59 protein-coding genes (1 of these 59 only partly in view) are annotated in these 54,566 nt (G+C 61.9%); 28 read left to right on the plus strand and 31 right to left on the minus strand.

The window, feature by feature from the left end:
* Positions 1–142 precede the first annotated feature (142 nt).
* From E8Q41_RS11815 to E8Q41_RS11825, 3 genes are read left to right on the plus strand one after another with little or no spacing between them, the layout of a single operon-like run.
* On the plus strand, positions 143–766 hold the full coding sequence (locus E8Q41_RS11815; protein WP_137155748.1) for a DUF1285 domain-containing protein: 624 nt from the start codon (positions 143–145) through the stop codon (positions 764–766).
* Positions 763–1,386, plus strand: coding sequence for a CoA pyrophosphatase (locus tag E8Q41_RS11820; RefSeq protein ID WP_137155749.1), 624 nt, complete (start codon positions 763–765; stop codon positions 1,384–1,386). The genes E8Q41_RS11815 and E8Q41_RS11820 overlap by 4 nt, the downstream gene beginning before the upstream one ends.
* Entirely contained in the window at positions 1,383–2,627 is a 1,245-nt protein-coding gene (locus E8Q41_RS11825; RefSeq protein WP_137155750.1) for a CCA tRNA nucleotidyltransferase, read from the plus strand. Before E8Q41_RS11820 ends, E8Q41_RS11825 begins: the two co-directional genes overlap by 4 nt.
* Positions 2,628–2,656: 29 nt before the next feature.
* On the opposite strand, the gene E8Q41_RS11830 is transcribed toward E8Q41_RS11825, so the two are convergent.
* Both E8Q41_RS11830 and hemF read right to left on the minus strand, forming a co-directional pair.
* The gene (locus tag E8Q41_RS11830) at positions 2,657–2,881 is read right to left on the minus strand and encodes a hypothetical protein (protein WP_137155751.1); all 225 of its coding nucleotides are present in this window, start codon (positions 2,879–2,881) and stop codon (positions 2,657–2,659) included.
* 102 nt (positions 2,882–2,983) lie between these two features.
* Positions 2,984–3,895, minus strand: coding sequence for an oxygen-dependent coproporphyrinogen oxidase (gene hemF, locus E8Q41_RS11835; protein WP_137155872.1), 912 nt, complete (start codon positions 3,893–3,895; stop codon positions 2,984–2,986).
* Between the two features lie 320 nt (positions 3,896–4,215).
* Here hemF and E8Q41_RS11840 point away from each other — a divergent pair, with 320 nt between their 5' ends.
* Positions 4,216–6,153: a bifunctional diguanylate cyclase/phosphodiesterase gene (locus tag E8Q41_RS11840; RefSeq protein ID WP_170976459.1), complete on the plus strand. Its 1,938-nt coding sequence runs from the start codon at positions 4,216–4,218 to the stop codon at positions 6,151–6,153.
* Positions 6,154–6,222: 69 nt separating this feature from the next.
* Here the strand turns inward: E8Q41_RS11840 and E8Q41_RS11845 are convergent, their stop codons facing one another.
* Together E8Q41_RS11845 and E8Q41_RS11850 are read right to left on the minus strand one after the other, a co-directional pair.
* The gene (locus tag E8Q41_RS11845) at positions 6,223–6,921 is read right to left on the minus strand and encodes a hypothetical protein (RefSeq protein ID WP_137155753.1); all 699 of its coding nucleotides are present in this window, start codon (positions 6,919–6,921) and stop codon (positions 6,223–6,225) included.
* Between the two features lie 246 nt (positions 6,922–7,167).
* Positions 7,168–7,635: a tRNA (cytidine(34)-2'-O)-methyltransferase gene (locus E8Q41_RS11850; RefSeq protein ID WP_137155754.1), complete on the minus strand. Its 468-nt coding sequence runs from the start codon at positions 7,633–7,635 to the stop codon at positions 7,168–7,170.
* 342 nt (positions 7,636–7,977) lie between these two features.
* Between E8Q41_RS11850 and E8Q41_RS11855 the strand changes: the two genes are divergently transcribed.
* Complete coding sequence (locus tag E8Q41_RS11855; RefSeq protein WP_137155755.1) at positions 7,978–9,831, plus strand: ABC transporter ATP-binding protein; 1,854 nt, start codon at positions 7,978–7,980, stop codon at positions 9,829–9,831.
* 16 nt (positions 9,832–9,847) lie between these two features.
* Here the strand turns inward: E8Q41_RS11855 and E8Q41_RS11860 are convergent, their stop codons facing one another.
* Together E8Q41_RS11860 and E8Q41_RS11865 are read right to left on the minus strand one after the other, a co-directional pair.
* Positions 9,848–10,177 carry an addiction module antidote protein gene (locus E8Q41_RS11860; RefSeq protein ID WP_137155756.1) on the minus strand — a complete coding sequence of 110 codons (330 nt, stop codon included), beginning with the start codon at positions 10,175–10,177 and terminating at the stop codon, positions 9,848–9,850.
* Between the two features lies 1 nt (position 10,178).
* Positions 10,179–10,565 (minus strand): type II toxin-antitoxin system RelE/ParE family toxin, encoded by a 387-nt coding sequence (locus E8Q41_RS11865; RefSeq protein WP_348640020.1) that lies wholly within the window; start codon positions 10,563–10,565, stop codon positions 10,179–10,181.
* Positions 10,566–10,640: 75 nt separating this feature from the next.
* Between E8Q41_RS11865 and E8Q41_RS11870 the strand changes: the two genes are divergently transcribed.
* Positions 10,641–12,497, plus strand: a complete 1,857-nt coding sequence (locus E8Q41_RS11870; protein WP_137155758.1) for an ABC transporter ATP-binding protein — start codon at positions 10,641–10,643, stop codon at positions 12,495–12,497.
* A gap of 6 nt (positions 12,498–12,503) precedes the next feature.
* Here the strand turns inward: E8Q41_RS11870 and E8Q41_RS11875 are convergent, their stop codons facing one another.
* Entirely contained in the window at positions 12,504–13,310 is an 807-nt protein-coding gene (locus E8Q41_RS11875; protein ID WP_137155759.1) for an endonuclease/exonuclease/phosphatase family protein, read from the minus strand.
* A 429-nt stretch (positions 13,311–13,739) separates the two neighbouring features.
* Between E8Q41_RS11875 and petA the strand changes: the two genes are divergently transcribed.
* The 5 genes from petA (at position 13,740) to E8Q41_RS11900 (ending at position 17,842) form a co-directional block, all read left to right on the plus strand.
* Positions 13,740–14,318, plus strand: a complete 579-nt coding sequence (petA, locus tag E8Q41_RS11880) for a ubiquinol-cytochrome c reductase iron-sulfur subunit (RefSeq protein WP_137155760.1) — start codon at positions 13,740–13,742, stop codon at positions 14,316–14,318.
* A 15-nt stretch (positions 14,319–14,333) separates the two neighbouring features.
* The gene (locus E8Q41_RS11885; protein ID WP_137155761.1) at positions 14,334–15,593 is read left to right on the plus strand and encodes a cytochrome b N-terminal domain-containing protein; all 1,260 of its coding nucleotides are present in this window, start codon (positions 14,334–14,336) and stop codon (positions 15,591–15,593) included.
* 17 nt (positions 15,594–15,610) lie between these two features.
* A complete protein-coding gene (locus E8Q41_RS11890; protein ID WP_137155762.1) occupies positions 15,611–16,495 on the plus strand; it encodes a cytochrome c1 in 885 nt (294 codons plus the stop codon).
* Positions 16,496–16,618: 123 nt separating this feature from the next.
* Complete coding sequence (locus E8Q41_RS11895; RefSeq protein ID WP_137155763.1) at positions 16,619–17,161, plus strand: adenine phosphoribosyltransferase; 543 nt, start codon at positions 16,619–16,621, stop codon at positions 17,159–17,161.
* 36 nt (positions 17,162–17,197) lie between these two features.
* Positions 17,198–17,842 (plus strand): ThuA domain-containing protein, encoded by a 645-nt coding sequence (locus tag E8Q41_RS11900; RefSeq protein ID WP_137155764.1) that lies wholly within the window; start codon positions 17,198–17,200, stop codon positions 17,840–17,842.
* A gap of 19 nt (positions 17,843–17,861) precedes the next feature.
* Here E8Q41_RS11900 and E8Q41_RS11905 read toward each other — a convergent pair whose 3' ends face one another.
* The 4 genes from E8Q41_RS11905 to E8Q41_RS11920 are packed head-to-tail and all read right to left on the minus strand — an operon-like array spanning position 17,862 to position 19,412.
* On the minus strand, positions 17,862–18,164 hold the full coding sequence (locus E8Q41_RS11905; RefSeq protein ID WP_137155765.1) for a hypothetical protein: 303 nt from the start codon (positions 18,162–18,164) through the stop codon (positions 17,862–17,864).
* Positions 18,157–18,429, minus strand: coding sequence for a hypothetical protein (locus tag E8Q41_RS11910; protein ID WP_137155766.1), 273 nt, complete (start codon positions 18,427–18,429; stop codon positions 18,157–18,159). Before E8Q41_RS11910 ends, E8Q41_RS11905 begins: the two co-directional genes overlap by 8 nt.
* A gap of 57 nt (positions 18,430–18,486) precedes the next feature.
* Positions 18,487–18,951 carry a MaoC/PaaZ C-terminal domain-containing protein gene (locus tag E8Q41_RS11915; RefSeq protein ID WP_137155767.1) on the minus strand — a complete coding sequence of 155 codons (465 nt, stop codon included), beginning with the start codon at positions 18,949–18,951 and terminating at the stop codon, positions 18,487–18,489.
* Complete coding sequence (locus E8Q41_RS11920; protein ID WP_137155768.1) at positions 18,948–19,412, minus strand: MaoC family dehydratase; 465 nt, start codon at positions 19,410–19,412, stop codon at positions 18,948–18,950. Before E8Q41_RS11920 ends, E8Q41_RS11915 begins: the two co-directional genes overlap by 4 nt.
* A gap of 61 nt (positions 19,413–19,473) precedes the next feature.
* Here E8Q41_RS11920 and E8Q41_RS11925 point away from each other — a divergent pair, with 61 nt between their 5' ends.
* Positions 19,474–20,637, plus strand: a complete 1,164-nt coding sequence (locus tag E8Q41_RS11925) for a hypothetical protein (RefSeq protein ID WP_246660168.1) — start codon at positions 19,474–19,476, stop codon at positions 20,635–20,637.
* 59 nt (positions 20,638–20,696) lie between these two features.
* Here E8Q41_RS11925 and ychF read toward each other — a convergent pair whose 3' ends face one another.
* Positions 20,697–21,800: a redox-regulated ATPase YchF gene (ychF, locus tag E8Q41_RS11930; protein WP_137155770.1), complete on the minus strand. Its 1,104-nt coding sequence runs from the start codon at positions 21,798–21,800 to the stop codon at positions 20,697–20,699.
* Positions 21,801–21,940: 140 nt separating this feature from the next.
* On the opposite strand from ychF, the gene E8Q41_RS11935 reads away from it, so the two are divergent.
* From E8Q41_RS11935 to clpS, 3 genes are all read left to right on the plus strand, one after another.
* Positions 21,941–22,357: an Rrf2 family transcriptional regulator gene (locus tag E8Q41_RS11935; protein ID WP_137155771.1), complete on the plus strand. Its 417-nt coding sequence runs from the start codon at positions 21,941–21,943 to the stop codon at positions 22,355–22,357.
* Between the two features lie 95 nt (positions 22,358–22,452).
* Positions 22,453–23,322 carry a nuclear transport factor 2 family protein gene (locus E8Q41_RS11940; protein WP_137155772.1) on the plus strand — a complete coding sequence of 290 codons (870 nt, stop codon included), beginning with the start codon at positions 22,453–22,455 and terminating at the stop codon, positions 23,320–23,322.
* 141 nt (positions 23,323–23,463) lie between these two features.
* Positions 23,464–23,775 carry an ATP-dependent Clp protease adapter ClpS gene (gene clpS, locus E8Q41_RS11945; protein ID WP_137155773.1) on the plus strand — a complete coding sequence of 104 codons (312 nt, stop codon included), beginning with the start codon at positions 23,464–23,466 and terminating at the stop codon, positions 23,773–23,775.
* Between the two features lie 6 nt (positions 23,776–23,781).
* On the opposite strand, the gene prmB is transcribed toward clpS, so the two are convergent.
* Positions 23,782–24,732, minus strand: coding sequence for a 50S ribosomal protein L3 N(5)-glutamine methyltransferase (gene prmB / locus E8Q41_RS11950; RefSeq protein WP_137155774.1), 951 nt, complete (start codon positions 24,730–24,732; stop codon positions 23,782–23,784).
* 159 nt (positions 24,733–24,891) lie between these two features.
* Between prmB and E8Q41_RS11955 the strand changes: the two genes are divergently transcribed.
* Entirely contained in the window at positions 24,892–25,272 is a 381-nt protein-coding gene (locus E8Q41_RS11955; RefSeq protein ID WP_137155775.1) for a hypothetical protein, read from the plus strand.
* Positions 25,273–25,279: 7 nt separating this feature from the next.
* On the opposite strand, the gene E8Q41_RS11960 is transcribed toward E8Q41_RS11955, so the two are convergent.
* The 6 genes from E8Q41_RS11960 to E8Q41_RS11985 all read right to left on the minus strand — a co-directional run bounded on the left by E8Q41_RS11960 (position 25,280) and on the right by E8Q41_RS11985 (position 32,067).
* Positions 25,280–25,717, minus strand: a complete 438-nt coding sequence (locus E8Q41_RS11960; protein ID WP_137155776.1) for a GNAT family N-acetyltransferase — start codon at positions 25,715–25,717, stop codon at positions 25,280–25,282.
* A 94-nt stretch (positions 25,718–25,811) separates the two neighbouring features.
* The gene (gene prfH / locus E8Q41_RS11965) at positions 25,812–26,429 is read right to left on the minus strand and encodes a peptide chain release factor H (RefSeq protein ID WP_137155777.1); all 618 of its coding nucleotides are present in this window, start codon (positions 26,427–26,429) and stop codon (positions 25,812–25,814) included.
* Positions 26,422–27,630: an RNA ligase RtcB family protein gene (locus E8Q41_RS11970; protein WP_137155778.1), complete on the minus strand. Its 1,209-nt coding sequence runs from the start codon at positions 27,628–27,630 to the stop codon at positions 26,422–26,424. The genes prfH and E8Q41_RS11970 overlap by 8 nt, the downstream gene beginning before the upstream one ends.
* A gap of 302 nt (positions 27,631–27,932) precedes the next feature.
* Positions 27,933–30,263: a HAMP domain-containing methyl-accepting chemotaxis protein gene (locus E8Q41_RS11975; protein WP_137155779.1), complete on the minus strand. Its 2,331-nt coding sequence runs from the start codon at positions 30,261–30,263 to the stop codon at positions 27,933–27,935.
* Between the two features lie 353 nt (positions 30,264–30,616).
* Entirely contained in the window at positions 30,617–31,315 is a 699-nt protein-coding gene (pth, locus tag E8Q41_RS11980) for an aminoacyl-tRNA hydrolase (RefSeq protein ID WP_137155873.1), read from the minus strand.
* A 158-nt stretch (positions 31,316–31,473) separates the two neighbouring features.
* Positions 31,474–32,067: a 50S ribosomal protein L25/general stress protein Ctc gene (locus E8Q41_RS11985; RefSeq protein ID WP_137155780.1), complete on the minus strand. Its 594-nt coding sequence runs from the start codon at positions 32,065–32,067 to the stop codon at positions 31,474–31,476.
* Positions 32,068–32,315: 248 nt separating this feature from the next.
* On the opposite strand from E8Q41_RS11985, the gene E8Q41_RS11990 reads away from it, so the two are divergent.
* From E8Q41_RS11990 to E8Q41_RS12000, 3 genes are all read left to right on the plus strand, one after another.
* Positions 32,316–33,776, plus strand: a complete 1,461-nt coding sequence (locus E8Q41_RS11990; protein WP_137155781.1) for a hypothetical protein — start codon at positions 32,316–32,318, stop codon at positions 33,774–33,776.
* A 190-nt stretch (positions 33,777–33,966) separates the two neighbouring features.
* Positions 33,967–34,932: a helix-turn-helix domain-containing protein gene (locus E8Q41_RS11995; protein ID WP_137155782.1), complete on the plus strand. Its 966-nt coding sequence runs from the start codon at positions 33,967–33,969 to the stop codon at positions 34,930–34,932.
* Positions 34,933–35,306: 374 nt separating this feature from the next.
* Entirely contained in the window at positions 35,307–37,160 is a 1,854-nt protein-coding gene (locus E8Q41_RS12000) for an EAL domain-containing protein (RefSeq protein ID WP_170976460.1), read from the plus strand.
* A gap of 202 nt (positions 37,161–37,362) precedes the next feature.
* Here the strand turns inward: E8Q41_RS12000 and E8Q41_RS12005 are convergent, their stop codons facing one another.
* The 3 genes from E8Q41_RS12005 to E8Q41_RS12015 form a co-directional block, all read right to left on the minus strand.
* Entirely contained in the window at positions 37,363–38,211 is an 849-nt protein-coding gene (locus E8Q41_RS12005; protein WP_137155784.1) for a hypothetical protein, read from the minus strand.
* Positions 38,212–38,275: 64 nt separating this feature from the next.
* On the minus strand, positions 38,276–39,211 hold the full coding sequence (locus E8Q41_RS12010; RefSeq protein ID WP_137155785.1) for a ribose-phosphate pyrophosphokinase: 936 nt from the start codon (positions 39,209–39,211) through the stop codon (positions 38,276–38,278).
* A gap of 166 nt (positions 39,212–39,377) precedes the next feature.
* Positions 39,378–41,117 (minus strand): DUF4189 domain-containing protein, encoded by a 1,740-nt coding sequence (locus tag E8Q41_RS12015; RefSeq protein ID WP_137155786.1) that lies wholly within the window; start codon positions 41,115–41,117, stop codon positions 39,378–39,380.
* A gap of 141 nt (positions 41,118–41,258) precedes the next feature.
* On the opposite strand from E8Q41_RS12015, the gene E8Q41_RS12020 reads away from it, so the two are divergent.
* The gene (locus E8Q41_RS12020; RefSeq protein ID WP_137155787.1) at positions 41,259–41,714 is read left to right on the plus strand and encodes an Rrf2 family transcriptional regulator; all 456 of its coding nucleotides are present in this window, start codon (positions 41,259–41,261) and stop codon (positions 41,712–41,714) included.
* The gene (locus E8Q41_RS12025; protein ID WP_137155788.1) at positions 41,701–42,588 is read left to right on the plus strand and encodes an NAD(P)/FAD-dependent oxidoreductase; all 888 of its coding nucleotides are present in this window, start codon (positions 41,701–41,703) and stop codon (positions 42,586–42,588) included. Before E8Q41_RS12020 ends, E8Q41_RS12025 begins: the two co-directional genes overlap by 14 nt.
* Here the strand turns inward: E8Q41_RS12025 and E8Q41_RS12030 are convergent, their stop codons facing one another.
* From E8Q41_RS12030 to lgt, 5 genes are all read right to left on the minus strand, one after another.
* The gene (locus E8Q41_RS12030; protein ID WP_137155789.1) at positions 42,589–43,371 is read right to left on the minus strand and encodes a hypothetical protein; all 783 of its coding nucleotides are present in this window, start codon (positions 43,369–43,371) and stop codon (positions 42,589–42,591) included.
* A 71-nt stretch (positions 43,372–43,442) separates the two neighbouring features.
* The gene (locus tag E8Q41_RS12035) at positions 43,443–44,594 is read right to left on the minus strand and encodes a Xaa-Pro peptidase family protein (protein ID WP_137155790.1); all 1,152 of its coding nucleotides are present in this window, start codon (positions 44,592–44,594) and stop codon (positions 43,443–43,445) included.
* A 2-nt stretch (positions 44,595–44,596) separates the two neighbouring features.
* Entirely contained in the window at positions 44,597–45,397 is an 801-nt protein-coding gene (pgeF, locus tag E8Q41_RS12040; RefSeq protein WP_137155791.1) for a peptidoglycan editing factor PgeF, read from the minus strand.
* A gap of 102 nt (positions 45,398–45,499) precedes the next feature.
* The gene (locus E8Q41_RS12045) at positions 45,500–46,597 is read right to left on the minus strand and encodes a class I SAM-dependent methyltransferase (protein WP_137155792.1); all 1,098 of its coding nucleotides are present in this window, start codon (positions 46,595–46,597) and stop codon (positions 45,500–45,502) included.
* The gene (gene lgt, locus E8Q41_RS12050; RefSeq protein WP_246660169.1) at positions 46,594–47,448 is read right to left on the minus strand and encodes a prolipoprotein diacylglyceryl transferase; all 855 of its coding nucleotides are present in this window, start codon (positions 47,446–47,448) and stop codon (positions 46,594–46,596) included. Before lgt ends, E8Q41_RS12045 begins: the two co-directional genes overlap by 4 nt.
* A gap of 181 nt (positions 47,449–47,629) precedes the next feature.
* Between lgt and E8Q41_RS12055 the strand changes: the two genes are divergently transcribed.
* The 5 genes from E8Q41_RS12055 (at position 47,630) to E8Q41_RS12075 (ending at position 50,578) form a co-directional block, all read left to right on the plus strand.
* Positions 47,630–47,890 (plus strand): accessory factor UbiK family protein, encoded by a 261-nt coding sequence (locus E8Q41_RS12055; RefSeq protein ID WP_137155793.1) that lies wholly within the window; start codon positions 47,630–47,632, stop codon positions 47,888–47,890.
* Between the two features lie 396 nt (positions 47,891–48,286).
* Positions 48,287–48,787, plus strand: coding sequence for a YbjN domain-containing protein (locus E8Q41_RS12060; protein WP_137155794.1), 501 nt, complete (start codon positions 48,287–48,289; stop codon positions 48,785–48,787).
* A complete protein-coding gene (gene proC, locus E8Q41_RS12065) occupies positions 48,784–49,599 on the plus strand; it encodes a pyrroline-5-carboxylate reductase (RefSeq protein WP_137155795.1) in 816 nt (271 codons plus the stop codon). The genes E8Q41_RS12060 and proC overlap by 4 nt, the downstream gene beginning before the upstream one ends.
* Positions 49,600–49,603: 4 nt before the next feature.
* Positions 49,604–49,945 carry a tRNA-binding protein gene (locus tag E8Q41_RS12070; RefSeq protein WP_137155796.1) on the plus strand — a complete coding sequence of 114 codons (342 nt, stop codon included), beginning with the start codon at positions 49,604–49,606 and terminating at the stop codon, positions 49,943–49,945.
* Positions 49,946–50,005: 60 nt separating this feature from the next.
* Complete coding sequence (locus E8Q41_RS12075; protein ID WP_137155797.1) at positions 50,006–50,578, plus strand: protein tyrosine phosphatase; 573 nt, start codon at positions 50,006–50,008, stop codon at positions 50,576–50,578.
* 3 nt (positions 50,579–50,581) lie between these two features.
* On the opposite strand, the gene E8Q41_RS12080 is transcribed toward E8Q41_RS12075, so the two are convergent.
* The 3 genes from E8Q41_RS12080 to E8Q41_RS12090 form a co-directional block, all read right to left on the minus strand.
* Positions 50,582–51,892, minus strand: a complete 1,311-nt coding sequence (locus E8Q41_RS12080; RefSeq protein WP_246660171.1) for an ATP-binding protein — start codon at positions 51,890–51,892, stop codon at positions 50,582–50,584.
* A 65-nt stretch (positions 51,893–51,957) separates the two neighbouring features.
* Positions 51,958–52,668 (minus strand): response regulator transcription factor, encoded by a 711-nt coding sequence (locus tag E8Q41_RS12085; RefSeq protein ID WP_137155799.1) that lies wholly within the window; start codon positions 52,666–52,668, stop codon positions 51,958–51,960.
* A gap of 2 nt (positions 52,669–52,670) precedes the next feature.
* Positions 52,671–53,135, minus strand: a complete 465-nt coding sequence (locus tag E8Q41_RS12090) for a MarR family transcriptional regulator (RefSeq protein WP_246660172.1) — start codon at positions 53,133–53,135, stop codon at positions 52,671–52,673.
* Positions 53,136–53,475: 340 nt separating this feature from the next.
* Here E8Q41_RS12090 and E8Q41_RS25545 point away from each other — a divergent pair, with 340 nt between their 5' ends.
* Together E8Q41_RS25545 and E8Q41_RS12095 are read left to right on the plus strand one after the other, a co-directional pair.
* Complete coding sequence (locus E8Q41_RS25545) at positions 53,476–53,640, plus strand: hypothetical protein (RefSeq protein ID WP_170976461.1); 165 nt, start codon at positions 53,476–53,478, stop codon at positions 53,638–53,640.
* Positions 53,641–53,751: 111 nt separating this feature from the next.
* The gene (locus tag E8Q41_RS12095) at positions 53,752–54,396 is read left to right on the plus strand and encodes an MBL fold metallo-hydrolase (RefSeq protein WP_137155801.1); all 645 of its coding nucleotides are present in this window, start codon (positions 53,752–53,754) and stop codon (positions 54,394–54,396) included.
* Between the two features lie 63 nt (positions 54,397–54,459).
* On the opposite strand, the gene E8Q41_RS12100 is transcribed toward E8Q41_RS12095, so the two are convergent.
* Positions 54,460–54,566, minus strand: the 3' end of a protein-coding gene (locus E8Q41_RS12100) for a BA14K family protein (protein ID WP_137155802.1). Its footprint extends 409 nt past the window's final position; only the last 107 of its 516 coding nucleotides appear in the window; its start codon lies beyond the right edge, outside the window; it ends in the stop codon at positions 54,460–54,462.

Here is a 54,566-nt window from a genome sequence, read left to right on the forward strand (position 1 = left end):
TCCGGCAATGGTGGCGTTTGCGGTTCGAATCGACCTATCGAAACCCCATATGTGAGATTAAGAGTGACAGTGTGGTCACAGCGTGACAAGCGCCAAGCTTTCAAGTTTGCGTTAGCAATGAACGATGAATGAGGATGGAATGATGGCGGTCGGAGACATCAGCGCCCAAAAGAACGCCGGCGACCTCGCCGCGCTGATCGCGCGCGCGGCGGCCGATTCCCAGGCCGAAGGGCGCTCTCTACCTCCGGTCGAACGCTGGAACCCGCCTTTCTGCGGCGATATCGACATGGAGATCCGCGCCGACGGCACATGGTTCTACATGGGCACGCCGATCGGGCGGGCGTCTCTGGTGCGGCTGTTTTCCACAGTTCTCCGGAAGGACGAGGACGGCAAGACCTATCTGGTGACGCCGGTGGAGAAGGTCGGCATCCGCGTCGAGGACGCGCCGTTTCTCGCGGTCGAAATGGCGGTCGAGGGTGAGGGGGCGGATCGGGTGCTGTCGTTCCGCAACAATGTCGGCGATGTCGCCGCCGCTGGTCCCGATCACGCGCTGCGCTTCGAGATCGTCGGCGAGCAGCGCCAGCTTAAGCCCTATCTGCATATGCGCGGACGGCTGGAGGCGCTTCTGGCGCGGCCGGTGATGTATGAGCTGGTGGAGTTGGGCGAAGTCGTCGACCTCGACGGCGAAGAAATGTTCGCGGTCCGCTCCGGCGGCGTGTGGTTTCCGATCATGCCGGCGGATGAACTGGAAAGACTATCGGCATGAGCGGCGATTTCTCCGCCAGCGCGTTTCGCGTCCGCGCCGAGCGGCATCTAGCCGCCGGCCCCGGCGATTTTCTCGGCTATGGCGATTATCGCCTCAATCCGGGCGCGGAAACGGGGCTCGTCAATCTCGAACTCAGGGATGCGGCGGTGCTGGTGCCCGTCATCGACGAAGGCGCTGACGCGCGGGTTATCCTCACCAAGCGCACCGCGGCGCTGCGCAAGCATTCCGGCCAGATCGCCTTTCCCGGCGGCAAGCTGGAGCCCGATGAAAGCCCTGAAAGCGCGGCGCTTCGCGAGGCGGAGGAAGAGATCGGTTTGGCGAGGCACTTCGTCGAGGTCATCGGCCGTCTGCCGCCGATCCCGGTGTTGTCGGGCTTCCGCATCACGCCGGTGCTGTCGATCGTCAAGCCGGGTTTCGAATTGTCGCCCAATCCCGGCGAGGTGGAGAGCGTGTTCGAAGCGCCCTTGTCTTTCCTGATGAATCCCGACAATCACGCCCGCGAGACGGCGCTGTTCCGCAATCAGGAGCGCCATTATTACGTCATGCCCTATGGCGAATGGCGCATCTGGGGCATCACGGCCGGCATTCTCCGGTCGCTTTATGAAAGGTTTTACGAATGACATCCGTGGCAGGCGAGACCTGGTTCAAAGACGCCGCGCTCACCCGTGTCTTCGCGCTGCTCAACGCAGACGGCGGCGAGGCGCGCGTGGTGGGCGGCGCCGTGCGCAACAGTCTGATGGGCCTGCCGGTCAGCGACATGGACATCGCCACGACGCTGAAGCCCGAAGAGGTGATGGCGCGCGCCGAAATGGCATGGGTCAAATGCGTGCCGACGGGCGTCAAGCACGGCACGGTGACGCTGGTTATCGACGGACGGCCTTTCGAGGTCACCACGCTCCGCCGGGATGTTTCCACCGACGGCCGCCACGCCGAAGTCGCCTTCACGGACGACTGGCGCGCCGACGCCGAGCGACGCGATCTCACCGTCAATGCGCTCTATGCCGATGCGGAAGGCGCGGTGCATGATTATGTCGGCGGTCTCGCCGATATCGAGACGGCGACGATCCGCTTCATCGGCGATGCGGCGACGCGGATCGAGGAGGATCATCTGCGCATTCTTCGCTTCTTCCGCTTTTTCGCCCATTATGGTCGCGGACGTCCGGACGCTGCCGGTCTCAAGGCCTCCGCGGCCGCCCGCTCGCGTCTCAAGACCTTATCGGTAGAGCGTGTCTGGGCGGAACTGAAGAAACTCCTGTCGGCGCGCGATCCCGGCCGCGCGCTTCTGTGGATGCGGACAGCGGGCGTGCTGACCGACGTGCTGCCGGAAACGGAGAAATGGGGCATCGACGCGATCCACGGGTTGATCGCTGCAGAAGCGGCTTATGGCTGGAAACCCGATCCGTTGCTGCGGCTCGCCGCCATCATTCCGCCGGTCGAGGCGCGCGTGGCGGCGATGGCGGACCGGCTGAAATTGTCGGGAGCCGAGCGCGCCGTTCTGAGCGATTGGACTGCTGCGCCGGAGATAAAGCCCGATCTTCCCGACAGAGACCTCAGGGCGACGCTCTATCGCTCCGGCAACACCGGTATAATCTTCAGGCTCGAGCTTGCCCTCTCGAACCAGGTCTCGAAAGGCGACGACGACCTCGAGGCGCTCGGACGTCGCGGCGGGCTCAAGCGGCTGCTGGATCTTTCTGAACAGTGGGAAAAGCCGGTCATGCCGGTCAAAGGCAGCGACCTGATCGAAAAGGGATTTACGCCAGGCGCAGAAATGGGATCGGCGCTGAAACGGATCGAGGAACGTTGGATCGCGTCTGATTTCAACGCAAGCAAGAACGAACTTTTGTCCGCGCCGTCGCTCTGAAGCGGACGGCGCGGCGCAAAGATTTCGTGTCAGCGCATGTAATCGGGCATTGCCCAGGCCTGGAAGCAGTCGGAGCCCTTCGGCGTTGCGATATGCTTCTTCACGCCGGCGAGCCTGTTGTCGTTGCCGGCTTCAGCTATCGCCTCGGCATGCTGATTTTCGTAGTAGAAGATCTGCTCGATCATCGACCGCGTTCTCGGATCACGCACTGTTTCTATTGTCGCGCCACCAGCCGTCTTGTCATTTGTCGTCATGACACTCCTCCTCAGGTCAATCGACTAATACAACGACTCATAGCATGTTTCTGTTCCAATTGCATGACATGAATTTTATCACGCCCGTTCAAAATCACGGCATCACGGCCAGCGAACCACCGGCGGCAGCGAGGAGAGAATGGACTCGACATTTCCACCGGTTTTCAACCCGAAGGTGGTACCGCGATCGTAGAGAAGGTTGAATTCGACATAGCGGCCGCGTCGGATCAGCTGCTCGTCGCGATCCTCTTCGGTCCAGGGCTGATTGAAATTGGCCCGGACGATCTTGGGATAGACAAGTGAAAACGCCCGACCGACATCCCGGGTCAAAGCGAAATCGGCATCCCAGCCGCCGGCGTCGTCGTCGGAATGCTGCCAGTCATAGAAGATCCCGCCGATGCCGCGCGGTTCGTTGCGGTGTTTCAGAAAGAAATACTCGTCGCACCATGCCTTGAAACGGGGATAATCGGCGACTGCATGGCGAGAGCAGGCGATTTCCATCGTGCGGTGGAAGATCTGCGCATCGACGTCTTCCTGCACGCGCCGGGCGCCGAGCATGGGCGTCAGGTCGGCGCCGCCGCCGAACCACCAGGAATTCGTCACCACCATGCGCGTGTTCATATGCACTGTCGGCACATGCGGATTGACGGGATGCGCGATCAGCGAAATGCCGGACGCCCAGAAGCGCGGGTCTTCGCTCGCGCCTGGAATCTGCTGCCGGAATTCGGGCGAAAACTCGCCGTGAACCGTGGATGTGTGGATGGCGGCCTTCTCGAAGACGCGGCCTTCCAGCATCGACATCACGCCGCCACCGCCGGCGCCCTCTTCGCGGAGCCAGGCCTTGCGCTGGAACCTGCCCGGGGGCTGGTCGGAAAGCGGACCCTGCAATTCGTCCTCAAGCGTTTCGAAGGCCTGGCAGAGATGATCGCGCAGGCTCTCGAACCAGGCGCGCGCCGCCTGCTTCTTGTCCTCGATGTCGGCGGGCAGGCCCGCAGGGAGGGTGGGTCGTTCCATCGCCATGCGCTTTCTTGAAGATCTCGATGATTCGACACACTGCTCCGAAATATTGAAGAGAAAATCAACCATGCGCCGAAAAATCTGATACGTGGTATTTATTTCAAGGCGCATTAATCCTTTGCTAGGACATCCGACCGTATCGATTTACTCAGGCTTAATTTTTGCGCGCCAATGAGTGGCCGTAAGCCGGCAAAACTGTGCATGCGCATAACCAGGAGTTGCATGGACAATTGGACCGCGTTTGGAAAACTTGCTTTCCAAACGCATCTGGCAGGTTAGCGATGTGGTTTAGCGGTATTAAAAGGCCATCCGGAGCGATGTCTGGCTCCAAGTCCGCAGAAGCAGGCGGGCTGTCGGTGGTGTTCAACGATGGACGCGACGTCATTCAGGCGCTCTCGCAATTCAATGCGAGACGCGTCAAACAGATGATCGCCGCGATCAATCTCCTTATTGTATTGTCTCTGATCAACAACCTGATTTTCGGCCGTGGCGTCTGGCTGAGCGCCGCCGCCATGTGCGTGTTTGCCTTGCTCTGGATCGCGCGGCTGTTCTTCGACCGGGAACGCCCCTCGATCGGCCAGTTTCTGTTCATCTGGACGATCTTTGCGTCTGTCACGGTGATCACCTGGCTCGGCGACGGGCTTCGGGATCAAGTCATCCTCGGCAACGTGACCGTGCTGGTGTTCGCGGCGATGTTGTCGACGCCGAAACATTTCCTCTTTCTCTATCTCGCCATCGTCGCCAACGCCATCACTCTGGGTATGGCCAGCGAATATCACTGGGTCGATTTCGGGCTGTTCCCGTTTGACTGGTCGAATGTCGGCGACGTGCTGTTGCTCTATTCGGTCACCGCGGTGACGATCTTCATGTTGGCCACCGACATGCGGCAGCTGCTGGCGCGCTACAACAGCGAGTATCGTAAGGCGAAGGCGTCCGAGAACGAAATCTATCGGCTCGCCAATCACGACGCGCTCACGGGCCTGCCGAACCTGTTCAGCGCGCAGAAGAAATATCGCGACGATCAGGTTCGGTTTCCGAACGCTCCGGCCGCGCTGTTCCTGATCGGGCTCGACAATTTCAAGGCCGTCAACGATTCCCTCGGTCATGTGTTCGGCGATCTCGTGCTCAAGACCATCGCCGACCGGCTGCAGAAGATTGCCGGCGAGCAATGTATCGTCTTCCGTGTCGCCGGCGACGTGTTCGGCGTGCTGACGAACAATCTGTCGAATTCCGAGGAGATATTGGCGACCGCCGAGCGCATCAGCGGCAAGATCAGCGAGCCGCTGGGCGCCGGACATCAGTATATCATGCTGACCTGCTCGATCGGCGCCGCGCAGGCCACAGTGGCCGATCCCGATTTCGAGAAACTGCGCCGCGAGGCGGATATCGCTCTCTATCGCGCCAAGAGTTCGGGGCGGAACGCCTTCAAGCTGTTCGACGAGAGTATGAACAGCCAGGCGATCGCCTCGATCAGCATGGCGGCCAAGCTGAAGACGGCGATCGATAAGCGCGAGTTCCAGATCTATCTCCAGCCCAAGGTCGAGCTCGACACTGGCCGCATCAGGGGCGCCGAAGCGCTGTTGCGGTGGTTCCCGGAAGGCGAAGCGCCCGTACGCCCCGACGACTTCATCCCCGTGGCCGAAAACACCGGCATGATCGTGGAGATCGGCGAATGGGTGATCCAGCAGGCCTGCATGGAGTGCAAGCGCATCCAGGCGTTGGGGCTGCCGGACTTCTCCATCGCCGTCAATGTCTCGGCGGTGCAGTTCAAGCGGGGCAATCTCGAGCATGTCGTGCTCGATGCGCTCTATGTCAGTGGGCTCGGGCCGCAATCGCTGGAGATCGAGCTGACGGAATCGATGCTGCTCGAAGACGAATATGACATCCGCGGGCAGATCAGCAGGCTCGCAGCCAAGGGCGTGAAGTTTGCGGTCGACGATTTCGGTAAGGGCTATTCCAATCTCGGCAATCTCAGCCGCTTCGAGGTCTCGACCCTCAAGATCGACCAGTCCTTTGTCTTCGCGATGTTCGACAATCCGCAAAGCGCGGCTCTCGTCGAAGCCATCGTGCGCATGGCCAAGGCGCTGGGGCTCAAGATCGTTGCGGAAGGCGTGGAGACGCAACGGGCCGCCAATATGCTCGGTTTGCACGGAGTCGATTTTGCGCAGGGCTATTTCTGGTCCAAGCCGCTCGACGTCGAATCCTTCATCGCCTACGCCGCTCCCGATGGAATGGCGAAAGCGAGCCGCGCCTGATCGAGCACGGCGCCGGCGTCTTCGTCAGAGATGTCCCGACCGCCTGTTTGCGAGGGGCGGCGCTGACCGTCAGCCTGCGAGCAGCCGCTTCAGGCCGCTGCCGTCGCCATTCATGATATTGAGCGCCTGCGCCCGCAATGCGTCGCGGGTCACGGATGCGAGAAGACCGTCGATTTCCTTGCCGATATCGGCGAAACGCGTGTCGCCGACAGATGCGGCCACCTGCTCGTCGTACGGCGCCCGCGCCGCGTCGAGCCGGCTGCCGGCCTTGGCGAGATCCGCCGCGATGGAGACCAGCGCGCCGCGCATGCCCTTGAGATCGTCAGTGGTCACGTCGTCCGAGATCGAGATTTCCCGCGACAGGTCCTGACCATAGGCCGCTTCGTCGGACAACAGGTGATAACCGCCGATTTCCTCTTCCTCCGACGCGCCATAGGGGCCGGTGAGAATGCCGTCCGCCGCGTCTGCCGAACTGATCAAGACGACTGTCGACAAGGAGGCTGCATCGTTCTCGTTTCCATCGAAGGACGGCAGTTGCTTGTCCTGCGGCGACTGGCCGAAGTCGAGCGTGAGCCAGTTCACGCCATCTCTCTCGGCGGCGGCGATCTCCGCCCGCAGGAGGTCCTTCAACATCTCGATATCTGATCCAAGTTCCTCGCGGCGGCCGGGCTCCTTGATCGCGGCGTCGAACTTGCCGAGTATGCCGGCCACGGTTTTCTGGACCTTGCGCAGGCCGACATCGGCCGCATCCAGGCCCGCGGAGACCAAATCCGTTTCTCCAAGCGCGGCATCGGAAGCAGAGGAGGGTTCGGGAGGCGACGGATCGGCAGCCGGCGGCGGCGCGTCGATGCGCGGCTTCACCTCTAACGACGCGTCAATGGTCGGAGGTTTTTGCTTTATCCAGAAGGGTATGACTGGCCCCAACAGACTTGCTTTCATGGATCGGTTTCCCTGTTTGGGAAAACAATAAGGACACTGCCTCGCCATTCCGTGAAAATAAGTAGTAAATAATATTCAAATGCCGCCGAAACCTGTCTGGCGCAACGCTTCGCCGGCGATCATCGCCGCCGACATCGCCACATTGATCGACCGGCGACCCTCCCGCATCGGAATGAGGATGCGGGCGTCGGCTGTGTCGTGGACGTGATCTGGCACGCCGGCGCTTTCGCGGCCGAACAGCAGGATATCGCCGGCGGCAAAGGAGAAATCGGTATAGGGCAGGGCCGCCTTGGTGGAGGCGAGAACCAGCCGTCGGCCCTGCTCGGCCCGCCAGGCTTCGAAATGCGCCCAGTCGATATGTCGGTTGAGGCTTGCCGCCTCAAGATAGTCGAGGCCGGCGCGGCGCAGATTGCGGTCCGAGGAATCGAAGCCGGCAGGCTCGATGAGTTCCACCGTGAGACCGAGACAGGCGGCGAGCCGCAGGACCGTTCCTGTGTTGCCGGCGATATCGGGCTGATAGAGCGCGATCGACAAACCCGCCATGGCGCTTTCATCCTCTGTTTTGCTGCGATGGCGGACGGGTAGCGTCTCTGTGCCCAAATGGCAACATTCGGCTGATGGAAGATGTTTCTCGCGCGAAACGGCAATGCCGGGGCTGGCGAAATCTCCGATTTGAGGTTAGTTAAGATCCTGTTTTAACGCGGTTAGGGAGGACGCTATGGATAACATCGCTGTGGTCGGCGTTCTCATTGCTTGGCGCGCGCTTCGCCGCTGAATCTTCCCCGCGCTTTCTCTTTTTATAAAAAATCTGCCTTGCCGCCGGCGCAGTTGCGTCTTGAGCTTCATCCGTAGTGAAGCGCGGCAGCCTCCAATGGAGACATCGTCATGTTCGCCTGGTTCGAAACCCGCGTGAATCCCTATCCGGTCGAGGAGCCCTCACAGCCGCCCGCGACGCTCTACGCCTTTATCCTGCATTATTCCCGTCCGGTTCTGGGCTGGCTGATCCTGATGGCGGTGGTCACCGCAGCGATCGGCGTGGGCGAGGTGATGCTGTTCAATTTTCTCGGCCAGATCGTCGATTGGCTGGCGAAGTCGGATCCCAAGACCTTCTTCGCCGATGAAGGCGACACATTGCTCGCCATGGGCGTCTTCGCGCTCATCCTTCTGCCCGGACTCGTCGTGTTCCAATCGCTGATCGTGCATCAGGTTCTGCTCGGCAATTATCCGATGATTGGCCGCTGGCAGATGCACCGCTATCTGCTGCGTCAGAGCATGACGTTCTTCGCCAATGAATTCGCCGGCCGCGTGGCGACCAAGGTCATGCAGACCTCGCTTGCCGTGCGCGAAGTGGCGATGAAGGTTCTCGATGTCTTCGTCTATGTGTTGAGCTATTTCATCTCGATGTTCGCCGTGGTCGGCGCCGCCGACTGGCGGTTGATGGGCCCTTTGGCGCTGTGGGTGATCTGCTATGCTGGCTTGCTCACATATTTCGTGCCGCGCCTGCGCAAGATCTCGGAAAAGCAGGCCGACGCTCGCTCGATGATGACCGGCCGGATCGTCGACAGCTACACCAATATCGCCACGGTGAAACTGTTCTCGCATGCGGGCCGCGAAGAGGCCTACGCCAAACGCGGCATGGACGAGTTCCTGCAAACGGTGCATGGCCAGATGCGCTATGTGACAACGTTCCACGCGCTCGTTCACGCCAACAACGCTGTGCTCGGCGTGCTCACAACGGCGATGTCGATCTGGTTCTGGACCAATGGATCGATCGAACTCGGGGTGATCGCGGTCGCGATCTCGCTTGCCCTGCGCATCAACGGCATGTCGCAATGGATCATGTGGGAAGTCTCGGCCCTCTTCGAGAATATCGGCACCGTCTATGACGGCATGGGCATGATGTCGAAGAAGCAGGACATTCTGGACAAGCCCAACGCTCCGGCGCTTGAGGCCGACAAAGGCGGCATCGACTTCGATCGCATCCGCTTCCATTACGGCAAGAGCAAGGGCGTGATCCAGGACATCTCGCTCACGATCAAGCCGGGCGAAAAGGTCGGTCTGGTCGGCCGCTCCGGCGCCGGCAAGACCACGCTGATGAATCTGCTCCTGCGCTTCTACGATCTCGAAGGCGGCCAGATCCGCATCGACGGGCAGAACATCGCCGACGTGACGCAGGACAGCCTGCGCGCGAAGATCGGCGTCGTCACGCAGGACACGTCGCTTTTGCACCGTTCGGTCCGCGACAACATCGCCTATGGACTGCCCGGCGCCAGCGACGCCGAGATCACCGAAGCGGCCAAGCGCGCCAATGCCTGGGAGTTCATCGAGACGCTCGTCGATCCGCAAGGGCGCAAAGGGCTCGACGCCCAGGTCGGCGAACGCGGCGTGAAACTGTCTGGCGGCCAGCGCCAGCGCATCGCCATCGCCCGCGTCTTCCTGAAAGACGCGCCGATCCTGATCCTCGACGAGGCGACCTCGGCGCTGGACTCCGAGGTCGAAGCGGCCATCCAGGAGAACCTGTTCGCGTTGATGGAAGGCAAGACGGTGATCGCCATCGCCCACCGCCTGTCGACGCTGACGGAAATGGACCGATTGGTGGTGCTGGACAAGGGCGCGATCCACGAGGAGGGCGCACATGGCGAACTCGTCGCCCAGGGCGGCATCTATGCCGATCTCTGGCGCCGCCAGTCCGGCGGTTTCCTAGGGGACGAAGCCGAGGCGGAAGCCGCCGCGGAGTAAGCCCGCAGCCAATCGCTCACTCCGCCGCCTCGGATCCCGTCAGGTCCGGGGCGGTTTTTTGTTCCGCAGCGGCGACGGTGAGGCGGTAGCCGAGCGCGGCCAAGACCGCCAGCAACGATTTCAAGCTGGGGTTGCCCTCTTCGGAGAAACTGCGATAGAGGGCCTCCCGCGCAAGTCCGGTTTCCGACGCTAGGCGGCTCATGCCGGCGGCGCGAGCGACGATTCCGATAGCGTGCGCGATATAACGGGGATCCCCCGTCTCGAACGCGTCATCCAGAAAATAGGTTTTCGCCTCGTCGCTGTCGAGATATTCGGCCGGGTCGAATACCGTCAGTTCTTCCGCCATGTCAGAACTCCAAATTGTTGAGCATTGATTTCGCTCGTTCAATGTCCCGCTTCTGGCTTCCCTTGTCTCCGCCGCACAGGAGGATCACAATCTTTCCACTGCGTCGAGTAAAGTAGATCCGTAAGCCCGGTCCTTGGTGAATGCGCATTTCCCAGAGACCTTCGCTCAAGTGCTTCACATCGCCAGCGTGCCCTGCGCCGAGCCGGGCGACCCGTGCGGTGATCGCCGCTGTCATGGAGGGTTCCCGTATGTCGCACAACCATTTGCGAAAGGTTTTAGTCTGGACGATCTCAAGCATTGTAACCCATATGTTACAAATAATGAAGGGAACTTTGAAACAATATCGCGGAGCCAACTGCTCCAGACTATAATGGCCATGATCAGCCATTGGGCCAAGGCGTCAATATCGGCGTATCAGAGACTCCGTCCTTGTACCGCCATCAAAAGTCTTTATAGCCCCATCATGATCTTTCGCTCCATTTCCCGGCTGTTCGAAGGCTGGATCGATCCGTTTCGTCCCCGCGCCGATTATCGTCCGCCCGAAAAGGCGCTGGCCTTCGTTTGGCATTTCGTCTCCCAGGCCAAAGGCGCCTTTTTCGCCATGCTCGCGCTCGGCGGCGTGGTGGCGATGCTGGAGGCCGGGCTGTTCTGGTTCACCGGCCGGCTCGTCGACATTCTCGACGCCGCCAAGCCTGCCGATGGCTGGGCGGGCCTCATCGGCAGTCATGGTCTCGACCTTATCGGCATGGCCTTCATCGTGCTGGTCGTGCGCTTTCTCGCCATCGCGCTCGGCGCTTTGGTGGAGGAGCAGACGGTGGTGCCGGGCTTTTTCAATCTCGTGCGTTGGCAGGCGCATGCGCAGGTGTCGCGCCAGTCGCTGACCTTCTTCAACAACGAATCCTCCGGTCGCGTGGTCAGCAAGGTCTGGTCCGCGGGCCAAGCCACCGGCGATCTCATGGTGTCGCTGTTGCAGGTCGTCTGGTTCATGCTCGTCTACACCATGACGACGCTGACGCTGATCACCAGCCTCGATCTCAGGCTCGGCGGCATCGTCGCGGCCTGGATCGTCGTCTTCGGCCTGCTCGCCCGCTATTTCGTGCCGCGCGTGCGCAAGCATGCCCGGGAGACGGCGGAAATGTCGTCGATGATCAATGGCCGCCTGACCGACAGCTACGCCAATATCCAGACGCTGAAGCTGTTCAGCCGGGAAGAAGACAACGACCGCTTCATCAGCGACGGTTTCGAGCAGTTTCGGCAGACGCTGATCCGCTTCACCCGCCATCTGACCGGCATCCGCGCCTCGCTCGCATTCCTCTCGGGTCTGATGATCACCGCCATCGGCGCCATGGCGATAGATCTCTGGATGCGCGGCGAGATCACCACGGGATCCGTCGCGTTCACGCTCGGCCTCGTGCTGCGCATGAACATGCTGCTCGGCCGCATGATGGGCCAGTTCAACGCGGTGATGCGGAATATCGGCACGATCCAGAATTCCGCCGAGATGTTGTCGGCGCCCATCACCCTCACCGACAAGCCTGGCGCGCCTGAACTCATCATGCGCGAACCCTCGATCCGCTTCGAGGATATCCGCTTTCACTATGGCCGCGAGGCGGGCGTGATCGAGGGGCTGTCGCTGGAAATCAGGGCAGGGGAGCGGGTCGGCATCGTCGGGCGCTCTGGGGCGGGCAAGTCGACCCTCGTCAATCTGCTGCTGCGCTTCTACGACGTGCAGGGCGGCCGCATTCTCGTCTCCGGGCAGGATGTGCGGGAGGTCAAGCAGGAAAGCCTGCGCAAGCATATCGGCATGGTCACACAGGACACGGCGCTGCTCAACCGTTCGATCCGCGACAATATCCTGTTCGGCCAATCCGATGCGACGGATGCGGCGATGGTCCGAGCCGCAGCGGAGGCCGAAGCCGATGGCTTCATCGCCGAACTGGTGGATTACAAGGGACGCAAGGGTTATGACGCCCATGTCGGCGAGCGCGGGGTCAAATTGTCCGGCGGCCAGCGCCAGCGCGTGGCGATTGCCCGCATGCTGCTCAAGGACGCGCCGATCCTCGTCTTCGACGAGCCGACTTCGGCGCTCGATTCCGAAGTCGAGGCGGCGATCCAGGACAATCTGGAGCGCCAGATGCAGGGCAAGACGGTGCTGGTCATCGCCCACCGCCTGTCCACCATTTCCCACCTCGATCGGCTCGTGGTCATCGATGGCGGAAAGATCGTCGAAGAAGGCGCCCATGAGACGTTGATCGCCCAAGGCGGCATCTATGCGGATCTCTGGGCGCGGCAATCCGGTGGGTTCATCGCGCCCGACTGACGGCCCTCATTCGTCCCAGACGATCTCGCTGATCAGGCCGTAATGGTTCGAGCCGATCGGATCGGGGATGCGCTCGAGCGAAGCGATCTTCACGCCGCCGCGGGTGAAGACATGGTCGATCGCCATGCCGATCAGCGGCAACGCGACCGGCCAGGTGTTCGGCTCGGTCTCTGCCGTCCGGAGGCCGGTCCTGCGCAGGAAGGCGCGGATGTCGGAGAGCAGGATCGAGGCGTTGAAATCGCCCGCGAGCACCATGGGGCCCGAATAGGCCTCGAGGCGGCGGGCGACCTGCGCCAGTTCGATCTCATGGAAATTGTCGAAATACGGCTTGGTCAGGTGGACATTGGCGAAATTCACCACGCGGCCGTCGAAATCGATGCTGGCGAGCATCAGCCGGTCGCGATAGATCGGGCTGGCGGTAAACACCTCGCCGCGCAGGAAGGGCCGTTTCGACCAGAGAGACTGATCGCAGGTGATTGTCTTGGCGCCGCAGCCGAGCCGATAGGGATAGACTGCCTTGATGCGATCGATCTCGGGCCCGATCGGCGCCGATTCCTGGATGAAGACGACATCGGCTCCGGAGCCGATGATGTAATCGGCGATGCGCGGACCGCCCGGACCGTTATTCCCCATGATATTGAAGGATAGGAAACGCAAAAGCGGCTTGGCGTTTTGCGCTCTCACAGGCTCCTGACGGAACTCTCCGAGCATGAAAACGCCATGAGCGCCGATCGCCACGGCGAGCGCCATCATCAGCGCCGCGATCACGTTGCGATGCAGCAGGAATGCGAAACCGGCGATCAGAAAAGCCAAGATCGCCGCCTGCACTTGAAAACTAGAAATTGTAAAAAATATCCATGAATTCGAGATATATCTGCCAGTTAACGCGATCAGCAGCAGCGCCGAAAGCGTGCCGAAAATGGTCGAAATCGTCTTCATGATCCGGGCTCAAAATTATTGCGCTGCAGCGCGCTACCATCTGGGAATGTCGGGCGCAATTGCGATTTGTCAAACGCTGATGCGCCGAGGATCTTATTTTGCGCAGATTGCGGCGAAGAAGTGGGAAACTGGTCCCGACCGCCGCGACAATCTGCCCCCATCCCATTGCCAACCCTAGACTTAATCTGCAATCAAGCATAGAACGCAATTTGAAAGTTGGGGAATCTAAGGCCGTATCGCGGCTGTCGGAGAACTTTCATCTAATCTGGTTTAAATCGACTCTGCGCAAAGGATGGGAAAACCGTGAGCGGACACGAGACGACAAGCGGGGATGCAGGCGGGCCGACCCGTCGCGATTTTCTTTACCTCACGACAGGCATGGCGGGCGCGGTCGGCGCCGCAGCTGTCGCCTGGCCTTTCATCGATCAGATGCGCCCTGATGCGTCTACTTTGGCTCTCGCCTCCATCGAAGTGGATGTCGGCGCGCTCGAGCCCGGCATGTCGCTGACGGCGAAGTGGCGCGGCAAGCCGATCTTCATCCGCAACCGCACGCCGGAAGAAGTCGAAGCCGCCAACAAGGTCGCTCTGGCGGATCTCAAGGATCCGGTCGCGCGCAACGGCAATCTGCCGCCCGACGCGCAGGCGACGGACGTCGATCGTTCGGCCGGCAAAGGCAAGGAAAACTGGATTGTGATGATTGGCTCCTGTACCCATCTAGGCTGCGTCCCGCTCGGACAATCCGGCGATTTCGGCGGATGGTTCTGTCCCTGCCATGGCTCGCATTACGATACTGCGGGCCGCATCAGAAAAGGCCCGGCGCCGCAGAACCTTGCGATCCCGACCTATTCCTTCGTTTCCGACACTGTGATCAAGATCGGCTAAGGGGGGCTGCGGATCATGAGCGCTGAACATCACTCGACCTACGAGCCGCGCACGGCTCTTACCAAATTCATCGATTCGCGGCTGCCATTGCCGCGCCTGATGTATGATTCCTTCATTGCCTATCCGGTGCCACGCAATCTGAACTTCGCTTATACGTTCGGGGCGATGCTCGCGGTCATGCTGATCGTCCAGATCCTGACGGGCGTCGTGCTCGCCATGCATTACGCAGCTGAAACGACGGTGGCTTTCTCCTCCGTCGAAAAAATCATGCGCGACGTCAATCACGGCTGGTTGCTGCGCTATATGCACGCAAACGGCGCGTCGTTCTTCTTCATCGCGGTCTATCTGCATATCGCCCGCGGCCTTTATTACGGCTCCTACAAGGCGCCGCGCGAAATCCTCTGGATCCTCGGCGTTGTCATCTATCTGCTGATGATGGCGACCGGCTTTATGGGTTACGTGCTGCCCTGGGGTCAGATGTCCTTCTGGGGCGCGACCGTCATCACCGGCTTCTTCTCGGCCTTCCCCTTGGTGGGCGAGTGGATCCAGCAGTTCCTGCTCGGCGGTTTCGCGGTCGACAACCCGACGCTCAACCGCTTCTTTGCGCTGCATTACCTGCTGCCCTTCATGATTGCCGGCGTCGTGATCCTGCATGTCTGGGCCCTGCATGTGACCGGCCAAACCAACCCGACCGGCGTCGAGGTGAAGTCCAAGACCGACACCGTGCCGTTCACGCCCTATGCAACCATGAAGGACGCCTTCTATACGGTGCTCTTCCTTCTCATCTACGCCTATTTCGTCTTCTACATGCCGAACTTCCTCGGCCATCCGGACAACTATATCGAGGCCAACCCGCTGAAGACGCCTGCGCATATCGTGCCTGAATGGTATTACCTGCCGTTCTACGCCATGCTGCGCGCCATCACCTTCAATGTCGGCCCGATCGACTCCAAGCTCGGCGGCGTGCTGGTGATGTTCGGCGCGATCATCGTGCTGTTCTTCCTGCCCTGGCTCGACACGTCCAAGGTTCGCTCGGCGGTCTATCGCCCCTGGTACAAGACCTTCTTCTGGATCTTCGTGGCCAATGCGATCGTCCTCGGCTGGCTGGGCTCGCGTCCTGCGGAAGGCGTGTACGTGATCCTGTCGCAGATCGGCACCGCCTACTACTTCGGTTTCTTCCTCGTGATCATGCCGCTTCTCGGCCTGTTCGAGACGCCGCGTCGCATACCGAATTCGATCACGGAAGCCGTGCTCGAAAAGACCGCCAAGGCCTGAGGGAGAGGATGAGAACCATGAAGACTGTGTTTAAGTCCCTTCTTGCCGCCGCCGTCATCGCGGGCGCCGCCTTCGGCGTCGCCTCGGCGGCTGAAGAGCACGACCTCAAGGCGCAGGTGGAACACGCCATCGCCGGCGGTCACTTTCCGGTGCTGAAGCCCGAGCAGGAAAACTGGACCTTCGCCGGCATTTTCGGCAAGTATGACAAGGCCCAGCTGCAGCGCGGCCTCAAGGTCTACAAGGAAGTCTGTTCGGCTTGCCATTCGATGCATCGGGTGGCCTTCCGCAATCTGGAAGATCTCGGCTACACCGAGGCGCAGGTGAAGGCTTTCGCCGCCGAATATGAAGTGCAGGACGGCCCGAATGCGGATGGCGAAATGTACACCCGCAAGGCTGTGCCGTCGGATTATTTCCCGTCGCCCTTCCCGAACACGGAAGCTGCTGCGGCCGCCAATGGCGGCGCGGCGCCGCCTGATTTCTCGCTGATCGCCAAGGCGCGCGGCGTGGAGCGCGGCTTCCCGCAGTTCATTCTGGACATGATCCCCCTCGTGGGCGGCTATCAGGAAGGCGGCGCGGACTACATTCACGCATTGCTGACCGGCTATCAGGAAGCGCCCGCCGGCGTGGAAGTCGCGGAAGGAACGCATTTCAATCCGCACTTCGTGTCCGGCATCGCGCTCAAGATGGCGCAGCCTATCTCCGACGATCAGGTGACCTATGACGACGGCTCGCCGCAGACGCTGGACCAGTATGCCCGCGACGTCTCCGCTTTCCTGATGTGGGCCGCCGAGCCCAAGCTGGAAGAGCGCAAGCGCACCGGCTTCATGGTGATGGTGTTCCTCGCCGCGCTGTTGGGCCTGGTCTATCTGACCAAGAAGTCGGTCTACGCCAACAAGCATTGATCGACGGGATACGAAAACATGAGGAAGGCGGCTCCCGGGCCGCCTTTTTTGCTGGCGTCGGTGGCTGTCGTTGATATGGTCCCTCCGCTTCAGCTCTTTGCTCGCAACGGATAGACCTTCACTATGACAAGCCTCCAGGACGATCTCGTTTCCGCCATCCGCAACATTCCGGACTATCCCAAGCCCGGCATCATGTTCCGCGACATCACCACGCTGCTCGGCAATCCGCGGGCTTTTCGGCGGGCCATCGATGAGCTCGTGCATCCCTATGCCGGGACGAAGATCGACAAGATCGCGGGCATCGAGGCGCGCGGCTTCATTCTCGGCGGCGCGATCGCCCATCAGCTGTCCGCCGGCTTCATCCCGATCCGCAAGAAGGGCAAGCTGCCGCATGACACAGTGCGCATCGCCTACAGCCTGGAATATGGCGTGGACGAGATGGAGATGCATCGCGACGCCCTGCAGCCGGGCGAAAAGGTGATCCTGATCGACGATCTCATCGCCACCGGCGGAACCGCCGAGGGCGCCGTCAAGTTGTTGCGGCAGATGGGCGCGGAAATCGTCGCGGCCTGCTTCGTGATCGACCTGCCGGAACTCGGCGGCCGCAAGAAGCTCGAAGATCTCGGCGTGACCGTGCGCACGCTAATCAGCTTCGACGGCCACTGAACGCCAGCAGGACGCCGCTTTGGGAGGAGCGCATCAATGAGCAAGACGGCACTGATCTTCTGGGGCGGCTGGGACGGACATACGCCGCGCGAAAGCGCCGAGCGCGTCGCCACGCTGCTTCGCGCTCATCGTGTCGACGTCACCATAGGCGAGGGCACGAAGACGCTTCTCGAACATGATCTCACGGGCTTCGACCTGATCGTGCCGATGGTGACCATGTCGACGATCGAGAAGGAGGAAGTCGCGGTGCTTCTGCGCGCCGTCAAGGGCGGCGTCGGACTCGCGGGCTTCCACGGCACGATGGGTGACAGTTTCCGCAACGAGGTCGAGTATCAGTTCATGGTCGGCGGCCAATGGGTCGCCCATCCCGGCAATATCATCGACTACCGCGTCACCGTGACCAAGCCGGATGATCCGATTATGGCCGGGATCTCGGATTTCCCCTATCGATCCGAGCAGTATTACATGCATGTCGACCCCTCCAACGAGGTGCTGGCGACGACGCGGTTTTCGGGCGAGTATCTCGATTTCATCGACGGCGTTGAGATGCCGGTGGTGTGGAAGAAGCGCTTCGGCCAGGGACGCGTCTTCTATTCCTCGCTCGGCCATCAGGCGAGCGAATTCGACGTGCCGGAGATGCGGACCATCTTCGAGCGCGGCGCGCTCTGGGCGATGCGGTGAAGGGGTAGCGGTCGCTTTACTATGGATGCGGCGTAATCGCGATCACAGTAATTTGCGATTTGCTGGGGCCGTAGAACCAGAAGATCCGATAGGCCCCCGGCGTATTGTTTTCGGCATAAGCCTCGAACACATCCTCGCCGTTGGGCCCTGACAGCGAAGTGAATTTGTGTGTGTTCAGGCCGGGATGTCTGGGGTTTGATTGCAGATAGGCCAGCGCTTTGCCAACCGCCTTCCAACGCTTGTTGAGTGCAGGATCGGTTTTCAGCGCTTCAATCGCCCGGAGGGCTTCATCGGTGAGAAAGAGGGTAAAGCCATTACTCATCGACCTCTTCCAGGAATGAGGAGAAGTCGGGGGCCTTTGTCAATCTTCCTGCCTTTGCGTCCGCGAGCCCTCGTTCGACCTGAGCAATGGCGGTCGGATTTTTCCGCAACCATGCCTCATCCGAGGGTATGTCAGAATCCGGCTGCAGGAGCAGGCTTCCGTCCGCGCGCTTGCTGACCGTATAGCTGCTCACGCCTGCGGCAAGGGCGCCAAGGTTGATGCGCCCATCTGCGTCCGGCTTTACGGTGATCGCTTTCCTTGCCATGACCTGACTTCTCCGCTCGTTTGAAATGTCGCACCGAGCGCCGAGGAATTCAAGGCATTACACAAACTCCACCACCCGGCTGTCGAAGCGCATCACCGCCTCGCCGTTCTGGTTGACGCCTTCGAAGCGGATCTCGCAGATTTCGTAGTCCGGCCGATAACCCGGCCCGTCGCCGAGGAAGGTCAGCGAGAAGGAAATGGTGTCGCCGGCGAAGACCGGCTTCAGCCATTTGAGATCGCGGATGCCGGGGGAGGGACCGAGCTTCGGCGGCTCCAGTCCCTCAGCCCGCAGGCGGACCGCTTCCTTCTGATGATGAGCGACGTTCAGCTTCATCGCTACGGCGGCGACGTGCCAGCCGGAGGCGCAGAGGCCGCCGAACAGCGAGGCTTTCGCCTTTTCCGCATCGAGATGAAAGAAATGCGGATCGTATTTCGAGGCGAAAGCGATGATGCTCTCGGCGTCGAAATGATAGGAGCCGATCGCGACAGGCTCGTTGAGGGGCATCAGATCGTGGACTCTCATGCGGCGGCTCCCGCGCGCATCCGGAACAGGCCGGGGTTCTCCATCGCCATCACCAGTTCGCCGCGCTGGTTTCTGACCTCATGGCGCAGCTTGACCAGACCAATGCCGGGGCGGGATTTCAGCGGCCGCGTTTCGAGCACCTCGGCGACGCCCGTCAGCGTGTCGCCCGCCAAAACAGGCTTGCGCCATTCGACGAAGTCGATGCCGGGCGAGCCTTCGCTCGAGGAAAAATGCAGGAGATTGTCGTAGTAGAGGCGCATGAACATGGCGCAGCTATGCCAGCCGGAGGCCGAGAGACCGCCGAGAATGCTGGCCTCGCCGGCTTCCACGGAGAGGTGAAACGGTTGCGGATCAAACTCCTGCGCGAACTCGACGATCTCGTCGGCGGTCATCGTTTTCGAACCGAGATCGAAGCGCCGACCCGGCGTCATGTCCTCCCACCAGTAAGCGATTTCGCTCATGATCCTTGCTTTTGCCTCCTGAAACGTTTCTTTGGAATAGTGCCGCGCGGAGATGATGCAAGTGAAATATGACTTATCGGATTGGGAAAAACGTCGCCGGGGACTGACGCCCCTCTTGGAAGAAGCTGCCGCCGCCGGTCTCGTCGCGCCCGGCAAAACGGCGCCGTTGATCGAGTTTCTCGTATCGCGCGGGGCAGCGCTCGGTCAGCCGCCGCAGCCGCTTCTGGCGGAAGGCGAGGCGGGCAGCCTGAACACGCCGATCGCCGCGGAGCCGAGCGTCGGGTTGGAAGAGTCCGAAGCGCCGCGCTTCATTCGCGGCTTTCACGATGTGCTGATCACCATCGGTCTGGTGATCGGGTTGATTGGATTGGGCGGCTTGTGGTCGGTGCTGGCTGTGATCCCAGCGGTGATCGCGCTGTCGGAAATTCTCGTGTTGCGCCAGCGGCTGGCGCTGCCGGCGGTGGCGCTCACTTTGGCCTTTGCGGGCGCCTCCAGCTTTGCGGTCGCCAGCCTGCTCGAAGGCAAATTGGGTGATTGGGAATGGGTTGCGATGTCGTTCGCCCCCTTCGTGATGTTGTCGATTTATTACTGGCGCTATCGCGCGCCGATCGCGCTGGCGCTTGCCGCCATTTCGGGCTTTGCAGCGAACGTGTTCTTTATCGGCGCGGCTCTCATGCAGTGGACGGACAATGATCTGCTGTTTGTCAACCAGCCCTGGTTGATCTCGGCGCTGATCGGCCTCTTCGCGCTCGCCTCCTTCGCGACAGCGCTGCATTTTGATCTTTCGGACCGCGCCCGCGTCACCCGGCGCTCAGACGTGGCTTTCTGGCTGCATCTCGCAGCGGCGCCGGCGCTGCTCTACACAGTCATCAGCCTTGTCTACCTGCGCGATCCCAACGCGTCCTGGTTCGCCGACGGCACGACCGTCGGGCAGGCCGCGGCGATCGTGGCGGCAGTGGCCGCGTTGATGCTGACCGGCATCCTGCTCGACCGCCGCGCCTTCGTGACCTCGGGATTGCTGTCCTTCGGCTACGCCTTCAAAATCCTTCTCGACGAGGGCGGCGTCAGCGGGTTGTTCTCCTCTTCCGATACGCTGCTGTTCGTCATTCTCTCGGCGGTCGGCGCGGTGGTGCTGAGCCTGGGGATCGGCTGGAAGGCGCTGAGGAAGCGCTTGCTGGGGATACTGCCTCAGGCTCTCCGCGATCGGCTGCCGCTCAGTCCCTGAAACGAAAACGGCTCCGCGCCAGGCGGAGCCGTCCAGTCTGGGTTTAACCTGGCGCCGTCTCAGGTGTTGAAGCGGAAATGGATGACGTCGCCGTCGGCGACTACATATTCCTTGCCTTCGTCGCGCGCCTTGCCGGCTTCCTTGGCAGGCACTTCGCCGCCGAGGGTCACGAAATCCTCGTAAGCGATGGTGTTGGCGCGGATGAAGCCGCGTTCGAAATCGGTGTGGATGACGCCGGCGGCCTGCGGGGCCTTGGTGCCGCGCACGATCGTCCAGGCGCGGGTTTCCTTGGGGCCGACGGTGAAATAGGTGATGAGATCGAGCAGGTGATAACCGGCGCGGATCAGCCGGTCGAGGCCGGCTTCCTCGAGCCCGAGCGCCGAGAGGAATTCCTTGGCTTCGTCATCGGGAAGCTGGGCGACTTCGGATTCGATCGCGGCGGAGATCACCACGCATTCCGCGCCCTGCTCCTTGGCCATGGCGGCCACGGCTTCGGTGTATTTGTTGCCGGTCGCCGCATCGGCTTCGGCGACGTTGCAGACATAGAGCACCGGATGCGAGGTGAGGAGGTTCAGGCCCTTCAGCACCAGGATCTCGTCGGCGGCGAGCGTCTTGAGCAGCAGGCGCGCCGGCTTTCCGTCATGCAGGAGCTTGATGACCGCTTCCATCACAGGAAGCTGCGCCATGGACTCCTTGTCCTTGCCGGTGGCGCGCTTGCGGGTCTGCTCGACGCGGCGCTCCAGGCTTTCGAGATCGGCGAGCATCAGCTCTGTCTCGATCGTGTCGGCGTCGCCAACCGGATCGATGCGGCCTTCGACATGGGTGATGTCGGTGTCTTCGAAGCAGCGCAGCACATGCACGATGGCGTCGACTTCGCGGATATTGGCGAGGAACTTGTTGCCCAGGCCTTCACCCTTGGACGCGCCGCGCACGAGGCCGGCGATGTCCACGAAGGAGATGCGGGTCGGGATGATTTCCTTGGAGCCGGCGATCGAGGCCAGTTTCTGCATGCGCGGATCGGGAACGGCCACTTCGCCGGTGTTCGGCTCGATGGTGCAGAACGGGTAGTTGGCGGCCTGCGCCGCAGCCGTCTTGGTCAGCGCGTTGAAGAGAGTGGATTTGCCGACATTCGGCAATCCGACGATACCGCATTTGAAGCCCATGAAACTCGTCCGTCTGGTGATCTCTGTTGCCCCTGCCTATGCGGAAAGGGGAGGGCAAGGTCAAGACGATCAGGACTTTCGCGTCCATTTTATTGCCAAAGCGCCGATGGGTGGATACATCTCGGCTGGAGAGGCCGGTGATGAACACACGTTTTTCCGTCGCAACCCATATTCTGGTGATCCTGCATTGTCAGGATGGGAAGCCCGTGTCCTCCGATGTCATCGCCCAAAGCGTCAACACCCATCCTGCGCTCATCCGGCGCATCCTGACCCAGTTGTCGCGGGCGGGATTGACTCAATCCCAGCTGGGCGCGGGCGGCGGCGCGCTTCTGGCGCGGCCGGGGTCAACCATCACCCTGCGCGACGTCTATGACGCAGTCGATGAAGACGGCGATCTTCTCGGCGTCCATCCCGGCCCCAACCCTGATTGTCCCGTCGGCCGCAACATTCAGCAGACGCTGCGCGGGGAAATCAGCGAGGCCGTCAATGCGTTGCGGATCCAGCTGTCGCAGAAGACGATCGCGGCGCTTGCAGGCGATATCCTCGCTCTGTCCTGACGATAACGACATCGTGAAGACGTCTGAGGCGCGATGTGGTTTACAAATAAATGTAACAAAAATAGTAACAATAAGACATTTCAGAAGGAGTGACCATGTCCCTGTTCGCCACCCGTCGCGCTGCCCTCGGCGCATTCTTCGGTTTCGCCGCCAGCGTCGCAGGCTTCATCGCCGCGCCGTCATTCGCCAGCGAGCCTGTTCGCACCGAGCCTGAAAAGGCCGTGGTCGAACTCCTCAAGGTCTTCGAGACCGGGGACCTCAGCCGTCTGAACGTGATCAACCCGGACAAATATATCCAGCACAATCTCGACGCCGCCGACGGCCTGGCCGGTCTCAAGGCGTTCATCGCCGCCATGCCCAAGGGCGCGGTTAAGGGTGAGACGGTCCGCGTGTTTCAGGACGGCGACTATGTCTTCAGCCATGGCGTGGCGGAGATGGGCGGCGCCAAGCTGGTTGTCTTCGACGTCTTCCGCTTCGAAGACGGCAAGATCGTCGAGCATTGGGACAATCTGCAGCCGATGGCCGCGCCCAATCCTAGCGGTCACACCATGATCGACGGGCCGACCGAGGCTCGCGATCTCGACAAGACCGAAGCCAACAAGGCGCTGGTCAAGGCTTTCGTCAGTGACGTTCTGGTCGGCGGCAAGCTCGACGCCTTCGCCGCCTATGTCGATGGCGAGAAATACACCCAGCACAATCCGATGTTCGGCGATGGCGTCAAGGCTGTGGTCGCGGGCTTCAAGGGCGCTGCCGAGGCTGGCGTGGTGATCCGGTACGACGCCATTCGCAAGGTGCTCGGCAAGGGCGATTTCGTGCTGGTGATGAGCGAAGGCTCGATCAGCGGCAAGCCGATCGCCTTTTATGACATGTTCCGCGTCGAGGGCGGCAAGGTGGCCGAGCACTGGGATGTGGTGGCGCCGATCCCGCCGAAAGACCAGTGGAAGAATGCAAACGGCAAATTCTGAACCTGATCAGAGCTTTAGTCCTTGAAAAAAACGCCTGGGGGCCCCATGTTCCCAGGCGTCGCCGCATTCTGGGCCTGAAGACGCGTCCGGGCGGATACACAATTCGTACAGATCCCGAGGACCAGTCATCGGAGGCCGCCGGTGAGCGACAACAACACGATCGTCACCCCCAAGACCGTGGTCAAGCCGAAGGTGGAAAAACCCCGGCTCTACAAGGTGATGCTGTTCAACGACGATTATACGCCGCGCGAATTTGTCATCGCGGTCTTGAAGGCCGTGTTCAAGACCGGCGAAAGCGCCGGTTACCGCATCATGATGACCGCCCACAAGCTCGGCAAATCGGTGGTCGCGGTCTATACCCGCGACGTCGCCGAAACCAAGGTCAAGGAAGCGATGGACTGGTCCCAACAGGCCGGCTTTCCGCTGATGTTCACGGCGGAGCCGGAGGAATAGTCCGGCCTACTTCTTTTTCTTCTTCGGATTTTCCACGCCCAGCGCCTCGGCGGTGATCCAGAAGACCTCGCCTTCGGACTCGGCCGTATCCAGCCAGAAGAAGTCGAGATCCGGGAATTCCTCTTCGAGAAGCTCGCGACCGGTGCCGATTTCGCAGATCATGCCGCCGCCGGGATTGAGGTGCTTCGGCGCATCTGTGAGAATGCGGCGGACGAGATCGAGCCCGTCGGGTCCGCCGTCGAGCGCCATGGCCGGCTCGGTGCGATATTCTTCCGGCAGCACCGACATTTCCTCGTGATCGACATAGGGCGGATTGGTGATGATCAGGTCGAAGCGCTTGTTCTTGAACGGCGCAAAGAGGTCGCCCTGATGCAGCGTCAGCCGGCTTTCGAGCTCATGCTCGGCGACATTGAGCCTGGCGACTTCGAGCGCATCCTTGGAGAGATCGACCGCGTCGATCTCGGCGTTGGGGAACAGCTTGCCGGCGAGGATGGCGAGGCAGCCGGAGCCGGTGCAGATGTCGACCACGCTCTCGACGCCATAGGGATCGGGCAGATAGAGCGAATCTTCCTCGCCCGAATATTCGGTGAACAGGATTTCACCAATGAAGGAGCGCGGCACGATCACCCGCTCATCGACGAAGAAGCGGATGCCCTGGATATAGGAGCGGCCGGTTAGATAGGCCGAGGGTTTGCGGGTCGAGACGCGCGCCTCGATGCGCTCGGCGAGCAGGCGACGCTCCGCGGAGGTCAGACGTGCGTCGAGGAATGGATCGAGCGCGTCGATCGGCAGGTCGAGACTGTCGAGCACCAGGAAGGCGGCGTCGTCGACAGCGGTCGAGGTGCCGTGGCCGAATGTGAGGTTTTCGGCGCGGAAACGACTGATGGCGTAACGCCAGAAATCGCGGACTGTCGCCAGTTCGCCTGCAAGCTTGTCGAGATCCACCTTCACCGTCATCTAGCCCTCCATGCGCTGCGTTGCTTCGGGATACACGCAAGCTCGCGCCTCCGCCATATCAAAAGCCCGCCGTTCACCCGGAAATCGATCGTTAACTTTTTCCTTTAGGAGACGGTTGAAGCGCAGCTGTTATTCTTCGACAACGGTTACGGAGGCGACATGTTACAGGCCGGCGTCTATCATTATGTGATTGCTGGTCTCGGCTTCTGCCTGATCGGCGCTGTGGCCCATGCCGCGCGCGCGATCTTCAATGTTTTTCCCGACCGTCTGAGCGACAATGAGCGCATGGATATGATCCTCAGCGACGGCTATTCGCTCGGCGACAAGATCTTCGGCACGGAATATGACGACGCCGGCTACTACAGGCTCGATAGTCTGCGCAATCTCAAGAATTCGGTCGCGGTCACGCTGATCGGCGGCTGGGCGGCGATGCTGATCACGCCGGGCATGGCGCCGGCGATCGCTCAGTGCATCGAATGGGCGGAAGGCTGGATCTGGGATCTTTTCCTCCACAGGCTGGAGACGCTGACGCTCTGGTAAGCGGCGCCTAAAACCTTACCTGGAAGCCCTGTTTGGAAGCCGTCATTCCGCAAGCCTGATAGAAGGCGTAGACGGCGGGATCGGGTCGCCCGGTCATCAGCATCACCTTGTAGCAATCGGCTCTTCGCCCGGCCTCGATCGCCGCCGCCACCACGGCCTTGCCAAAGCCTTTGCCGCGATGGGACGACAGGCTGACGACATTCTCGATCAATCCATAGGGACGACCGCCGCGGGTGAGATTGGGCAGGATAAACAGCGTCGCCGTCGAGACGAGGAGACCAGCGAGATCGCCGACGAACACGCCGCCGGGCATCGCCAGCAAAGCGTTCAGCCGCGCCTCGGCGATCTCCGCCGACAGCTCGGGATCGTCCGGATTGAGCGCGCGGTAGAGCGCCAGAAGGCCCTCGAGGTCCTGGATGCCGGCGCGGCGGGTGCTGAAGTCCATGGCACACTCCCTTTCGCTCCTCCTGCCACAGATCGATGACGGAATGAAGAAGCCCGCCCGGAGATGCGCGCCGGGCGGTCTCCTCCACGTTCAGCTATGTCTTGAACGTCTTGACGGCATTGCCTCTTTCAAGGGTCTTGTTGGCCCGAAACAACTCTTCCTTTGAACGTTCGATCCGCCTTTCCGCCAGCATGTCCAGAATGCCCTGCAGGCGGCGGATGGCCAGCGCCTTGTTGCGATGTTGCGATCGCTCCTCCCGGCAGACGACGGTGACGCCCGACGGAATATGGGTCGCGCGAACGGCGCTGTCCGTTGTGTTCTGGTGTTGGCCGCCTGGACCACCGGCTTTCAGGGTTTCGAACCGAAGGTCGGCGATATCGATCGTCGCCTGATCAGCTTCGATTGCGGCCATATCGAGCGGCTGCACCCCGACGAACCAGTTTTGTCGGCCATGACCGGGCCTGACAGGACTCTTGAATACGAACTTTATCGTGCCCTGATATTCGCTGGCCATCTTTTCAGCGCCTGTGCCGCTCAAGGTCACGACAGCGGATCTGGGGCCATGGGCGTCCAACGCGCCGGGTGATGTGGCCTCAAAGACCAGACCGCGCGCCGCAGCGTCCCGCGCAAGGATTTGGAGGAGGCGCGCAAGCGCGATCCGGCACTCGACCGGGCCATTGCCGGAGGTTGCGAACAGATGAGTCTCAGTCATGACCCGTCCTCCTCAGCCGCGGCCGATCGATACGGTGGCCCCGTTGTTCTCGATCCGCGTCATGGTCCACCCTCTTATAAGTTATCAGGGGCTTCATGGCGGCCAAGGGTTCGATCAGTCCGAAGGACTGAAGATCTTTGACGACTTTGCCGGCGTCCTTGTAAGCGGTTGCGGCCTCCTCGATCAGAAGATTGCGATCATCGCAGATGGTTTGTCCGCGCCAGGGATTGGTTTTGAGGGCATCCCGCTCCGAGCGGTTCGCGCCTTCGCGGCCATGCATGGCGCGTCGGTCGTATTTTCGTCCAGCTCCGTGCGAAATTCCCCAGTTAACCCGCCCGGCAGCCGGCGTCGCCCTGACAATGTAGCTGAGGCTGGCGCGAGAGCCAGCGACCGGCGCAATGATGTTGGCAGACACTGCCGCTGCGCCCTTGTAGTGCACGACATCCCCACCCAGTCTCCGAACCAGATTGTGCGGGATGTCGGCAATCAATCGCGCTTCTGTCTTGAGCGCGGCTGCGGCCCGCTCAGCGATCATTCGTCGGTTGAGGCTGGCCCAGGCGACCGCTGCGTCATGCTCGATCAGCCACTCGCGACCCGCAGCATCGTCGGGATCCAGGCCATCGACCTGCAGGCCATGCTTCGTGAGATGGCGCTGAAAGATCGACGCGCCGAGCGCGCGCGACCCGGAATGAACGAGCAGATAGAGCGACTGGCTGTCGATCAACGCAGTTCCAGGGTCGATGATCTCATCGACGGCCTGCAGTTCACAAAAGTGATTGCCGCCGCCGATCGTGCCGAGATCATGATGGAAAAGATCGGATGGAAGACCCGCATCCACCAGTCTTTCCTGTGGGTCGCCGCACTCCATCTCTTCGAGCCGGCGAAACTGCAGCGCGGCTTTATCGATGCGTAGTTTACGAGTGGGCAAGTCCAAGGCGAAGAACGACATGCCACATCCAATATCCGCTCCTATCAGTTGCGGATGAAGACGATCTCCCCTGGCCGTCATGCCGACCGGGCCATATTTGCCGGGATGGAGATCCGGATAGCCAAACACGTCCTGAATGCCGCCGAGACGGGAAACGGTTTCGAGTTGATCAAGAGCCGCGCCTTCCATCCAGGCGGCTGCGGTGAAAATATGGTTGACCATCGCAGCACGCGATGTGTCTGGGGACGAAGCGTCCCCCGGAAGTTTGCCCATGTGAAATTTCCAGAAAATGGGTCATTGAGCCGGCGCAAAGCCGGTCATGATCGTCCTATCGCCGTTGACGGCTGATTAGACGGCGCGCCCGCTGGGGCGAATAGACATATGTTCAGCCATGGGTCCGCTCCCTTTTCTGGTGTTGTCGATGGTTGCACATCAACCATTGGCGCGTTCAATGCAAGAGCAGAATATCGGGTGAGCCGTTGCTCTCCGAGGCCTGTGGTGAATTCGCCACACTCAGAACGCGCAACGGCCCCGGTTTTGCGCCGGGGCCGTCGATTGTCGTTTCGGCTCGCTGATCAGAATTCCGACCAGGTCTGCTGGAGCATGTTCAGCGCAGCGTTGCCGCGCGAGACGGGCGCCGGGGCGGATGCGGCGCGCGAGGCGGGGGCGACGGCGCGCGGACGGGTCTGAGCCTGCGACGCGCCAGCCTGGCCGCCGAACTTGAAGGTGCTCATCAGGTCGCCGAGGCGGGCGCTTTCCTGGGCGAGGCCGGCGCCGGCGGCGTTCATTTCCTCGACCATGGCGGCGTTCTGCTGCGTGGCCTGGTCCATATGGTTGACGGCGGTGTTGATTTCGCCGAGGCCGGAGGCCTGTTCCTGGGCGGCGACGGCGATCGCGTCCATATGGGCGTTGATCGCCTGCACCACTTCGGCGATGGCCGACAGACCTTCGCCGGTGTCCCTGACGAGGCGCACGCCTTCGGCGACGGCGGTTTCGGAATTGCCGATCAGCGCCTTGATCTCCTTGGCGGCGTTGGCCGAACGTTGCGCCAGTTCACGCACTTCCTGGGCGACGACGGCGAAACCCTTGCCGGCTTCGCCGGCGCGGGCGGCTTCGACGCCGGCGTTCAGCGCCAGAAGATTTGTCTGGAAGGCGATCTCGTCGATCACGCCGATGATCTGGCTGATCTGCTTGGACGAATGTTCGATCTTGCCCATGGCGGTGACGGCGTTGGACACCACGGCGCTCGAGGTTTCGGCGCGGCTGCGGGCGCCGCGCACGAGGTCACGGGCTTCGGAAGCGCGCTTGGAGGTCGATTGCACATTGGCGGTGACTTCTTCCAGGGCGGCGGCGGTCTCTTCGAGCGAAGCGGCCTGCTGTTCGGTGCGCTTGGAGAGATTGTCAGACGCCTGCGAGATTTCCGAACTGCCGTCGCGGACCATGCGGGCGGCCTGGCCGACGCCGGTTAGCGCGTCGCGCAGCTGCTGCACAGAGGCGTTGAAGTCGCGGCGCAGCGGTTCGAACTGCTGGGCGAAGGGCTCGTTGATCTGGCAGAGCAGATCGCCGGCGGCCAGGCTGCGCAGACCGGAGGCGAGCGCGCCGGTCGCCTGGTTGAGACGCTCGTCGGCTTCCTGTTCGGCGCGGCGCTGGAGTTCTTCGCGTTCCTGTTCCGAACGTTTGCGGTTTTCTTCCGCCTGGCGTTCGAGATTATCATTGCGGATGGCGGCTTCGCGGAACACTTCCACGGCGCGTGCCATTTCGCCGACTTCATCGCGGCGACGGACGCCCGGCACGGTGATCGACTTGTCGCCACCGGCGAGCGCCGTCATGCAGCGGGTGAGGGCGGCGATCGGGCCGGTGACGCGGAACAGGATGACCGAAATGGTGACTGCACAGATGGCGAGGATGACGATGAAGGCCAAGGCGCAGAGGATCGTGGTCGTCAGCGCGGCGGCGCGGAGTTCCGCCGACGATGTCGTCAGCGTCGCAACGGCTTCCGAGGCGACATTGGCGATGTTCTTCAGCTTTCCCGTCACCAGCGGGCGCCAGTCGTCGAGCTTGAGCGGCGTCGGGGTTCCATCCTTAAGCGCCTGAATGGTCTGATCGCGAACGGCTCCGAATTCGGCGCCGAAGTAGCCGTTGTTCGCCTCTGCGGCGGCGGCCTTGATTGCGTCGGGCGTGGCGTCGTGATTAACGAGCGTCTCTGTGGCTTTCCAGGCGAAAGCCATGGTGGCGAGGTCGGCGTCGATCTGTCGGCTCTGTTCCGGCGTCAACTTTCCGTCGCCAGCCATGGCGGTGTTGACGGTCAGGAATGCGGCCCCGCCGATGGCGCGGGCGGACCAGGCCAAAGCGCGGATCTGGATAAGCGCGGTCTGGTTGGGGTCGTGGGCGCGGATATCGACCTCGACGGCATCCGAGGCGTCTTCCAGCGCTCTCAGGAATTGCTGGCCGACATCCATGACAGATTGCTGGAGCGCCGCGTCGCGGTTCGCCAGCGGTTTGGCGATTGCGGCGTCGACTTCGGCGCGAACGGCGAGGAAGCGGTCCAAGACCGAGAAGAGCTGCGACAATTTCCCGTTGATGTCTCCGTCGTCGACCATATCCGCCGACGCCTTCACCTTTGCCACGGCCTCATCGACCGCGCTGCGGTTTTTGGCGAGAGAGGCGACAGTGGCTGCGTTTTCGTTCTGATCCAGTTTCAGCGCCGCGACGCTGTCGCCGCGTTCATTGCGGAAATTGAGAAGCGTGCGGAACAAGCCCTCGTCGAGCGTCGCCAGTTCATTGACATGAGACTGAGTGACGTAATCGGAATGAGCGGTCAGCATGGATTTGCCCATCAGCCCGCTGGCGATGAGCCCAATCAGGACGAAGGTCCCCATCAGGATATTGCGAATTGAAATTGTCATCGTCTTCCCCCTCGCCGCGCAGGCGGCAGATAAACCCGAAGCAATACTGCGCCCGACTTGTCGACCGAACCGCAATTTGTTCGGTTGGCGTCGGCTGAGCGCAAAATTGCTGTTGTTCGGCAAAGTCGCTTCTGGAGGTTTCTGCTGTATTAATGAAAACAGTGAGATTTAATAAAAGTGACCGCTGACATTGCCGGCGCCATTATCTTCGCCAATTTCCGATTGCGATCCTTTGTTGATATGCAATTAAGGCAATTTATTTAGGGAGTTCTATTTTAGCGAGGTGCGTATTTTAGATTAAGCGCAGATTGCGCTTGTCAAGATATACATGCAGCCTGCTTCGGGCGATGATTTTAGTCAGATTTATCGCCTAATAACTTCTTCAGCATTTCGGCCATCGGCCCGGTGGCCACAGCCTTCGGGCCCTGGGGGCGGGCCTGGCGAATATGCGACTGGCCGGCGGGTTTCGGCTTTGTGGGTTCAACCTTGGCGTCGCCGCCCGACAGCTTGTTCATGAACTGGCTTCCATCGCCCTTGAGCAGGAGACCGGCATGAAGCGCGATGTCGTCGAGCAGCGGATCGAGCCAGGTCTGGTCGATCTTGGCGAAATCGCCGAGGACATGGTTGTGCACGAGTTCCTTGGCGCCGGGATGGCCGATGCCGAGGCGCACGCGGCGATACTCCCTGCCGCAATGGGCGTCCATGGATTTGAGCCCGTTATGGCCGCCGTGACCGCCGCCTGTTTTCACGCGCACTTTCGCTGCGGGCAAATCGAGCTCGTCATGGAAGACGGTGATGTCGGCGGGGGTGAGTTTGTAGAAGCGCATGGCTTCGCCGACACTCTCGCCGGAAAGGTTCATGAAGGTCTGCGGTTTCATCAGCAGGATCTTCTCGCCGTCGATCTCGCCTTCGGAGATTTCAGCCTTGAACTTCTTCGACCAGGGGCCGAAAGGCAGCTTGCGGTGAATGGCGTCGATGGCCATGAAGCCGATATTGTGGCGGTTGCCTTGATATTTCGGGCCCGGATTGCCCAGTCCTGCAAAGATCTTCATCGGTTCATGCCTCGGCTTGCCGTTTGCGCCTTCCAAGCCGCAACCGGCTGGCAATGTCAACCATTCCAGACGGCGCGGCATGAAAAACCCCGCGCGGCTTGCGCCGGCGGGGTTCGAAGTCGCCGTCCGGCATACGCCGGACGGCCATAGTCTTGTTGTTATTCCGCTTCGCCGGTCGTGCCGCCAGCCGGGGCAACGATCGTGGCGATCGTGAAGTCGCGGTCGGCGATCACGGGGGTCACGCCAGCCGGCAGCTTGACGTGCGAGATGTGGATGCCGTCGCCGATCTTCAGGCCGGAGAGGTCGGCCGTGATGAATTCCGGGATGGCGTCAGCCGGGCAATGGACTTCGACTTCGTGACGAACGACGTTCAGCACGCCGCCGATCTTGATGCCCGGGGACTTTTCTTCATTGATGAAGTGAACCGGGATCTCGACGGTGACCTGGCTGCTGCCGGACACGCGGAGGAAGTCGACATGCATGGTGAAGTCGCGGACCGGATCCAGCTGATAATCCTTCGGCAGGACCGAGATCTTCTGGCCGTCGACGTCGATGGTGGCGACGGTGGTCATGAAACCGCCGGCGTGAATCTTCAGCGTCACTTCCTTCACGGGGAGGGAAATGGACAGGGGGGCCTGCTTGTCGCCATAGATGACGGCAGGGATGCGGCCGTTGCGGCGAAGTTCGCGGGAGGACCCCTTACCAACCCGTTCGCGCAGCTCGGCCTTGAGCTCGTAAGTTGCGTGGCTCATGGCTATTCCTTTCAAGTTTGCGGAGTGTCCCGAGCGGCGCGGACGCCGACCCAAAACGACATATCTTTGTGGATACGCCTCCGCCGTGCCTCCAAGGGTGTCCCGGCGGATGCGCGCCTATACCCCAATGTCCCCGGCAATGCAAGTCGCGCGCATGTCCCGAAAGATGCGCCCGCCGCGATTGACCCGGGGGGAACGCCGGGGCAATCTCCCCGCATTGTCGAATCCGACCGCATACGGAGCCTGCCATGATGCGTAAAGCGCTATACGCCGCGACGGCCATCGCCCTCGCTTTTTCTCCCGCCGCCTCGCGCGCGGCCGAGATCAACCAGGCCGGAGCCCAGAAACTGCTCGACAGCCTCACCTATTATCTTCCGAAAAGCGTCAATGACAGCGGTTTCTTGACCGTCACGCCCGGCTCGCAGCGTTACGAGTTGCGGATGGACTTCGCCACGCTTCTCAAGGATGTCGATCCCAAGGTCTTCACGATCGAGGGTCTGAAGCCGATCTCCTATTACCTGACGCCTCAGGATGACGGGTTGTGGAAGGCCGAGCTCAACGATCGGCTGGATGTATCGGGCAGCTTCAATACCGAAGGCAAGTCGTCCACCTTCGTTTACAAGATCGAGAAGATGACCGGCGACGCCCTGTTCGACCCGGCCGTCTCCTTCTTCCGCACCAGCAACACCGTCTATGAGAACATCGCCATCACCACCCAGACCGGTCCGGAAATGGTGGATATTGCGATCGCAAAGGCCGCGCAGGACACGCGGCTCGAAAACGTCGTCAACGGACGCGGCGATCTCGTCGGCAATTTCAGCGTCAGCGGATTGAGTGAGACGATCAATGGCCCCGGACAGGGCGGACAAGTGCGCATCGACGCAGCCTCGATGGACGGGCGCGTGCAGATGGACAAAGCCGGGCTCGCTCCGATGCGCGATCTCGTCGTCTTCGTCCTCGATCTCGTGAAAACCGGCAAGAAGACCCTGTCGGTGGAAGAGAGCGCCAAGCTCAAGGCGCTGATCCGCGCCAATGTGCCGCTCGTCGACAATCTGGTCGAGGACATTCATTTCCGCGATGTGAAAGTCAATGCATCCAACATGACGTTCTCGGCCGCCGACATCGGCTACAAGATCGCCTTCAACGGCTTGAAGCCGGACAGCCGCTTCGAGTTCGAGGTGAACGCCACCGATCCGTCCGCCCCTGCCGGTCTGTTGCCGCCCGGCACGGAAGCCGCCATGCCGAAATCGCTGAGCTTCGGCATGGCGATGCGTGATCTCAATCTCGAAGGGGTGGTGACCTATCTCGCCGACCACGCCGACTTCACCAAGAGCGAGCCGCTGACGCCGCAACAATCCGATGAACTCGGCAAGATCGCGCTGCCGAACGGCAAGATGAATTTCGAGTTCACCAATGTCGCCGCCAAGTCCGACGTTTATGACATCGCGCTCAGTGGATCGATGCAAGTCGAGATGACCCAAAGCGACAAACCGAACATCAATGTCGATATCGTCGCCCGCGATTTCGACAAGACGGTCAAGTTCCTGCAGGACAACGCCGCGACCGTGCCCGAATTCGGCCAGGGCGCATTCATGGCCTTGATGATGAAGGGCTTCGGCCGCGAGCAACCCGACGGCTCCATCCTCTGGAACGTCAAGATGGGGGCTGACGGCCAGGTCATCATCAACGGGCAGCCGATGAAGATGTAAGGCCTCGCCAAGCGGTACGGACGAAGCGTCGCAGATTTGCGACAGGCCGGCGGAGCGGGGAAAGATGCGTCATATTTTCCTTATGTTCGCCGGCCTTTTCATGATAATCCTGTGAGGGAAATGCCGGGAGAGTGACGACAGCGCGAAAAGCGCCGGATGTAGACACGGGCAGACGCTTTGGGAGGAGCTCATGCTTGGATCGAACCAGCACGCGGATAAAGTCTACCAACTGACCCAGGAGAAATCGGCCGGAGCGAGTTCGCCGATTGCAGCGTCCTGGCGGCGATGTCTGACACGATACGGGCTGACGCCCGAAGACAAGCGCGACCCGCACCGGCTGACGGAAGCGGAATTTCAGGAAGTGCTCGGCCAGTCCGGCCATGTCGTCGAAGAAGCGGCGGGCGAGCTCGACTGGCTGTTCGGCATGGTCGGCCGCGCCGGCTGCTGCATCGTCATCACCGACAGCAACGGCGTCGTGCTCGACCGTCGCGGCGTCAACGGCGAAGACAAGGAATTTCGCGATCTCGGCCTATGGACCGGCGCTCTGTGGAGCGAGGCGAGCGTCGGCACCAACGGCATCGGCACTGCGCTCGCCGATGGGCGCATGGTGACGGTTTTCCGCGACCAGCACTTTCTCTCATCCAATATCGGACTGTCTTGCGCGTCTGCGCCGGTGCGCGACCATGTAGGCCGGATCGTCGCGGCGATCGACATTTCCACGGCCCGGCGCGACGCCTCCGAAATGATCATGCCTGTGCTGGCGCAAGCCGCGCGGGACACGGCCGGCCGTATCGAGGTCAATCTCTTCCGCCGCGCCTATAGCCGCGCCCGCATCGTGCTGCTCGACAACCAGTCGCATTCCGGCTCGGCGCTGTTGGCGGTGGATCGCGACGACATGGTGTTGGGCGCGACCCGCGCCGCGCGGCTGGCGCTCAAGATCGACGACGCGATGATCCAGAGCGGCATACCGGCCTCCGACATTCTGAGCGAAACGCGCGACGACAGGAGCGCCGACCTGCTGGAAGCGGAACGCGCCGCATTGAGGCGGGCGCTGGCGCGCAACAACGGCAATGTGTCGCTGACGGCGCAGATGCTCGGCATCAGCAGGGCGACTCTGCACAGGAAGATCAACAAGCTCAACCTGCACGGTGAGTGACGATCGATATGAACGGGTAGGTGGAGGCGGATCAGTTCACCGGCGCCGCCAGTGTGATCTCGAATAGGGAGCGTCTGGGAACAGCCTCTGCATTTAAGGTCGCGCTTACTCGACTTCTGATTACAGGGAAATTGCGGTTGTTTGCGCGCTTCTTGCTCTTTTCCAGCGCGTTCAGGACGCTTCTACCTTGACATCCGTTACGGATGAGGCCCCGATTAAGCCTGCATTAAACCACTCGTGGTAGGTGCTAGAGACTGGCGGGGGAGCGAATGTTGCGGATCTTAGTACAGTTTTTTGCCATTCCGACGGACAGGCCCGAACTCGCGCTTGCCCAATTCTCGGCATTCCAGCGTCAAGTTCCGTTGATGTATCTGATGCTGTTGGCCAACACGGTCGCGCTTTCCATCACCCATGCAGGCCTGGCGCCCTGGCAGTTGACGATCGGCGCGCCGAGCATCCTCTATCTTCTCTGCGGCTACAGGCTGGTCGGCTGGGTCGCGAGGCGCAAGCAGGCGATCACCGCGGAGGCGGCTATCGCACGGCTGCGCGGCACCCTCCGCTTCACCGTCGTGCTCGGCGTCGGCTTCACCGCCTGGGCATTTTCGCTCTATGGCTATGGTGGCGACCTCGAGAGGGGGCATGTCGCTTTCTACATGGCGATCACGATCATCGGCTGCATCTTCTGCCTGATGCATTTGCGGGCTTCGGCAGTGATGCTGGTGTTCATCGTGCTCGGTCCTTACGTGCTGTTCTTCGCCTCGACCGGGGTCGAAGTGTTCCAAATGATCGCGGTCAATGTTCTGCTCGTCTCGGCGGCGCTGTTGTTCATCCTGCAGATCTACTACACCGACTTCGCCAATCTCATCGCGTCTCGCAAAGAGATCCAAGCGCAACAGCAGGAGGCCCTGCGTCTTTCCGAGGAAAATCTCCGTCTCGCCAACCTCGACAGCCTGACCGGTCTTTATAATCGCCGCTGGTTCGTGACCGCGCTCGAACAGCGCCTGGCTGCGGCGGAGGCCGCCAGCGAAAGGCTCGCCATCGGCATGGTCGATCTCGACGGGTTCAAGCCGGTCAACGACGCCTATGGCCATGGCGTCGGCGACAAAGTCTTGATCGAGGTCGGTCGGCGGCTGTCGCTCGCGGCAGAGCGCGAGGGGCTGGAGATCGCCAGGCTCGGCGGCGACGAATTCGGCTTCATCCTCAGAAATCCGGTCTCCGACGAGGCGGCGGTCGCCGCCGCCGCGCGGCTCATCGCCGAGTTGAAGCCGCCGCTCGACTTGCCGGAAGTTTCGGTGCGTGTCGGCGGCTCGAGCGGGGTGACCATTTTTCCGCAGCATTGTTTCACGGCCGAAGAGGCGTTCGAACATGCCGATTACGCTCTCTACCACGCCAAACAAACGCGCCGGGGAGAGGTTATCCTGTTCACGCAGGCACTCGCCACCGAAATCGCCTATCGCAGCCTGGTGGAGCAGGAGATCAAGCGCGCGGATCTCGATCAGGAATTCCAGCTCGCCTTCCAGCCGCTCTGGTGCGAAAGCCGAAGTCGGACCTATGGTTTCGAAGTGCTCGCGCGCTGGGATTCACCCGTGCTGGGCCCTGTCCGACCCGACGTCTTCATTCCCGTCGCCGAGCGCTGCGGGATGATCGGGGCGCTGACGCTGTCGATTTTCGCCCGGGCGCTGAAAGCGGCGAGCGCATGGCCCGACGATGTGATCCTGTCCTTCAACCTGTCGATCAAGGATATCGAAACGCCGCAGGTGCTGGACGGGCTGCTCGACAGTCTGGGCCGCAGCGGCTTCGATCCGCATCGGCTGGTGTTCGAGTTGACGGAAACGGCTGTCATGCAGAAGTTGCAGGTGGCCACCGGCAATCTCCGTCGTCTGCGCGATCTCGGAATCGGCGTGGCGCTTGACGATTTCGGCGTCGGCCAATCCAATCTCGGCCAGATCCATCGCTTGCCGGTCAGCGCGCTGAAGATCGACAGAAGCTTCATCACCGACATCAGCGAGAGCGCCGTCAGCCGCAATATCATCCGGACGCTGAACGATCTCGCTCGCAATCTCGACTGCGCCTGCGTCATCGAAGGCGTGGAAACGCAGGAGCAGGCGATGGCGCTGAAAGCGCTCGGCCTCAATCTGTACCAGGGTTATTTTTTCGGACGACCGATGAGCGAGGCGGCGGCGATCGAACGAATTCAATCAGAGATGGCTGCTTCTCACGCCGCATGACGCAAAAAATCCGTAAAATAAACGGTTCGACAGTGTGCCGGAAAGAGGCCGCCGGAGTTTCAGGAGATGGGGTGATCTCTTGTCCGGGCAAGTGGATCTCCCGGCGGCCCCGACTTTGAAGTCGTAAACGCGTTGGTTGCAACGGTCAATATTAGTGAGCTTATCATTTTTGGGTGTATTTGGCGACCATTGCGGGTCGATGTCAGAGGCCGGTTTCGCAGGCCTCGTCGATCACCGCCAGCTTTACCGCCTGGCCGAGAAGATAGTCGTCGAGGAACTTTTGCCCCACCCAGAGCGGTGATTTTCCCGGCAGCCCGGTCCAGCCCATCGCATCATGCTCCTGCGCTTCCCGCAGCTTTCTCGACAGATGCGGCCGTGAAATGGCGAGGCGCGCGGCCAGTTCCGACGTGGCGATGAACGAACATATCAGCCGGTCTGGCCGATCGGGGTCCGGACGCCAGTTCTGGGCAAGGATGTCCATCAGATGCGCCCCAGCGTCGAGCCAGTTGAGCAGGGCGAAGTCACGTCCGATTGCATCGAAGCCTCTTCGCCGCGCCAAGCCGCGGGCCAGCGTCGGCTGGATGCGCGCCAGAGCGGAGGGATCGGCCATGAAGCGCTGCGCGCGGTTCGCCGGCGCGATCTTGTCCAGCGTGTCGAGATGGACCAGCAGCCAGAATTGGTAGATCTGGAACACCGCGGGCAGAGGCTTCAAGGGTTTTCTGCGGCGGTCCTGCTTGCTGTCGGCGGTGACGAGATAGCCGTAATTGATCAGTTCCTTGCAATAGGCGTCGGCGGTGTTGCGGCTGGCGATGCCGAGTTCCGCCATGGTTTCGGTAAAGGTGGTGATGTTGAGCCCCGGCGCGGAGGGGTCGCGCATCTGCTCGAAATAGAGAGCAAAGCCGATATGGCTCATCAGCCAACGCTGCTGGTTGGTGAAGGCGCTCGACAGCCGGGCTTCGGCGTCCGATGCTTCGATCAGACGACGTGACTGGATCCTGACCAGATCTTTAAATCCGGGATAACCGAGCAAGTAGTCATGAGTGAGCGCCACTTGACCTCCCGCTCCCTGCGGCAGCTCTGGCGACGGTGACACGAAACAGTCGTCGCCTTGTTTCCTAGTCGAACAAGCTCGACACCGACTCCTCGAGCGCAGTGCGATTGATTGCTTCGCCGATGAGAGGCGCCGTGGAAAGAACACGAATATTGGCGGCCTGCAGCACGGCGGTGGTCGGCTGTATGGAATCGGTGATTACCAGTTCCTTCAGCTTGGACGCCACAACACGGTTGACCGCGCCGCCAGAGAGAACGCCATGAGTGATATAGGCGGTGACGCTGGTTGCGCCTTCGTTCAGGAGCGCCTCGGCGGCGTTGCAGAGCGTGCCGCCGGAATCGACGATGTCGTCGATCAACAGACAGTCCTTGCCGGTGACGTCGCCGACCACGTTCATCACTTCGGATTCGCCGGCGCGCTCGCGGCGCTTGTCGACGATGGCGAGGTTGCGGTCGGACAGTCGCTTGGCGAGCGAACGGGCGCGCACCACGCCGCCGACGTCCGGAGACACCACGACGACGTTGTCGAGGTCGTAATGCGACTTCACATCACGGGCGAGAACCGGCACCGCGAAGAGATTGTCGGTGGGAATGTCGAAGAAGCCCTGGATCTGGCCTGCATGCAGGTCGAGCGTCAGCACGCGGTCGGCGCCGGCTTCGGTGATCAGATTGGCGACCAGCTTGGCGGAGATCGGCGTGCGGGGGCCGGATTTGCGATCCTGTCGGGCATAGCCGAAATAGGGCAGCACGGCTGTGATCCGGCGCGCTGACGACCGACGAAAAGCGTCGATCATGATCAGCAGTTCCATCAGATTGTCATTGACGGGATAGGACGTAGACTGGACGACGAAGATATCTTCGCCGCGGACATTTTCCTGAATTTCGACGAAGATTTCCTGGTCGGCAAATCTCCGGACGCTTGCCTTGCCGAGTGGAACGTTCAGATAGGAACAGATCGCCTCGGCCAGTTGCCGGTTGGAATTGCCCGAAAAAACCTTCATGACCTGCCGCCTGTTTTCATGCCGGATGCCGGCTTAATAACCGGCTTTGCCGTGAATGCAAGGGGATTCCGACGAATCCCCCCGCTGTTTTGCAACGCGGTAAATCAGCGCTCACGGTTTGCGCGCCGTAGGGTGATCGGCGTCGCGGCCGCGTCGTTGTCGCGGGTCAGTCGGCGGAGGCCTGGGACGCCGCGTCGGGCGAGCAGGCGGTGAGGCGCGTATCGCAGAGCGCGCCGAGGCCGCGGCAATGCTTGAGCGCGGTGCGGATCGCCACACGTTTGTTTTCGTGCACGAAATAGGCGAAGTTGTCGCCGGACGGCGCTTCTCCCTGGAACCGCGCCACGCTGAAGCAGGCGTTGGCGAAGGTCAGCAGAGGCTCGCAACGGAATCGCGACTGGCTCGAGCATTTGCTTGCCGCCGCCTGACGGGCGTCGCGTTCGCCTTGCTGGTTCTGCACGGAATAGATGACGCCCGCCTGGTCGATCGACGCTGCGCCCCAGACGCCCGGCGGCGGCGCAGCCGGCGTCTGCACGGCGGCGGCCAATTCGTCGCCCGGCTGCGGCGTCTTCAATGAGGCGATCCGGGTTTCCAGTTTTTCCTTGTCGGCCCTCAGCGCCGTCATGCTGTCGTTCAGCTTGTTGAGCTGGGTCTGGAAGAGATCGCGTTCTTCCTTGAGATCGGCGACTTCGGCTTCGAGCTGCTTTTCACGCGCCGAAGGTCCGGCGGTCCCGACGACGCCCGCATCGTCTTCGGCAGGCGCGGCGTTCTTCGCAGCGTTGAGATCGGCGGTCAGCTGCGTGACCCTGTCGGCGAGCTGCTGGCGTTCGAGCTTGGCGGAGGCCGCATCGGCGGCGACCTTCTGCAGGGCTTCGAGCTGCACCGTCAGCACGGATACCTTGGCTTGGGCCTCGCGCAACTGATTGCTGCGTTCGAGAAGCGCGGCGTTCGCCTTTTCGATATCCTCATTGGGGGAAGTGGCGTCGCCTGCCGAAGACGCCTGGCTCGCCTTCAACTCGTCCAACTCCTTCCGGGCGTCGGCAAGCTCTTCGCGCGCCTTGTCGCGTTCTTTGGCGGCCTGGTCGGCGCGGCTTTGAATTTCGTCGATCTTCCCCTGGGCGATCACGGCGCTGTTGGCGCCGGGGCTGCTGGCTTCCGCGCCGCCATCGCCTCCGAACAGCGCATAGCCGAGGCCCGTGCCGAGCAGCAGAAACACGCAGGCCGCGATCGCGGTGGGACGCCAGCGCGAGGGCTGGTGATCCTCCAGCCTGTCGCCGGCTAGGCGCAAGCGGGTTTCCGGCGCAGAGGCGCTCTCCGCCGCGGGTTCGGTTGGAGCTGGCGTCTTCTCGGTTTCACCGCCAGCGGTCTCGGTTGCGGTCGGCTCTTCCTTGGCGGGGACCAAAGCGTCGGCGGAAGACACCGGCGCTATATTGGGCGTCTCGGACGGCGCTGCATCGGCGGCGGCTTGGTCGCTATTGGCTTGGTCGGAAATGATGTCCCCTTCGTCGTCGGCGGATGCAGCAAGGGGAACCAAGCCGATTGCGGCAAGGCTCTCATCGCGGGCCTCTTCCTCGTCATCTACGGTGTCCGCCACTGCCGGCGGCGCGTCCTTGCCGCCTGTCCAGATCACCGGGTGCACGAAGGCGGCGGCGGGCGCTTCGATTTCAAGCGCGGCGAAAGCGGGGATCTTCCGAGCCAGATCGGGCTCGAGCGTCAACAGCGCCTGCCCATCGACGATCTCGGCGTCTCCGGGCAGGAAGTTGGCGGTCTTGCTCCAGCCGCGTTTGGAGAGATACTTTCCCGATGCGACATCGCGCAGCCGGAATCGGGTTTCGCCATCCGGCGGGTCCATGATGGTGATGGTGGCGACGCCGGTCTGGGCGTCCTGTTTGATGTCGATCTCCGCCACTGTATATCAGCTCCTGGGTGCAAGGGGGGCCTGTCTCACCCTGACTAGGGCCGCAGATGGGCAAGATTTGGACGGAAACTCAAATAACCAAATTTTTCCAAACATCTTGAATATATCAAATCATGCTACATATAAAGTTACATGAAAAGAGATTCCCGATTGTCCGGCGTGCTGCACGCCATACTGCACATGGCCGAGGCTGCGGCGCCGCTGACGTCCGAGCAACTTGCCAAACATATGGATGCCAATCCCGTGGTCATCAGGCGGATCATGGCGGGGCTTCGCGAGGCGGGTTTTGTTTCTTCCTCCAAAGGCCATGGCGGCGGCTGGGTTCTGGCGCGGCCGTTGGAGGACATCAGCCTCCGGGATGTCTACGAGGCTATCGGAGCGCCTGCGCCCTTCGCCATCGGCAACCGCAATGAAAGCCCTGGCTGCCTTGTCGAGAAGGCGGTCAACGCGGCGCTGGATGACGCGTTTCGCGAGGCGGAGGCTATTTTGATCGCGCGGCTGGGCGCTGTCACGCTCGCTCGACTGTTCGAGGATTTTCATCGCCGTTTCCAGGCGTACAAAGAGGAACGCTCTCATGTCCCATTATGATGTCGTGGTCGTCGGCGGCAGCTATGCCGGCCTGGCCGCCAGCCTGCAGTTGGCCCGCGCGCGCCGGAAGGTGCTGATCATTGACGCCGGTTTGAGGCGCAATCGTTTCGCTGAAGCCTCACATGGCTTTCTGGGCCAGGATGGCCGTGCGCCGGGTCAGATCATGGAGGAGGCGCGGGCGCAGGTTCTTCAATACCCGACCGTCTCTCTCCATCAAGGACGGGCAGAGCGCGCGCATGGCGGAAAGAACGATTTTTCAATCTGGCTCGACGACGGAACTGCCATTCACGGCCGGCGCCTGGTGCTGGCCATGGGCGTGCAGGACATCCTGCCTGAGATTCCCGGTCTCGCCGAGCGCTGGGGACGGCGGGTGTTTCATTGCCCCTATTGCCATGGCTATGAGCTGAACCAGGGCAAGATCGCGGTGATTGGGGTGGGCGAGATCTCCATGCATCACGCGCTCATGCTGCCGGATTGGGGCGAGACCACCCTTTTCACCAATGGCAGCTTCACGCCGAACGCCGAACAGAGCGAGGCTCTCGCGGCGCGAGGAACCCTGGTGGAAACCATTCCCCTCCAGGGCTTGGAGGGCGAAGCGGACATCGTCCTTGCCGATGACCGCCGACTGTCTTTCGACGGTGTGTTCACCGCGCCGACCACCATCCCGTCATCTCCGCTGGCCGATCAGCTGGGCTGCGCCTTCAAGGAAGGACCGCTCGGCCGCTATGTCGACGTCTCCCCGATGATGGAAAGCAGCATTAACGGCGTCTTCGCCTGCGGCGATCTTGCGCGCATGGCGGGGTCGGTGTCGATCGCAGTCGGCGACGGCGCCATGGCGGGCGTGTCGGCGCATCGGTCGCTGATGTTCGACTGATCAGCCCTGGCTCTCCCGCCATTTCATATAGGCGGCTATGGTGGCCGAACCGATTGATTGCATGACCTCGGGCGGCACCGAGCTCCAGGCGTCGTTGCCCTTGGCGGGGACGACTTCCTGGCCCTGAATGCGGTGCAGGCGCGCGCCGGCATTGTCGAGCACATCCCAGACATAGATCACCGTCACCTTCTGCCCGTCGGCGAAGGCGGAAAGATAGCCCTTCAGCACATGTTCGGCGCTCTGGTCGTTGGATCCCTTGATCGTCAGTCCATTGCCGCGCGCCGATGTTCCGAGTTCGCGTGACAGCGGCGTCACCGCGGCGATCGGCGCGCCGATGATCGGCATGAAGCGGATCGCGCCCTTGACCGGCTGGTTGGAATAGATGCTGGGCGTCGCCGGTTTGGCGCCGTCGGTGCGGTAGAGATTGGCGCCGAGGCTGCCATTGTTGGCGCGAGGCGCTGCAGGCGTGGCGGCGGCGGGCTCGGTTGCGGCGGGATTGGCCTGACCGCTCTGCAGCGCCTGGGCCTGGGCTTCGAGCGTGTTCTGCGGCGGCATGGGATCGTCGCCGCCGTCGATGGGCGGCAAAGCGGCCCTGGGCTCAGCTGCAGCTTGCCGGCTGGCTGGCGCATCAGCGGAAGGATCGACCGGCACGACCTGCTCGCTCGCAGCGGTCGCGGGTGCATTGGGAATGTCGGCCTTCGGCGTCAGCGCATCGGTGGTGTTGCAGGCCGACAACGCCATCAGCGCCGAACCGATGATCGCCAGACATCCGTATCGCCGCATTGTCGACTCCCGCTCGTCACCCGTTGCAAGTTTATGACGGCGAGCGCGGCACTCTGTCAATTCCGCAAACTTCACACGGACAACAGGTCAAGGCCCAGCCGGCTCAGACACTTGGCGGGGCCGGAGGTGGTGAGATAGGTCTGGCCGAGCGTCATGGCGACGCCGGTCTCGCTGTCCATGATGATCATATGCACGAACAGCGTCATGCCCGGCAGGATCGGTTCGGGATTGCCGACATGGAACATCTGGTGCTCCATCCAGGACGGCGAGAAGCGCGCGCCGAGCGAATAGCCGCAGGCGTTGAGCCTGTGGCGGGCGAGCCCGCGCTCGTCCATGATGCGGGCATGGGTGTCGAAGACGTCGCCGAAGGTCGAGCCGGGCGCGAGCACCTGTTCGATGGCCTCGATCGTGTCGCGGGCGGCGGCGTAGAGTTCCTTCTGCCGATCGTTGGGCTTGCCGATGACGATCGTCCGCATCATTGCGGCGTGGTAATGCGCATAGGCGCCGGCCCATTCCAGCGTCAGCTGGTCGACGGGGTCGAGAATGCGGCGGCCGGCCTTGTAGCGGCAAAGCAGCGCCTCGGGTCCCGAGCCGATGATGAACTCGTTGGCGGGGTAATCGCCGCCGCCTGAGAAAATGGCGCCCTGCATGGCGGCCAGGATGTCGGCCTCGTTTGCGCCGGGCTTGATGAGCGGCAGCGCGGCTTCCAGCGCATCGTCGGCGAGGACTGCGGCGCGGGTCGCATAATCGATCTCTGCCTGTGACTTCACCAGCCGGAGGCGGCTCACGACATAGGAGGCGTCTAGGATGGTGCCGAAGGAGGTGAGCTGGTTGTCGAGCAGCCGGGCGTTCTTGCCGGTCAGGCCATGCGTGTCATATTCGACGCCGATGCGGGCGCCGAGCAGATCCAGCTCCATCAGCAGATTCTTGAGATCAGCGGCCGGATCGGCATTGGCGCGGTCGATCCAGATGCGGATATCCTCGATGGTGGAGGTGAGTTTCGCCTGGCGCAGATCGGCCGAGCGCGTCATCAGCACCATCTGGCCGTCGGCCTTCACCACCAGAGTCTGGAAGAAGCAGTAGCCGAATGTGTCGTAGCCCGTCAGCCAATACATGCTTTCCTGGGCGAAGAGCAGCATGGCGTCGAGCCGCTCCTCCTTCATCCGCGCTTTCAGGAGTTCGAGGCGGGCGGCGAATTCGTCGCGTGAGAAATGCAGCGCCATGACTAGTTCTCCCTGATCATGATGGCCGAGATTTGCCGGCCGTAATCGTCTTCCTTGCGATGCGTCGTGCGGCGATAGGAGAAGAAATTTTCCTCGTCGGCATAGGTGCATCGGTCGATGTTCTCAGCTTGAACGCCTGCGGCGCGCAACCGTTCGACGGTCAGGGCCGGCAGATCGAACATGCTGTGATCAGGTATTTCGGACGGTATGAAAAAGCGAGACCATGCCGGGTTCAACTCAAGAAAGCGGGCGACGAATTCCGGACCCACTTCGTAACTGGCCTGGGATATCGATGGGCCGAGGCTGGCGACGATGCGCTCGCGGATCGCGCCGAGCGCGATCATCGCCTCGATCGTGGCTTCGAGCACGCCGCCGAGCGCGCCTTTCCAGCCGGCATGCGCCGCGCCGATGACGCGGGCGTGCGGATCTGCGAACAGAACCGGGCCGCAATCGGCCGTCAGCACGCCCAGTACGACGCCCGGCGTTGCGGTGACCTGGCCGTCGGCCTGCGGGCGCTCGCCTCTACTGGAGGCGTCCACCATGACAACGTCGGCGGAATGGATCTGATAAAGCGTGGCGAGGTCGTCCACCGATCGGCCGAACCAGGCGGCCACACGGGCGCGATTTTCCTGGATCGCCGTCGGCGCATCCTTGGAGCCCAGTCCGACATTGAGGCCCGCATAGAACCCTTCCGAGACGCCGCCCTTGCGGGTGAAAAAGCCATGTTCGATGGCCGCGCCGGTTGCTTCCGACAACAGCGCGCTGCGGATCGGCTCGATGTCTTGCGGGGTGGAATGGGGCATGGGGAAGGGTAGCCTTGTCAAACACTGTCGGTCGGATGGGCGTCGGCGCGCGGCGCAGTCGCCGTGAGGCTGGCGGATGTTTGCAGCCTCACGGGAGTCGAGTCAACTCTGGAACGGCGGAAGATCCACCGCCGGGCTCGTCACCACCAGCGCCTTGAACAGATCGCCCATGTCGTTTTCGCCATCGCCCGCCAGACGTTTGACCGCGGCCACGATCTCTTCCTGCCGCGCCGCATCCTTGCCGGCGCCGAGCGCGCCGGCCCGGTCGGCAAGACCGAGGCCGAGCAGGAAATCCCCCTGGCCGCCAAGGCCGGCGACATGAATGGCGCAATGGCGCGCGACATCGGCGAGCGCGGAGAAATCGACATGGCTGGTCAGATCCGCTTCGCCGGGATGGGCGAGCGGCGGATCATAGCGATGCCGGTAGATCGCCTGCAGCGTATCGCCGAAGCCCTGCTCGATATGGCCATAATCGATGATCAGGCCGACGCCGCCGGTGCGGAACAGCCGTTCGGAAATCGCCTGCATGATGGCGGCGCGCGCCGGCGCGAGTTCCGCCACGGCACCGATCGGCGCCTCGCGATGCCCCGGAGGCAGCAGGATGGGATCGACGCCCGCCACGCCGATCGCAAAGGTCAACCGGTCGTCGGCATCGAGCCCGACCAACCGCTCGCGAAAACCGTTCGGCGTCTTGACGAATTGGCGGATCGGCACGGCGTCGAAAAATTCATTGGCGACCAGCAGCAGGAACCCCTCCGGGATGGCGTCGAAGGTCTCGCTCCATTCGGTCTTGCCGGCATGGTTGGCCAGCGTCTTCGCCTGGACCTCGCGCAGCGTCGGGCTGGTCTCGATCATATGCACGGTGGCTGCGGCGTAGAGCTCCGGTTCCAGCCGCTCGACGGTGCGAAGGATGTCGGCCATCATCGTGCCGCGTCCGGGGCCGATTTCGGCGATGCGCAGGCGGTCGACCGGCTTCAGATGCCGCCGCCAGGCCTCGACGAAGAAGACGCCGATCATTTCGCCGAACAGCTGGCTGATTTCAGGAGCGGTGACGAAATCGCCGCCGCGGCCGAAAGGATCGCGGGTCTTGTAATAGCCGTGCTCGGGGTCGGCGAGGCAGAGCGCGAAATAGTCGGTGATCGAAATCGGGCCGTTGGCGCGGATGATGGCGCGGATTTTCTCTCGAAGCGGCGTCGTCATGCGTCGGCCAACTCACGGCTGGCGGCGCGCTTGGCGCGGGCCATCGCCCAGATGCCGAGAAGAAGCATGGGCAAAGACAGCACCATGCCCATGGTCAGCCAGCCGCCGGCGAGATAGCCGAGCTGCGCATCCGGCTCACGGACGAATTCGACCGAAATGCGCGACAATGCATAGAGGGAGACGAAGGCGCCGGCGGTGAAGCCGGGCGTCTTCAGGCTGCCGCGCAGGAAGACGAGCGCTGCGAGGATCAGGCCGGTGACGATGCCTTCGAGACCCGCTTCATAGAGCTGGCTCGGATGCCGCGCAAAGGGCTCCTGTCCGGGAAACACCACGGCCCAGGGAACATTGGTGATCTTGCCCCACAATTCGCCGTTGATGAAATTGGCGATGCGGCCCATGAACAGGCCGGTCACGCAGACGGTGGCGACGACGTCGAACAGCGACCAGACGCGGATGCCGCGCCGCCGGGCAAAGAGGATCATGGCGATGGTGGTGCCGGTGATGCCGCCATGGAAAGACATGCCGCCGTTCCAGATCTGGATCGCCCGCACCGGGTCGGCCAGCACGCTGTCGAGATCATAGAACAGAATATAGCCGAGACGTCCGCCGACCACGATGCCGATCGCCGCCCAAAACACGAAATCATCGATATCGTTCAGCGTCATCGCCGGCTTGTCGTTGCGCCAGAGCCGCGGGGTGGTGACGATCTTGCGCGCATAGGCCCAGCCGAGCAGGATGCCGACGACATAGGAGATCCCGTACCATTTGACCGAGATCGGCCCGAGAGACAGGGCGACAGGATCGATGTCGGGAAAGGGCAGTATGGCGAGATTGTACAACGCCTCGGTCAATGGCTCGCTCCATGCAAGTCTTGTTCGCGGGATCGGCGGCTTATAGCATGGTTGCCTGCGCAAGACAGAGGCGGGACGCGGTCAACGGGATTTTTTGCCGCGCCGGGGCGAAATTCCTTGCATCGAGAGGGGCCATTGCCTACCTCCGGTTCATGCATTCATTCCGTTATCGGAGGCTCAGATGACCACGGGACCCAATCGCATTCTCGACGATTTCGCCAAGCTGATGACCGACGCGGCCGGCGCGGTCCAGGGCGTCGGCAAGGAAGTCGAAACCGCGTTCAAGGCGCAGGCGGAGCGGTGGCTCAACAGCATGGATCTCGTCAAGCGCGAGGAATTCGAGGCGGTGCGCGAGATGGCGGTGAAGGCCCGCGAGGAAAACGACGCGCTCGCCGCCCGCATCGCGGCGCTCGAGGCCAAGCTCGGCGCATCTGGGGAATAAAACCAGACACTTATAGGGTTTATGACATGTTAAGATGGCGGGCGTGGTTTATCCACAGCCCGCCATTTTTGTTTTCAGCAGTTTTTTCAAGCCTGTGGAAAGGAGCGAAAAATCCTTATCCGAGAGTCAGTTAAGTTTGGCTGTTGAATCTGAATATCAGTCTTTTCTAAGCGGGCTCGTCGCAATTTCGAAAGGGCGGGGCTGGAAACGCGAATCCGGCGCTATAGACTGATTTTACAAGATGATTCGAAGCGAAAGACGCAAGTTCCGGGCAGGGTAGTAAGCCCATAGTCAGCTCGTCGCTTCGCGGATCATTCCTAGAATTTAAACATTTGCCCCCGCGACGGCGTTGCCGCTTTCGCGGAGGGTCGAGAATTGTCACTCTTCAGGTGCAGCATGAGCCTTTTTGATATCAAGGTCGAGCGACAGTCCCATCCGGTGGACATGATCGAATTCGTCGCCGACACCAACGACTGGTCCTTCGAGCGTTCCGCCGACGACGAGATCGCCATGACCGTCGCTGGGCGCTGGGCCGATTACTACGTGTCCTTTTCCTGGATGGAACAGTTCGAGGCGCTGCATTTCTCCTGCGCTTTCGATCTGCGCATTCCGGAAGCGCGTCTTACTGAGGTCAACAAGCTCGTGGCCATCATCAATGGCGACATGCTGCTCGGCCACTTCGATGTGTGGAACAAGGCTGAATCGGTGATCTTCCGCCAGTCGCTGCTGCTGTCGGGCGGGCTCGAGCCCACGGGTCGGCAGGTCGAGGCGATGCTGGCGTCGTCGATCGACACTTGCGAGGCCTATTTCCAGGCGTTCCAGTTCGTCGTCTGGTCCGGCATGAGCGCGCAGGCCGCGATCGACGCCGTCCGGTTCGAAACGGTCGGCGAAGCATGAGCGCGATCAAGGGGCCCATCATTCTCATCGGCGCCGGCAATATGGGCGGCGCCATGGCGCTCGGCTGGGTGCGCAGCGGAATTGCGCCGCAGAGCATCATCGCCGCCGATCCCAATCCGCAAGGGCCGATGAAGACGCGGCTCGCGGAAGCCGGCATCGGCTTCGTGTCGGAGCCCCCCAAGGGCGTGAAGGCCGGCGTGCTGTTCATCGCGGTCAAGCCGCAGGTCATGGGCGAGGTGCTGCCCGCCTATCGGACATTGGTGGGGCCGGACACGATCATCGTTTCGGTCGCCGCAGGCAAGACGCTGGGCTTCATCGAAGCCAATCTTGGCGAGGCCGCCATGGTGCGCGCCATGCCGAACACGCCGGCGATGATCGGTCGCGGCGTCACCGGCGCTTTCGCCAACGAACATGTGACGCCTGCGCAGCGCGCCGCCGTGGACGCCCTGCTCAAGGTTTCGGGTCCGGTCGAATGGGTCGAGACCGAAGCGTTGATCGACGCCGTGACCGCCGTCTCAGGCTCCGGTCCGGCTTATGTGTTTCACCTCGTCGAATGCATGGCGGAGGCAGGCCGTAAACTCGGTCTGCCGGCGGACCTCTCCATGCGTCTGGCGAGGGCTACTGTGTCGGGCGCTGGTGAATTGCTTCACCAGTCGCCCGGCGAAGCAGCCGAACTGCGCAAGAATGTGACGTCTCCGGGCGGCACGACGGCCGCGGCGCTCGCGGTGCTGATGGCCGAGGACGGCTTGCAGCCCCTGTTCGACGCGGCGATCAAGGCCGCGCGCGACCGCGCCGAAGAACTGGCGGGCTGACCCCATGGCCGAGCAGATTTCCTATGCCGATTTCGAGCGCGTCGATATTCGCGTCGGCACGGTCGTGGACGCGCAGCCTTTTCCAGAGGCGCGCAAGCCGGCCATCAAGCTGGTCATTGATTTCGGGCCCGAGATCGGCCTCAAGAAATCCTCGGCGCAGATCACCGTGCATTACCGGCCGGAAACGCTGGTCGGGCGGCAGGTGCTCGGCGTCGTCAATTTCCCGCCGCGCCAGATCGGCCCGTTCATGTCGGAATGCCTGACGCTCGGCTTCGCCGACGCCGAGGGCGCAATCGTGCTGGCGCGCCCGGACGCCGCCGTGCCGAACGGCCAGAGACTGATCTGACGCAATTTACACCAATTCGTGCGTTATGTCGCGCCGCGACAGAACGACGGGAGCTCCGACATGCCGCTCAGCGCCATCCACGAGAAATTCAAGGTGTCCTGCCTGCCGCGCGCCACCGAAGTCGCGCGGGAATGGGGTGCTACGCATGTGATTTCGCTGCTCGATCCCGGCATCGCGGATGAGCATGTGCCGCGTGTCTCCGGCGCCGAACATGTCGTGGCGCGGCTGCGGGACCAGGAAAACATGCTGGAAACCGGGCATTTTCCCGATCTGGTCGTCAGCCTGTTCGAAACGGTTCGGCCGGCCGCCGATCGCCACGACGCCCGCATTCTGGTTCACTGCCATGCCGGCATCTCGCGCTCGACGGCGTTCGCCTATTCGCTGATCGCCCATCGCGCAGGTCCCGGCAAGGAAGTGGAGGCCTTTGACGCTTTCCTGTCGATTGTTCACAAGCCCTGGCCGAACCGCCGCATCGTCGAAATCCTCGACCGGCATTTCGGTCGCGACGGCGCCATGCTCGCGCCGCTGGATGCCCTGCGGGAAAAGCACCCGCGCCGGATCGATGCGCTGCATCGTCACAATATCCGCCGCGGTTTCTTCGAACTGGTGCCCTGCGAAATCTACAATCGCTGATAATCACACAGGGATGCGGATCGTCGCTCTCAGGCCGCCCAGCGGGCTGTCCGACAGCGTGACGTTGCCGCCGTGACCCCTGGCGATATCGCGCACGATGGCGAGGCCCAGACCGGTGCCGGACGCATCGAGATTGCGCGCCTCGTCGAGCCGGAAGAACGGCTTGAACACTTCTTCGCGCATGGCTTCGGGAATGCCCGGACCGTCGTCGTCCACCGTCACCGTGAGGAAACGGTCTGAATTGCGCGCCTCGACCCTGACGGTCTGGCCATGCCGCCAGGCATTGGCGGCGAGATTGGTGACGAGCCGCGTGAAGGCCATCGGCCTGACATGGACGACGGTAGACCCCGAAATCGAATAGGTCAGGTCCTTGCCGTGCAGGAGCGCGTTTTCCTCGAGCTGCGAGAAAAGCTTGTTGAGATCGAGTTCGCCATGCGCCTCCTCGATCTGGCCGCGTGCGAAGGCGAGATAGCCTTCGAGCATGCTGTCCATGTCGTCTATGTCGCGGTTGAGATTTTCGAGATCGGCGGGTGTTTCGGCCACCGCCAGCTCCAGCCTGAAGCGGGTGAGGATGGTGCGCAAGTCATGGCTGACGCCGCTCAGCATGGCCGTGCGCTGCTCGATCTGGCGTTCTATGCGCTCGCGCATCTGCAGGAAGGCGTAGCCGGCGCGGCGCACTTCGTCGGCGCCACGGGGGATAAAGGGCACGGTCGGCTTCTGGCCCTTGCCGAAGCTCTCGGCGGCGCGCGTCAGCGCCACGATTGGGCGGATCTGGCCGCGCAGGAACAGGATGGAGATGATGATCAGCACCAGCGAAGCGCCGACCATCCAGATGATGAAGATATGCGTGTTGGAGGCGTAAGCGCGATCGCGGCGCGTCACCACGCTCAGGATGCGCTTGGGGCCGAGCTTGATCCGCACTTCCACCGTGCGCTCGTCATTGCTGGTGTTGAGCCAGAAGGGACGGCGGATCTGGTCGCTGATCTGCTGGGACAGGATCTGGTCGAGCAGGAAGAAGGTGGAGGTCGACGTCGGCGCGGGGAGATCTTCGTCGGAGAGGATGCGCACCTGGAGGCCGAGACGGCTGCCGGCGATACGGACGACATCGCTTTCGATCTGTGGCGAGGGGAGGGTTTCCATGACGTCGATGATCGCGGCGATGTCGCGCGTCACGGCGGCGGACAGGCGTTCCGTCACCATCTGCCAATGCCGCTCCATGAAGACGGCGGCGACGACGCCCTGCAAAAGCACCATCGGAATGACGACGATCAGCAGCGAGCGGGCGAAGAGGCCGCGCGGCAGATTGCGGCGCATGAAGCGGCTGAAGGCGCCTTCGCAATACACGGGGCGCAGCGCGTCGTCCGAGGCCTCCGGCGCGCTCATCCGTTCTGATCCAGAGACAGCTTGTAGCCGATGCCGCGCACCGTCTGCAGCCAGACCGGATTGGCGGGATCGTCTTCGATCTTGCGTCTGAGGCGATTGATCTGCACGTCGATGGTGCGCTCGCCGACATCGCCGCCGCCGCCCGACAATTCATGACGCGGAATGGTCTGTCCGGCATTGGCGGCGAAGATCATCATGATCTCCTGCTCGCGGCCCGTGAGCCCGATGATCGCCGCGCCGCGGCGCAGTTCCTTCTTGACCAGATTGAAGTTGAACGGACCGAAAATCAGCTGGTCGATCTTGGGTTTGGTCGGGTTGGTGGATCGTTTGAGAATATTGTTGATGCGCAGCACAAGTTCGCGCGGCTCGAAGGGCTTGGCGAGATAATCGTCCGCTCCCGCCTCGAGACCCGCAATGCGCCAGTCGGCCTCGGAGCGGGCCGTCAACAGGATCACCGGGATATTGCGGATCTCGCGCAGGGAACCCGTCAGCGCGATGCCGTTTTCGCCCGGCATCATCACATCCACCACCATCAGGTCGAAATCGAGGCCTTCAAGCTTGCGGCGAGCCTCGGCCGAGTCGGCGGCGACGGTGACGCGGAAACCCTTGCCGGACAGGAATTTCTGCAGCAATTCGCGGATGCGGCGGTCGTCGTCGACGATCAGCAGATGCGGCGCATCGTCGTCCAGCGGTCGCGTCTCGGTCATGGCTAGTCCTCCTTGTCGCACATGCCCTTGAGAAAGGCGAGAACGGCGCCGCGCGTCTTGTCGTCCGCGCCGTCGAGAGCGCCCGCGATGCGCCGAGATTGCGGCCGCGCGAGGGCAAGCGCGAGATCGCGGCCCGTCTTCGTCGGATAGAGCCTTCGCTGCCGGCGGTCGTCCGGCCCCTCGCGCTGGGCGATATAGCCTGAATCGATCAACTGCTTCAGCACGCGGGCCAGGGACTGTTTGGTGATGTTCAGCGTATCGAGCAGGTCGGCGACAGTCATGCCCGGGCTTCGGTTGACGAAGTGCACCACGCGGTGATGCGCGCGGCCGAAACCGCTCTTTTCCAGAATGGCGTCGGGATCGGAAATAAAGTCGCGATAGGCGAAGAACAACAGTTCGATAATCTCGAAGTCGATGTCACCGCCGCCGTCCATGCGATCGGTTACGAGATCGGCCGCTGCATCCATCCTGTCTGCCTTCATTCTTCGTCACCGGCTCCCGATTTCTCACGCCTGGGGCTTTGGGGATGTTATGTCAGCATGACTGACACAATTTCCAGCCCTTATCGTCCGAAATCGGCACTCCCGGTGCAAAACGCTTCCCGGCGGGCTCAGCCGAATAGAATGCGCCTGTTCGCCGTTTTCCATGAGAAGGTTACATCAAGGGCGCATTCATGGCCAGCGATAGACCTGTCGGCGTTTCCCCTGTTCCCCCGGTAACGCCACACTTCGGATTTTTTTGCGACTGTCGGGGAGCCAAATTCGTCGCCGCGCGTTGCGGGAAAAGCAAGGACAGGGACTTAAAGCCATGAATCAGAACAGCAATCCCGACACGACCGTCGCCAGTCAGCTTCGCCCTCTCGTCGCAATTGTGGCGGTTTTCAGCATGAGCGTCTTCGCGCTGCTGATCACGACCGCGAGCTTGGGCGCCTCGCCGATCAACACGATGGAAATTGCCGACGCCGATTTTTGAGGCGGCGCCTGCGCGCTGGGGTTTTTGTGACGTCCTCGAGCGGGACGGGCGACAAATCTCCTCCGGCATGCTTTATCATCGCGCCCCAGAGCATGAATCAGGAGTAGGCGCATGGCGAAGCTGCAAGCGGGGATCATTCCCGTCACCCCATTCGAACAGAACTGCACGGTGCTGTTCGATCAGGACACGATGAAGGGCGTGATCATCGATCCCGGCGGCGATGTCGAGGTGATCCTCCAGACCATCCGCGAGAACGGCATCGAACTCGAAGCGATCTGGATCACGCATGGACATCTCGATCACGCCGGCGGCGCGATGGAATTGCAAGAAGCGCTGGGCGTCGACATCATCGGGCCGCACAAGGCCGACCAGCCGATCATGGACCAGATCGAGGCGCGCATGTCCGCCTTCGGCGCGAGTGGCATGCGCAACTGCACGCCGGACCGCTATCTCGAAGACGGCGATAAAGTCTCTTTCGGCGAGCATGAGTTCGAGGTCTATCACGCCCCCGGCCATTCGCCCGGCCATGTGATCTATTTCAACCGCGCCCAGAATTTCGCCCATCTCGGCGACGTGCTGTTCAACGGTTCGATCGGCCGCACCGATCTGCCGGGTGGCAACCACCAGCAATTGCTGGACTCGATCCGCGACAAGGTCTTGCCGCTGGGCGACGATGTCGGCTTCATCTGCGGGCATGGTCCCGGCAGCCGGATCGGCGACGAGCGTCGCAGCAATCCGTTCCTGAAAGGGCTGTGAGACAGCCGGGAGCGGATGCAGTAAAGGCCCCGGATCGGGGCCTTTGGCTTGCGATGCAACGGCTCAGGCGCCGGTGCAGAAATGGTCCTGGCCGTCGTAGCCCTTATACGTGCCGGTGCGAGCGTTGAAAGACTGGTAGCGGTCAGCGCAATAGGCGCGCCAACGGGCCG

Source organism: Rhizobium sp. FKL33, assembly GCF_005222915.1.
Classification (GTDB): Bacteria; Pseudomonadota; Alphaproteobacteria; order Rhizobiales; family Rhizobiaceae; genus Rhizobium_E.

Excerpts from the sequence above, each read along its gene's own strand:
- E8Q41_RS11815 (WP_137155748.1), top strand. The coding sequence starts at position 143 with ATGGCGGTCGGAGACATCAGCGCCCAAAAGAACGCCGGCGACCTCGCC.
- E8Q41_RS11820 (WP_137155749.1), top strand. The coding sequence starts at position 763 with ATGAGCGGCGATTTCTCCGCCAGCGCGTTTCGCGTCCGCGCCGAGCGG.
- E8Q41_RS11825 (WP_137155750.1), top strand. The coding sequence starts at position 1,383 with ATGACATCCGTGGCAGGCGAGACCTGGTTCAAAGACGCCGCGCTCACC.
- E8Q41_RS11830 (WP_137155751.1), bottom strand. The coding sequence starts at position 2,881 with ATGACGACAAATGACAAGACGGCTGGTGGCGCGACAATAGAAACAGTG.
- hemF (WP_137155872.1), bottom strand. The coding sequence starts at position 3,895 with ATGGAACGACCCACCCTCCCTGCGGGCCTGCCCGCCGACATCGAGGAC.
- E8Q41_RS11840 (WP_170976459.1), top strand. The coding sequence starts at position 4,216 with ATGTCTGGCTCCAAGTCCGCAGAAGCAGGCGGGCTGTCGGTGGTGTTC.
- E8Q41_RS11850 (WP_137155754.1), bottom strand. The coding sequence starts at position 7,635 with ATGGCGGGTTTGTCGATCGCGCTCTATCAGCCCGATATCGCCGGCAAC.
- E8Q41_RS11855 (WP_137155755.1), top strand. The coding sequence starts at position 7,978 with ATGTTCGCCTGGTTCGAAACCCGCGTGAATCCCTATCCGGTCGAGGAG.
- E8Q41_RS11860 (WP_137155756.1), bottom strand. The coding sequence starts at position 10,177 with ATGGCGGAAGAACTGACGGTATTCGACCCGGCCGAATATCTCGACAGC.
- E8Q41_RS11865 (WP_348640020.1), bottom strand. The coding sequence starts at position 10,565 with ATGGCTGATCATGGCCATTATAGTCTGGAGCAGTTGGCTCCGCGATAT.
- E8Q41_RS11870 (WP_137155758.1), top strand. The coding sequence starts at position 10,641 with ATGATCTTTCGCTCCATTTCCCGGCTGTTCGAAGGCTGGATCGATCCG.
- E8Q41_RS11885 (WP_137155761.1), top strand. The coding sequence starts at position 14,334 with ATGAGCGCTGAACATCACTCGACCTACGAGCCGCGCACGGCTCTTACC.
- E8Q41_RS11890 (WP_137155762.1), top strand. The coding sequence starts at position 15,611 with ATGAAGACTGTGTTTAAGTCCCTTCTTGCCGCCGCCGTCATCGCGGGC.
- E8Q41_RS11895 (WP_137155763.1), top strand. The coding sequence starts at position 16,619 with ATGACAAGCCTCCAGGACGATCTCGTTTCCGCCATCCGCAACATTCCG.
- E8Q41_RS11900 (WP_137155764.1), top strand. The coding sequence starts at position 17,198 with ATGAGCAAGACGGCACTGATCTTCTGGGGCGGCTGGGACGGACATACG.
- E8Q41_RS11905 (WP_137155765.1), bottom strand. The coding sequence starts at position 18,164 with ATGAGTAATGGCTTTACCCTCTTTCTCACCGATGAAGCCCTCCGGGCG.
- E8Q41_RS11910 (WP_137155766.1), bottom strand. The coding sequence starts at position 18,429 with ATGGCAAGGAAAGCGATCACCGTAAAGCCGGACGCAGATGGGCGCATC.
- E8Q41_RS11915 (WP_137155767.1), bottom strand. The coding sequence starts at position 18,951 with ATGAGAGTCCACGATCTGATGCCCCTCAACGAGCCTGTCGCGATCGGC.
- E8Q41_RS11920 (WP_137155768.1), bottom strand. The coding sequence starts at position 19,412 with ATGAGCGAAATCGCTTACTGGTGGGAGGACATGACGCCGGGTCGGCGC.
- ychF (WP_137155770.1), bottom strand. The coding sequence starts at position 21,800 with ATGGGCTTCAAATGCGGTATCGTCGGATTGCCGAATGTCGGCAAATCC.
- E8Q41_RS11935 (WP_137155771.1), top strand. The coding sequence starts at position 21,941 with ATGAACACACGTTTTTCCGTCGCAACCCATATTCTGGTGATCCTGCAT.
- E8Q41_RS11940 (WP_137155772.1), top strand. The coding sequence starts at position 22,453 with ATGTCCCTGTTCGCCACCCGTCGCGCTGCCCTCGGCGCATTCTTCGGT.
- prmB (WP_137155774.1), bottom strand. The coding sequence starts at position 24,732 with ATGACGGTGAAGGTGGATCTCGACAAGCTTGCAGGCGAACTGGCGACA.
- E8Q41_RS11955 (WP_137155775.1), top strand. The coding sequence starts at position 24,892 with ATGTTACAGGCCGGCGTCTATCATTATGTGATTGCTGGTCTCGGCTTC.
- E8Q41_RS11960 (WP_137155776.1), bottom strand. The coding sequence starts at position 25,717 with ATGGACTTCAGCACCCGCCGCGCCGGCATCCAGGACCTCGAGGGCCTT.
- prfH (WP_137155777.1), bottom strand. The coding sequence starts at position 26,429 with ATGACTGAGACTCATCTGTTCGCAACCTCCGGCAATGGCCCGGTCGAG.
- E8Q41_RS11970 (WP_137155778.1), bottom strand. The coding sequence starts at position 27,630 with ATGGGCAAACTTCCGGGGGACGCTTCGTCCCCAGACACATCGCGTGCT.
- E8Q41_RS11975 (WP_137155779.1), bottom strand. The coding sequence starts at position 30,263 with ATGACAATTTCAATTCGCAATATCCTGATGGGGACCTTCGTCCTGATT.
- pth (WP_137155873.1), bottom strand. The coding sequence starts at position 31,315 with ATGAAGATCTTTGCAGGACTGGGCAATCCGGGCCCGAAATATCAAGGC.
- E8Q41_RS11985 (WP_137155780.1), bottom strand. The coding sequence starts at position 32,067 with ATGAGCCACGCAACTTACGAGCTCAAGGCCGAGCTGCGCGAACGGGTT.
- E8Q41_RS11990 (WP_137155781.1), top strand. The coding sequence starts at position 32,316 with ATGATGCGTAAAGCGCTATACGCCGCGACGGCCATCGCCCTCGCTTTT.
- E8Q41_RS11995 (WP_137155782.1), top strand. The coding sequence starts at position 33,967 with ATGCTTGGATCGAACCAGCACGCGGATAAAGTCTACCAACTGACCCAG.
- E8Q41_RS12000 (WP_170976460.1), top strand. The coding sequence starts at position 35,307 with ATGCTGTTGGCCAACACGGTCGCGCTTTCCATCACCCATGCAGGCCTG.
- E8Q41_RS12010 (WP_137155785.1), bottom strand. The coding sequence starts at position 39,211 with ATGAAGGTTTTTTCGGGCAATTCCAACCGGCAACTGGCCGAGGCGATC.
- E8Q41_RS12020 (WP_137155787.1), top strand. The coding sequence starts at position 41,259 with ATGAAAAGAGATTCCCGATTGTCCGGCGTGCTGCACGCCATACTGCAC.
- E8Q41_RS12025 (WP_137155788.1), top strand. The coding sequence starts at position 41,701 with ATGTCCCATTATGATGTCGTGGTCGTCGGCGGCAGCTATGCCGGCCTG.
- E8Q41_RS12030 (WP_137155789.1), bottom strand. The coding sequence starts at position 43,371 with ATGCGGCGATACGGATGTCTGGCGATCATCGGTTCGGCGCTGATGGCG.
- E8Q41_RS12035 (WP_137155790.1), bottom strand. The coding sequence starts at position 44,594 with ATGGCGCTGCATTTCTCACGCGACGAATTCGCCGCCCGCCTCGAACTC.
- pgeF (WP_137155791.1), bottom strand. The coding sequence starts at position 45,397 with ATGCCCCATTCCACCCCGCAAGACATCGAGCCGATCCGCAGCGCGCTG.
- E8Q41_RS12045 (WP_137155792.1), bottom strand. The coding sequence starts at position 46,597 with ATGACGACGCCGCTTCGAGAGAAAATCCGCGCCATCATCCGCGCCAAC.
- E8Q41_RS12055 (WP_137155793.1), top strand. The coding sequence starts at position 47,630 with ATGACCACGGGACCCAATCGCATTCTCGACGATTTCGCCAAGCTGATG.
- E8Q41_RS12060 (WP_137155794.1), top strand. The coding sequence starts at position 48,287 with ATGAGCCTTTTTGATATCAAGGTCGAGCGACAGTCCCATCCGGTGGAC.
- proC (WP_137155795.1), top strand. The coding sequence starts at position 48,784 with ATGAGCGCGATCAAGGGGCCCATCATTCTCATCGGCGCCGGCAATATG.
- E8Q41_RS12070 (WP_137155796.1), top strand. The coding sequence starts at position 49,604 with ATGGCCGAGCAGATTTCCTATGCCGATTTCGAGCGCGTCGATATTCGC.
- E8Q41_RS12075 (WP_137155797.1), top strand. The coding sequence starts at position 50,006 with ATGCCGCTCAGCGCCATCCACGAGAAATTCAAGGTGTCCTGCCTGCCG.
- E8Q41_RS12080 (WP_246660171.1), bottom strand. The coding sequence starts at position 51,892 with ATGCGCCGCAATCTGCCGCGCGGCCTCTTCGCCCGCTCGCTGCTGATC.
- E8Q41_RS12085 (WP_137155799.1), bottom strand. The coding sequence starts at position 52,668 with ATGACCGAGACGCGACCGCTGGACGACGATGCGCCGCATCTGCTGATC.
- E8Q41_RS12090 (WP_246660172.1), bottom strand. The coding sequence starts at position 53,135 with ATGGATGCAGCGGCCGATCTCGTAACCGATCGCATGGACGGCGGCGGT.
- E8Q41_RS25545 (WP_170976461.1), top strand. The coding sequence starts at position 53,476 with ATGAATCAGAACAGCAATCCCGACACGACCGTCGCCAGTCAGCTTCGC.
- E8Q41_RS12095 (WP_137155801.1), top strand. The coding sequence starts at position 53,752 with ATGGCGAAGCTGCAAGCGGGGATCATTCCCGTCACCCCATTCGAACAG.